The sequence below is a fragment of the Schwartzia succinivorans DSM 10502 genome (genome assembly GCF_900129225.1).
GTDB classification, from domain to species: Bacteria; Bacillota; Negativicutes; order Selenomonadales; family Selenomonadaceae; genus Schwartzia; species Schwartzia succinivorans.
Genome location: NZ_FQUG01000002.1, coordinates 517,858 through 575,528, shown reverse-complemented (window position 1 = coordinate 575,528; position 57,671 = coordinate 517,858). Strand labels below are relative to the sequence as shown.

General features: G+C 47.7%; 54 protein-coding genes, 2 tRNA genes and 1 other annotated feature (2 of these 57 only partly in view). Of the genes, 5 read left to right on the top strand and 51 right to left on the bottom strand.

Annotated features, from left to right (window positions below):
* The 9 genes from sdhA to BUA83_RS02505 all read right to left on the bottom strand — a co-directional run.
* On the bottom strand, positions 1–1,539 hold the 5' portion of the coding sequence (sdhA, locus tag BUA83_RS02545) for a succinate dehydrogenase flavoprotein subunit (RefSeq protein ID WP_072934595.1). It extends 225 nt beyond the left edge of the window; only the first 1,539 of its 1,764 coding nucleotides appear in the window; the start codon lies at positions 1,537–1,539; its stop codon lies off the left edge, out of view.
* A 21-nt stretch (positions 1,540–1,560) separates the two neighbouring features.
* Positions 1,561–2,178, bottom strand: a complete 618-nt coding sequence (locus tag BUA83_RS02540) for a succinate dehydrogenase/fumarate reductase transmembrane subunit (RefSeq protein ID WP_072934594.1) — start codon at positions 2,176–2,178, stop codon at positions 1,561–1,563.
* A gap of 76 nt (positions 2,179–2,254) precedes the next feature.
* A complete protein-coding gene (locus BUA83_RS02535) occupies positions 2,255–2,812 on the bottom strand; it encodes a Fe-S-containing hydro-lyase (protein WP_072934593.1) in 558 nt (185 codons plus the stop codon).
* 21 nt (positions 2,813–2,833) lie between these two features.
* Entirely contained in the window at positions 2,834–3,676 is an 843-nt protein-coding gene (locus tag BUA83_RS02530) for a fumarate hydratase (protein ID WP_072934592.1), read from the bottom strand.
* A 165-nt stretch (positions 3,677–3,841) separates the two neighbouring features.
* Positions 3,842–4,435, bottom strand: coding sequence for an XTP/dITP diphosphatase (locus BUA83_RS02525; protein WP_072934591.1), 594 nt, complete (start codon positions 4,433–4,435; stop codon positions 3,842–3,844).
* Positions 4,432–5,178 carry a ribonuclease PH gene (rph, locus tag BUA83_RS02520; protein WP_072934590.1) on the bottom strand — a complete coding sequence of 249 codons (747 nt, stop codon included), beginning with the start codon at positions 5,176–5,178 and terminating at the stop codon, positions 4,432–4,434. The genes BUA83_RS02525 and rph overlap by 4 nt, the downstream gene beginning before the upstream one ends.
* A gap of 158 nt (positions 5,179–5,336) precedes the next feature.
* Positions 5,337–5,990, bottom strand: coding sequence for a coenzyme F420-0:L-glutamate ligase (locus BUA83_RS02515; RefSeq protein WP_072934589.1), 654 nt, complete (start codon positions 5,988–5,990; stop codon positions 5,337–5,339).
* 13 nt (positions 5,991–6,003) lie between these two features.
* Positions 6,004–6,546, bottom strand: coding sequence for a hypothetical protein (locus BUA83_RS02510; RefSeq protein WP_234988199.1), 543 nt, complete (start codon positions 6,544–6,546; stop codon positions 6,004–6,006).
* Between the two features lie 15 nt (positions 6,547–6,561).
* Positions 6,562–6,975 carry an acyl-CoA thioesterase gene (locus BUA83_RS02505; protein WP_072934588.1) on the bottom strand — a complete coding sequence of 138 codons (414 nt, stop codon included), beginning with the start codon at positions 6,973–6,975 and terminating at the stop codon, positions 6,562–6,564.
* 340 nt (positions 6,976–7,315) lie between these two features.
* Between BUA83_RS02505 and BUA83_RS02500 the strand changes: the two genes are divergently transcribed.
* Positions 7,316–8,695: a sodium:solute symporter family protein gene (locus BUA83_RS02500; RefSeq protein WP_072934587.1), complete on the top strand. Its 1,380-nt coding sequence runs from the start codon at positions 7,316–7,318 to the stop codon at positions 8,693–8,695.
* A gap of 92 nt (positions 8,696–8,787) precedes the next feature.
* Here BUA83_RS02500 and BUA83_RS02495 read toward each other — a convergent pair whose 3' ends face one another.
* The 22 genes from BUA83_RS02495 to BUA83_RS02390 form a co-directional block, all read right to left on the bottom strand.
* Positions 8,788–10,662 (bottom strand): clostripain-related cysteine peptidase, encoded by a 1,875-nt coding sequence (locus BUA83_RS02495; RefSeq protein WP_072934586.1) that lies wholly within the window; start codon positions 10,660–10,662, stop codon positions 8,788–8,790.
* Between the two features lie 233 nt (positions 10,663–10,895).
* Complete coding sequence (locus BUA83_RS02490; protein ID WP_094756409.1) at positions 10,896–11,996, bottom strand: DUF362 domain-containing protein; 1,101 nt, start codon at positions 11,994–11,996, stop codon at positions 10,896–10,898.
* Between the two features lie 191 nt (positions 11,997–12,187).
* Positions 12,188–14,107, bottom strand: coding sequence for a threonine--tRNA ligase (gene thrS / locus BUA83_RS02485; RefSeq protein ID WP_072934585.1), 1,920 nt, complete (start codon positions 14,105–14,107; stop codon positions 12,188–12,190).
* Between the two features lie 141 nt (positions 14,108–14,248).
* Positions 14,249–14,458, bottom strand: a binding site (T-box leader).
* Between the two features lie 317 nt (positions 14,459–14,775).
* Positions 14,776–18,534, bottom strand: a complete 3,759-nt coding sequence (locus BUA83_RS02480; protein ID WP_072934584.1) for a PolC-type DNA polymerase III — start codon at positions 18,532–18,534, stop codon at positions 14,776–14,778.
* Positions 18,535–18,562: 28 nt separating this feature from the next.
* A complete protein-coding gene (locus tag BUA83_RS02475) occupies positions 18,563–19,174 on the bottom strand; it encodes a lytic transglycosylase domain-containing protein (protein WP_234988197.1) in 612 nt (203 codons plus the stop codon).
* Between the two features lie 17 nt (positions 19,175–19,191).
* Entirely contained in the window at positions 19,192–19,794 is a 603-nt protein-coding gene (gene coaE, locus BUA83_RS02470) for a dephospho-CoA kinase (protein ID WP_072934583.1), read from the bottom strand.
* Positions 19,795–19,805: 11 nt separating this feature from the next.
* Positions 19,806–22,427, bottom strand: coding sequence for a DNA polymerase I (gene polA, locus BUA83_RS02465; RefSeq protein ID WP_072934582.1), 2,622 nt, complete (start codon positions 22,425–22,427; stop codon positions 19,806–19,808).
* Positions 22,424–23,530, bottom strand: coding sequence for a L,D-transpeptidase (locus BUA83_RS02460; protein WP_072934581.1), 1,107 nt, complete (start codon positions 23,528–23,530; stop codon positions 22,424–22,426). The genes polA and BUA83_RS02460 overlap by 4 nt, the downstream gene beginning before the upstream one ends.
* A gap of 3 nt (positions 23,531–23,533) precedes the next feature.
* Entirely contained in the window at positions 23,534–24,061 is a 528-nt protein-coding gene (locus BUA83_RS02455) for a hypothetical protein (protein WP_072934580.1), read from the bottom strand.
* Positions 24,062–24,211: 150 nt separating this feature from the next.
* The gene (locus tag BUA83_RS02450) at positions 24,212–24,871 is read right to left on the bottom strand and encodes a trimeric intracellular cation channel family protein (RefSeq protein ID WP_072934579.1); all 660 of its coding nucleotides are present in this window, start codon (positions 24,869–24,871) and stop codon (positions 24,212–24,214) included.
* Between the two features lie 60 nt (positions 24,872–24,931).
* On the bottom strand, positions 24,932–25,138 hold the full coding sequence (locus BUA83_RS02445) for a hypothetical protein (RefSeq protein ID WP_072934578.1): 207 nt from the start codon (positions 25,136–25,138) through the stop codon (positions 24,932–24,934).
* A 94-nt stretch (positions 25,139–25,232) separates the two neighbouring features.
* A complete protein-coding gene (locus BUA83_RS02440; RefSeq protein WP_072934577.1) occupies positions 25,233–25,526 on the bottom strand; it encodes a LysM peptidoglycan-binding domain-containing protein in 294 nt (97 codons plus the stop codon).
* A gap of 200 nt (positions 25,527–25,726) precedes the next feature.
* Positions 25,727–26,704 carry a hypothetical protein gene (locus BUA83_RS02435; RefSeq protein WP_072934576.1) on the bottom strand — a complete coding sequence of 326 codons (978 nt, stop codon included), beginning with the start codon at positions 26,702–26,704 and terminating at the stop codon, positions 25,727–25,729.
* A 20-nt stretch (positions 26,705–26,724) separates the two neighbouring features.
* Positions 26,725–27,315 carry a BsuPI-related putative proteinase inhibitor gene (locus tag BUA83_RS02430; protein ID WP_072934575.1) on the bottom strand — a complete coding sequence of 197 codons (591 nt, stop codon included), beginning with the start codon at positions 27,313–27,315 and terminating at the stop codon, positions 26,725–26,727.
* A 134-nt stretch (positions 27,316–27,449) separates the two neighbouring features.
* Positions 27,450–28,724 (bottom strand): phosphoribosylamine--glycine ligase, encoded by a 1,275-nt coding sequence (purD, locus tag BUA83_RS02425; RefSeq protein ID WP_072934574.1) that lies wholly within the window; start codon positions 28,722–28,724, stop codon positions 27,450–27,452.
* Positions 28,725–28,732: 8 nt separating this feature from the next.
* Positions 28,733–29,326: an IMP cyclohydrolase gene (locus BUA83_RS02420; protein ID WP_072934573.1), complete on the bottom strand. Its 594-nt coding sequence runs from the start codon at positions 29,324–29,326 to the stop codon at positions 28,733–28,735.
* 18 nt (positions 29,327–29,344) lie between these two features.
* Positions 29,345–29,959 carry a phosphoribosylglycinamide formyltransferase gene (gene purN, locus BUA83_RS02415; RefSeq protein ID WP_072934572.1) on the bottom strand — a complete coding sequence of 205 codons (615 nt, stop codon included), beginning with the start codon at positions 29,957–29,959 and terminating at the stop codon, positions 29,345–29,347.
* Positions 29,952–31,004: a phosphoribosylformylglycinamidine cyclo-ligase gene (purM, locus tag BUA83_RS02410; protein ID WP_072934571.1), complete on the bottom strand. Its 1,053-nt coding sequence runs from the start codon at positions 31,002–31,004 to the stop codon at positions 29,952–29,954. The genes purN and purM overlap by 8 nt, the downstream gene beginning before the upstream one ends.
* Positions 31,005–31,074: 70 nt before the next feature.
* Entirely contained in the window at positions 31,075–32,502 is a 1,428-nt protein-coding gene (purF, locus tag BUA83_RS02405; protein WP_072934570.1) for an amidophosphoribosyltransferase, read from the bottom strand.
* 1 nt (position 32,503) lies between these two features.
* The gene (gene purC / locus BUA83_RS02400) at positions 32,504–33,217 is read right to left on the bottom strand and encodes a phosphoribosylaminoimidazolesuccinocarboxamide synthase (protein WP_072934569.1); all 714 of its coding nucleotides are present in this window, start codon (positions 33,215–33,217) and stop codon (positions 32,504–32,506) included.
* A 101-nt stretch (positions 33,218–33,318) separates the two neighbouring features.
* A complete protein-coding gene (gene purE / locus BUA83_RS02395; protein WP_072934568.1) occupies positions 33,319–33,807 on the bottom strand; it encodes a 5-(carboxyamino)imidazole ribonucleotide mutase in 489 nt (162 codons plus the stop codon).
* Positions 33,808–33,993: 186 nt separating this feature from the next.
* Entirely contained in the window at positions 33,994–34,407 is a 414-nt protein-coding gene (locus BUA83_RS02390) for a hypothetical protein (protein ID WP_072934567.1), read from the bottom strand.
* Between the two features lie 120 nt (positions 34,408–34,527).
* Between BUA83_RS02390 and BUA83_RS02385 the strand changes: the two genes are divergently transcribed.
* A complete protein-coding gene (locus BUA83_RS02385; protein WP_072934566.1) occupies positions 34,528–35,391 on the top strand; it encodes a helix-turn-helix domain-containing protein in 864 nt (287 codons plus the stop codon).
* Between the two features lie 53 nt (positions 35,392–35,444).
* Here the strand turns inward: BUA83_RS02385 and BUA83_RS02380 are convergent, their stop codons facing one another.
* Complete coding sequence (locus tag BUA83_RS02380) at positions 35,445–36,023, bottom strand: lipid-binding SYLF domain-containing protein (RefSeq protein ID WP_072934565.1); 579 nt, start codon at positions 36,021–36,023, stop codon at positions 35,445–35,447.
* A 223-nt stretch (positions 36,024–36,246) separates the two neighbouring features.
* Here BUA83_RS02380 and BUA83_RS02375 point away from each other — a divergent pair, with 223 nt between their 5' ends.
* Positions 36,247–36,981 (top strand): GDSL-type esterase/lipase family protein, encoded by a 735-nt coding sequence (locus BUA83_RS02375; RefSeq protein ID WP_072934564.1) that lies wholly within the window; start codon positions 36,247–36,249, stop codon positions 36,979–36,981.
* 69 nt (positions 36,982–37,050) lie between these two features.
* Here the strand turns inward: BUA83_RS02375 and BUA83_RS02370 are convergent, their stop codons facing one another.
* From BUA83_RS02370 to BUA83_RS02360, 3 genes are all read right to left on the bottom strand, one after another.
* A complete protein-coding gene (locus BUA83_RS02370; RefSeq protein WP_072934563.1) occupies positions 37,051–37,965 on the bottom strand; it encodes a Fic family protein in 915 nt (304 codons plus the stop codon).
* 225 nt (positions 37,966–38,190) lie between these two features.
* Complete coding sequence (locus BUA83_RS02365) at positions 38,191–40,302, bottom strand: cyclic nucleotide-binding domain-containing protein (protein WP_072934562.1); 2,112 nt, start codon at positions 40,300–40,302, stop codon at positions 38,191–38,193.
* Between the two features lie 40 nt (positions 40,303–40,342).
* Complete coding sequence (locus BUA83_RS02360; protein ID WP_144340490.1) at positions 40,343–41,341, bottom strand: hypothetical protein; 999 nt, start codon at positions 41,339–41,341, stop codon at positions 40,343–40,345.
* Positions 41,342–41,653: 312 nt separating this feature from the next.
* Here BUA83_RS02360 and BUA83_RS02355 point away from each other — a divergent pair, with 312 nt between their 5' ends.
* Positions 41,654–43,165, top strand: a complete 1,512-nt coding sequence (locus BUA83_RS02355) for a Y-family DNA polymerase (protein ID WP_072934560.1) — start codon at positions 41,654–41,656, stop codon at positions 43,163–43,165.
* The gene (locus tag BUA83_RS02350) at positions 43,162–43,593 is read left to right on the top strand and encodes a YolD-like family protein (RefSeq protein WP_072934559.1); all 432 of its coding nucleotides are present in this window, start codon (positions 43,162–43,164) and stop codon (positions 43,591–43,593) included. Before BUA83_RS02355 ends, BUA83_RS02350 begins: the two co-directional genes overlap by 4 nt.
* A gap of 36 nt (positions 43,594–43,629) precedes the next feature.
* Here the strand turns inward: BUA83_RS02350 and BUA83_RS02345 are convergent, their stop codons facing one another.
* From BUA83_RS02345 to BUA83_RS02270, 16 genes are all read right to left on the bottom strand, one after another.
* Positions 43,630–43,935 carry a TIGR04076 family protein gene (locus BUA83_RS02345; RefSeq protein ID WP_072934558.1) on the bottom strand — a complete coding sequence of 102 codons (306 nt, stop codon included), beginning with the start codon at positions 43,933–43,935 and terminating at the stop codon, positions 43,630–43,632.
* A gap of 261 nt (positions 43,936–44,196) precedes the next feature.
* Positions 44,197–44,273, bottom strand: a tRNA-Arg gene (locus BUA83_RS02340).
* A gap of 9 nt (positions 44,274–44,282) precedes the next feature.
* A tRNA-Pro gene (locus BUA83_RS02335) sits at positions 44,283–44,359 on the bottom strand.
* A gap of 47 nt (positions 44,360–44,406) precedes the next feature.
* Positions 44,407–45,786: a hypothetical protein gene (locus tag BUA83_RS02330; protein WP_072934557.1), complete on the bottom strand. Its 1,380-nt coding sequence runs from the start codon at positions 45,784–45,786 to the stop codon at positions 44,407–44,409.
* Between the two features lie 18 nt (positions 45,787–45,804).
* Positions 45,805–46,125 carry a hypothetical protein gene (locus BUA83_RS02325; protein ID WP_072934556.1) on the bottom strand — a complete coding sequence of 107 codons (321 nt, stop codon included), beginning with the start codon at positions 46,123–46,125 and terminating at the stop codon, positions 45,805–45,807.
* Between the two features lie 27 nt (positions 46,126–46,152).
* Entirely contained in the window at positions 46,153–47,826 is a 1,674-nt protein-coding gene (locus BUA83_RS02320) for a DUF342 domain-containing protein (protein WP_072934555.1), read from the bottom strand.
* A 57-nt stretch (positions 47,827–47,883) separates the two neighbouring features.
* The gene (locus BUA83_RS02315) at positions 47,884–48,639 is read right to left on the bottom strand and encodes a FliA/WhiG family RNA polymerase sigma factor (protein ID WP_407695179.1); all 756 of its coding nucleotides are present in this window, start codon (positions 48,637–48,639) and stop codon (positions 47,884–47,886) included.
* A 43-nt stretch (positions 48,640–48,682) separates the two neighbouring features.
* The gene (locus tag BUA83_RS02310; protein WP_072934553.1) at positions 48,683–49,252 is read right to left on the bottom strand and encodes a hypothetical protein; all 570 of its coding nucleotides are present in this window, start codon (positions 49,250–49,252) and stop codon (positions 48,683–48,685) included.
* Positions 49,253–49,738 carry a chemotaxis protein CheD gene (locus tag BUA83_RS02305; protein ID WP_072934552.1) on the bottom strand — a complete coding sequence of 162 codons (486 nt, stop codon included), beginning with the start codon at positions 49,736–49,738 and terminating at the stop codon, positions 49,253–49,255.
* A 4-nt stretch (positions 49,739–49,742) separates the two neighbouring features.
* Positions 49,743–50,357: a chemotaxis protein CheC gene (locus tag BUA83_RS02300; protein ID WP_072934551.1), complete on the bottom strand. Its 615-nt coding sequence runs from the start codon at positions 50,355–50,357 to the stop codon at positions 49,743–49,745.
* 27 nt (positions 50,358–50,384) lie between these two features.
* Positions 50,385–50,843 carry a chemotaxis protein CheW gene (locus BUA83_RS02295; protein ID WP_072934550.1) on the bottom strand — a complete coding sequence of 153 codons (459 nt, stop codon included), beginning with the start codon at positions 50,841–50,843 and terminating at the stop codon, positions 50,385–50,387.
* Between the two features lie 17 nt (positions 50,844–50,860).
* Positions 50,861–52,930 carry a chemotaxis protein CheA gene (locus BUA83_RS02290; protein WP_072934549.1) on the bottom strand — a complete coding sequence of 690 codons (2,070 nt, stop codon included), beginning with the start codon at positions 52,928–52,930 and terminating at the stop codon, positions 50,861–50,863.
* 19 nt (positions 52,931–52,949) lie between these two features.
* Positions 52,950–54,113 (bottom strand): protein-glutamate methylesterase/protein-glutamine glutaminase, encoded by a 1,164-nt coding sequence (locus tag BUA83_RS02285; protein ID WP_072934548.1) that lies wholly within the window; start codon positions 54,111–54,113, stop codon positions 52,950–52,952.
* Positions 54,110–54,805, bottom strand: coding sequence for a flagellar brake protein (locus tag BUA83_RS02280; protein ID WP_072934547.1), 696 nt, complete (start codon positions 54,803–54,805; stop codon positions 54,110–54,112). Before BUA83_RS02280 ends, BUA83_RS02285 begins: the two co-directional genes overlap by 4 nt.
* Before the next feature lie 15 nt (positions 54,806–54,820).
* Positions 54,821–56,047 carry a MinD/ParA family protein gene (locus tag BUA83_RS02275; RefSeq protein ID WP_234988195.1) on the bottom strand — a complete coding sequence of 409 codons (1,227 nt, stop codon included), beginning with the start codon at positions 56,045–56,047 and terminating at the stop codon, positions 54,821–54,823.
* A gap of 7 nt (positions 56,048–56,054) precedes the next feature.
* Positions 56,055–57,671: the 3' portion of a flagellar biosynthesis protein FlhF gene (locus BUA83_RS02270; RefSeq protein WP_072934546.1), read on the bottom strand. The gene runs 159 nt beyond the window's last position; only the last 1,617 of its 1,776 coding nucleotides appear in the window; its start codon lies beyond the right edge, outside the window; its stop codon occupies positions 56,055–56,057.

The window sequence follows — 57,671 nt, the reverse complement described above, 5'->3', positions numbered from 1 at the left end:
CATGTTGCGGAGCTGACGGACGAACATAGCTTCCTGGTTTGCCCAGTGGCCGTGGTCCGTAACACCGATGTTATCCCAGCGTTTGAGAATCTTCTTGACTTCCTCGAAGCAGTAGTCGAGATCCTTGTTCACGCGCTCAATCGTAACATATTTGTTCATGAGCTCGCCCAGCTCCTGATGGAGCTCATGAGCGTTTTCAGTACCGTTCATGTTGACAATCTTCTCGAACTCATCTACGCAGCGCTGGCGTGCAGCCTCAAGCTCTTCCTCTGTGAGTTCGGAGCCGCGTTCTCCCGTGTTTGCCCAATCGATAGCAGCCGGGCCGGATACCGTTCCGGAGTATGCAGCGGAGAGAAGCGAATTAGCACCGAGACGGTTAGCACCGTGGTACTGGTAATCGCACTCGCCGGATGCAAGGAGACCCGGGATATTTGTGAAGTGTTTGCGGTCTACCCAGATACCGCCCATGGAGTAATGGACTGACGGATAGATTTCCATCGGAACCTTACGTGGGTCTTTACCCATGAATTCCGAATACATCTCGAGGATACCGCCGAGTTTTCTTTCGAGGTACTCAGCAGAGATGTGCGAAAGGTCAAGGTAAACCTTGTTCTCGCCGTCAACACCGAGGTGCTGGTTGACGCAGACATCGTAGATAGCACGGGATGCAACGTCACGCGGAACGAGGTTTCCGTATGCCGGGAACATTTCCTCAAGGAAGTACCACGGCTTGCCGTCTTTGTATACCCAGATACGTCCGCCCTCACCGCGGCAAGCCTCTGACATAAGACGGTTCTTATCGGAGCCCGGGATAGCCGTCGGATGAATCTGGATGAACTCCGGATTACCGATGTGCGCACCCTGCTGATAAACTCTTGAAACAGCGGAGCCGTTGCAGATTGTGGAAGCCGTGCAGCGTCCGAATACCTGGCCCGGGCCGCCTGTTGCGAGGATTACTGCATCTGCAGCAAATGCCTTGATTTCCATGGAGTTCATGTTCTGAGCTACCATACCGCGGCATACGCCCTCTTTGTTCTTGATGATTTCGAGGAATTCCCAGAAAACAAAGGATTTGACCATGCCCTTTGCTTCCCATTTACGTACCTGCTCATCAAGAGCGTAGAGGAGCTGCTGGCCCGTAGTGGAGCCTGCAAATACTGTACGTTTATTTTTCTGACCGCCGAAGTTACGGAGGTCAAGGACGCCTTCAGCTGTACGCGTGAAAGGTACGCCCATGCGGTCGAACATGCGGACAAGCTCAGGAGCTGCTTCGCACATGCCCTTTACAGCCTGCTGGTCAGCGAGGAAGTCGCCGCCGTAGACAGTATCATCAAAATGCTCGTAAATCGAGTCATGTTCACCCTTCGTATCCATGCAGGCGTTCATACCGCCCTGTGCACAGAGGGAATGGGAACGTTTGTAAGGGCAGTAGGAGAAAATCCATGCCTCGCTGCCGGCCTCGCAGACCTTCAGTGCAGCCATGAGTCCCGACAAACCGCCGCCGATAATCGCAATTCTATGTTTCTTAACTTTTGCCACCTAAGTTCTCTCCCTTCCTGCTTACAGCAGATATACGACCATGAACGCTACAGAAACAAGGCTGAGCAGAGCGCAGAGCGCCATGGATGCTGCATTGATGACTTTCTGGATGCGCGGACCTTTCGCAATACCCCATGTCATGCAGAAGGTTGTGATACCGTTGCAGAAATGGAATACCGCCGCCAGCATACCGAGGAGATACAGTACCCAGATAACCGGGTTTTCAAAGTAGCTCTGCAAAAGCTGGAAGGAGATGTGCGCACCGCCGCCCTTTACGAGGACACGGAGATAAACAACATGCCAGATCAGGAAGGCAAGGAGATACCAAGCCGTCATGCGCTGGAGCCAGAACTGGATGTTCTGAATGTAAGAATAGTGCTGCGGATTGTTCTTTGCCTGTGCGCCGATGTATGCGCCATAAATGGCATGGAACAGGAACGGGCAGGCAACGAGAGCAATTTCAATTGGAATCATGATGTGTGGCGGGATTGACGCCAACAAATCTACCGCTGCATTGAAGGATTGCGGGCTGATGAGAACGCGTGCGTTCGTGATGATATGTTCCAAAAGGAAACCACCAACAACAACGAGACCACAGAGCGAATGCAGACGGCGAAGATAAAATGTTACATTAAACATACTAAGCCTCCTAAATTTTGCCGTACAGGAAGGCTTTCCCCTCTCTCATGTACGGATAACGCAGGTTTGGAGTAGATTACTCCTTACGATACGGCTTCTGTCCGATTTCATAGAAGTTGTTTCCTTCGGAATCGATAACAACGATTGCCGGGAAATCTTCAACCGTAAGAGCAGCCAATGCTTCCGGGCCAAGCTCCGAATAAGCAATAACCTCGTATTTCTTAATGGATTTTGCAATCAGGGCAGCAGCACCGCCAACAGCTGCAAAATACGTAACTCCATTTTTCTTCATGGACTCAACAACTTCCGGCTTACGGGAGCCTTTGCCAATCATGCCCTTGATACCCTGGTCGAGCATCTGCGGCGTGTATTTGTCCATACGGCCGGAGGTCGTCGGGCCTGCAGAGCCGATAGGATCACCCGGTTTTGCCGGTGTAGGTCCGAGATAGTACACGATCTGGTCATGCCAGTCGATTGGGAGCTTCTCACCGCGGTCGAGAGCTTCCGTCATAACTTTATGCGCTGCGTCGCGCGCGCTGTAGATAACGCCCGTGATAAGAACGCTGTCGCCTGCCTTGAGTTTGCGGGACTGTTCCTCCGTGAACGGAGTCGTAATACGAATTTTTTCTGCCATGGTTTTCTCTCCTCCCCTTTATCAAATAGTGCGGGATGCATGACGGCATGCATGGCAGCAGATTGTGACTGCGACCGGCAGGCCTGCGATATGCGTTGCGCCCCACTCAACATGAACAGCAAGTGTAGTCGTTGTTCCGCCGAGCTGAGGTCCGATACCCGTCTTGTTGATCATCTCGAAAAGCTCCTGCTCCAGTTTCGCATACTGCGGATCCGGATTGTGCTCATCGCAGCGGTGCAGAAGTGCTTTCTTGGACATGTAAGCAGCCTTGTCCATCGTACCACCGATACCGATACCGATGACCGTCGGCGGGCACGGATTGCAGTCTGCGTGTTTAATGATACGCATAACAGCAGCCTTTACACCCTCTACGCCGTCAGCCGGAACCAGCATTTCGAGACCGGATTTGTTCTCGCTGCCGAAGCCCTTCGGAGCAACAGTGATGTGAATTTTGTCGCCTTCAACAAGGCTGGTGTAGATAACAGCCGGCGTGTTATTCTGCGTATTAACACGGTTGAAGAGCGGCTCAGCAACAACGGATTTACGAAGATAACCCTCGACATATCCCTTTGCTACGCCTGCATTGATTGCATCCTCGAGAAGACCGCCTTCGATGTGGACGTCCTGGCCGACCTCCACAAACACGATGGTAAGACCCGTATCCTGACAGTACGGACGATCCTCCGCTTTTGCAATTTCTGCGTTCTTGATAATCTGATCGAGAACGTCACGACCTACCGGGGATTCTTCTGTCTCACGGCCTTTTTTAAGAGCCTCGTAGACATCCTCAGGCAGATAGTAGGCCGCTTCTTTGCAAAGCTGGGAAACAACCTCAGTGATTTCTTCTGTCTTGATAGTACGCACAACAAAAACCTCCTTTTGTGTTATGAATAATGACACAACAAATAAATACCATATATATAAATATTTGCCATCTATGCCAAAATTCCTGCTTATTTATAAAAAAATTTCTATATATTTTTTCTATAGAAATTTTTTCACCAAATGAAGGTCACGGCAAAAACTTGCTCAGCCGAGACAGTTTTTTAATATTTCAGCCATTCCGCGCAATGCTTCACCGCGGTGGCTTATTTTATCCTTTTCATCGAGCGTAAGCTCGGCCATTGTTTTATTTTCTTCCACATAGAAGTACGGGTCGTACCCGAATCCACCTTCACCGCGCGGCACAGGCTTTATCGTCCCGCTGCACACGCCGTCCGCCGTGCATTCCTTCCCGTCCGTATCCACGAACGCCAGAACACAGCGGTAGGCCGCTGGGGATTCCTTTTTGCCGACGCGCCTAAGCTCACTTAAAAGCTTCTCATTGTTTGAAGCATCGTCTGCGTGATACCCCGAAAAACGTGCAGAATACACGCCCGGAGCTCCCCCCAGAGCATCAACCTCAAGCCCTGAGTCATCAGCAAGACACGCCTCTCCGGTCTTTTCCATGTAGAAACGCGCCTTGATAAGTGCGTTTTCCTCGAATGTCTCCGCATCTTCCACGGCATCAGGCAGCTCGCCGAAAGCCGAAAGCGGAATGAGTTCCACATCAAGTCCTTCAAATGCACTCATCATTTCGCGAATTTTTCCCTTGTTTTTGGTAGCCACAACGATTTTTTTCATTTTACGCTCCCAATCCGCCAATCAAGCTCACTTCCAAGGCTGTCCTTTATGTAGGAAATCAGCTCGTTGTTTCCTTTTTCTCCAAGCGCCAGAAGTGTGTTCAGCTCATCACGCTTAAAGGGACGTCCCTCACCTGTTCCCTGCACCTCTATGAATTCGCCGTTTCCTGTCATTACGACATTCATATCAACTATTGCACTGCTGTCTTCCTCGTAGCAGAGGTCAAGGATAGGCTCTCCGGAGTTTGAAATACCGACACTAACCGCTGAAATAAAATCCTTCACCGGAAAGGTTTTATCTTTGGGGATAACACTGTCAAGAGCGAGGACAAGAGCAACAAAGCTTCCCGTCACAGAAGCTGTTCGTGTGCCGCCGTCTGCCTGGATAACATCGCAGTCCAGGATAACCGTGCGCTCTCCCAGCGCCTCCAAATCCAGCACCGACCTGAGCGACCTTCCGATAAGACGCTGAATCTCCTGTGTACGTCCCGTCTGCTTTCCACGCGCAGACTCACGAGCCGTGCGCGTTGCTGTGGCACTTGGCAGAAGTGAATATTCCGCACGAAGCCAGCCGACTCCCGTTCCCCTTTGAAAGACCGGGACACGATCCTCGACTGTTGCCGCACATATTACCTTCGTATTTCCGATTTCCATCAGTACTGAGCCTGCAGGATATTTTTGGAAATATTTTGTTATTTTGAACGGCCGAAGTTCATCAGCTGCTCGTCCATCAAATCTTTGCACACTAAGTGCCTCCCCTTCATATTTTTATCATAACGAAAAATTCTGTTAAATGCAAGAGAAAATAAATATAAGTAATAGTTGTTGTTTTGAATCTAACAAAAGATTGATAAAAAATATGAGGACGATGCCAATGCATCATCCTCGTAAATGGAAGAATATTATTCCGCCTGATATTGACGGAAATTCTTCAAAATGACGATAGGTGTCTTTTCTGAACCGTTGCCAAAGGGATTATCAATCAATGCCTTTGAAACCTTCTCTTTATCAAGCCCATCCGTTGCTGCGACGACAAAAGCACGCTTAAGGTCGTTTGCGTCAAGAATAGCAGCTCCGAAGCAGCCGATACGGTCCTTTATGCGTTTTACCACATCTTCGGGATTTTTCGGGCCCAGAACAACATGCTTGTCGTATGGCGGCATCGTTCCTGTCACGTCATCAATAAGACGCGCCTGCTCGCCTGCCAGCATGTAAAACACTCCTGCCTTGCCAACGAGACGTGCCGCAAAGCCTACAGCCATAGACATAATAACACGCAGTGTTCCCTCTGAATTCATCAGAATCTGCAAACCGTGCGGAGATGCAAGGCTTCCTTCATCCTTAAAAAAATGACAGAAGAATTTTGCCGGCCACGAAAGCTCTACCTCCTCAGGGCGGATAATATTCCCCTGGGTAACAGCAACTACACTCTCAGCAACAGAAACAGCATCATCTGGTCCGATTTTATCTTTTGTATACCTTTCAATAGCGTCGACAATATCATCCTTATGTGTAAGGATTCTGGTCGGCACCGGTATCAGTTCACAATTTGCCACGTTTCAACGCTCCTCACTCTTCTACAAGCTCTACGCCCGCAACCTTTGCGATTTCTTCGGCAGTCAGCACAATACGTGTCTTGCTTACCTTCCACGGGCTGCGTCCAAGCTCTGTATATATAATATCCACCGGGACATCTACCATGTGGCTGAGCGCCGTACGGAGATCCATATTTTTACGCGCCTTCAGGCGGATTCGTATAACGATATTAAGGGTTTTGAAGCGTTCTATAAGATGAGCTTCAAAATAATCATCCTCACGGGGGATTCCCTCGACCTCCGCTTTTCCTCTCACCTCAATACCGTCATACTGCTCATAGGGAAGCTGCGGGCGCGCTATGCAGTCAACAATGGTGGCCAGCTGCTTTCCGACATTCTCAAATGCCAGCTTTGTAGACAGCACTGCCTCTGTTTCTGTTATCTCGTCCAATTCCAGCGTTGTGCGCTTCTCCCCGTGCACAACAACACGCGGCTCGCCTTCAATCATAAAGAATATCTTCGTGATAACGGCCAGTAATATAACAGCCCCCACAACAACAGATACAATAGTAATCAACGATTTATCCTCCAGTCACTCTTTCATAGCCTTTGCAAGCTTGTCGTAATATTTCTCAGGCAGACGTGTAATCTTACCTGTTTCCATGCTTGTGAAAACGTTCTGGGTATGTCCTTCCACCATAATGGTTTCAGGGTCCGAAGCCAGATAAATGCGGTAATCGAATGCCATCTTTACCTTTGTAAGCGCTGTGGGCTTAGTCTCAATTACGAGCACATCATCAAACTTTGCAGGGTGCAGATATTTACATTTTACATCCGTAATCGGGAAAACGTATCCGTCATCCATCATGTCGTTCAGAGTAATGCCCAGCATCCGCAAAAACTCGACGCGCCCTATTTCAAACCATCTGATATAGTTGGAATGATGTACCACAGCCATCGCGTCCGTATCATAAAAATTCACCCGATGCTCCACGCGTGAAATCATGCTTTTCGCCTCCTTACACATGCTTATATAGAGTATACCAAAACAGGCGCAAAGTCAAAGAGAGAAGAAAGTATATAAAGCACCTTGGCGAGAAAAAGTTTTGTTGCCGCTTAACGCACCTCCATATCAGAAAGTGCAATAAGTTACACCGGCCTATAAGCACAGAGCCCTTGATTAACCGCTTCGTGTCGGCGCGCCCTTCGGGTTTGTATGCGCGCCTGCCAAAACTTTCACCTCGCTCTCCAGATTCTTCGGCAAAACTTAAATTTACGCGTTATAATATTATTGTTATTCATGAAAATAAAGAACCACTAATTAAGTTCGGTTGGAGGCATTTCGCATGGAATTGTCCTTATTGCAGCTCATAATCATACTGCTTACCATAGGTATTGTTATAGGCATAGGGCTTTATGCCGCACGGTCGGTTCATTCCTCTGAAGGCTACAGTCTCGGCGGGCGCTCAGCAGGCGTCCCCCTCGTAGCAGGGAGCATAGCAGGTACATGTGTCGGCGGTGGCGCCACCGTTGGTACGGCGCAGCTCGCCTCAACCATCGGGCTTTCCGCCTGGTGGTTTACTCTTGGCACAGGCATCAGCCTCATCATCATGGGGCTCTTCTATGCAAAGCCCCTCCGAAGCACCGCTCTCGAAACAATTCCACAGTACCTCACGCTGAACTACGGAAAATCTGCAGGAAGCTTTACAAGCCTTTGCTCATCTCTCGGAATACTTTTCAGCGCCGTTGCAAGCTGTCTGCCTGCTATAGCCATTATTTCCGTTCTTTTACAGGTTTCGTCATGGACTGCAGCAGTCATTCTTCTCGTGCTTGTAGCCTGCTACAGTTTCTTCGGCGGCATGAAAACCGCAGGTGTCGGAGGTATCCTCAAGATGGCGGTCATATGGGTGAGCCTTTTTGTTGCAGGCGGCTCCGCCTTTTACACCATCCATACGGAACCGGGATTTATGGAAGCACTCCCAAGCTATCCATGGTTTAGTCTTTTCGGCTCTGGTGTCCCAAGCGCCATGGCAAATCTTTTTTCTCTCATAGTCGGCATGCTCTGCACTCAGACCTACATACAGGCGCTCTTTTCCGCGTCGAACCCCGATACGGCGGCAGCAGGAGCTTTTTCCGCCGCGCTTGTTACGATACCCGTAGGGCTTCCCTGCGCTATGATAGGCATGTATATGCACGTTACGCGCCCTGACGTAGCTCCTATCCTCGTACTGCCAACCTTTCTGCTCGAGCATCAGTCTTCGCTTATAGGCGGCATAGCCATGGGGGGGATAATTCTTTCTCTCATAGGCTCTATTGCAGGACTCTCTCTCGGTATCGGCACCATGCTCTCACGGGATATATTCGCAAAACTGTTCCGTGTCACAAGCGATGCCGCATCTCTCCGTCTCACACGTTTTGTCGTCCTTGGAGTCATATTATGTGCCTCCGCTATTTCCATACTGAACGAAGGCTCACAGATTCTATTCTGGAACTATCTTTCCATGGCTCTTCGTGGCGGCGGTATATTCCTGCCTTTCACCCTTGCCATCATAAAGCCACACGCAGTCAGCCCCTCATGGGCGGTTGCTTCTATGGTTTTCTCCACAGCCGCCGCCATCATAGCCGCAGTCATGAAAGCCCCCATTCACCCACTCTTCATCGGACTCGCCGTAAGCCTTGTAATTTTGATAATCGGATACATTCGGACCACACATAAGCAGCAGTGAAATCACGGATTTCCGTACAGCACAATTTAAAATTAATACAAAAAAGCCCCTGTTCATCGGATTTAATTCCGATGAACAGAGGCTTTTTCACTTTACTTATTCAATACCCGTATATTCTCAATCTTTCCGTTCTTCACAAACATTTCGACGCCGTCTGATACGAATGGGTCATTATGTACCGACTCAAAGTGGAATACAAATGTGTAGGTTCCATCAGGCAGCGGTTCATCCTTCAGAACAGGTTCCTTTTCCAGTACGAAGGCTTCACCCTCAACAAATTTCTCGTTTGAGTCAATCGTGAAAAGCGGTGTTATTTTGTCCCCGACATGAAGCTGAACAATATTTCTGTCAACCATTCCATTTCTCAACGTGCGATACGCTCCGAGAATTTCAAATTTCTGCTGCTCCATGTCAAAGCCAGACAAAAGCTGATATTTTTTCCCGTTAATCTTTATGTTCGAGATATACAGGGCATAGTCCGGATACTGCTCGACTATATTCATTGGCAGCATATGTCCGTTCAACGCCGGCCACTGTCCGTCAAACATATCCCTGAAAACGCCCTTCTCCCAATCAATTGTAATTTTATCATCAGTTCCAAGGCGCATGTAATCATTTTCGAATGGAACATACAGCCCGCAATAAGCCAGGCTCACAGCATTCAGCAAATCGGGCTTCAGTACTGCCGTCGCAATGTTTTCGCTGTCGAGGGTAACAGGAATTCTCTCCGTCGGTGACATGTCAATGATATACCAGGGTACGTCGCTTTCTCCTCCGGACATCATCGCCTTATGCAGCGCGGAAAAATTATCGTTCGCGCCAATGAGTTTTCCGTATGCTGTGCTGCTCTTCTCAGTTCCCGTCAGGTTATAATACACGGAAAGGCCTTTTCCGTAACGGCGGTATTTTCCTTTCGCCTTGCAGATAACAGCACGGTCTACTGCGTTCACTACTGCCTCCGCGGAGCTGACCCCCTCCATGTATTCTGCAAGAGAGCCAAGGTCAACCATTTCCATGCCCCCGCCTATTACCTCGTCGCCTCCCTGTTCCCCGTATCTTTCTACAGTGTTTGCGACTCGGTCAAGAGCAGTGAAGAAATATCTCGGATTCACCTTCGATGCACTGAGGGCTTCCTCTCCCAACCTGTTTACAGCTTTGTTAAGCTCCGGAAGTGCCGAAAGATCAACAACAGAAAATGTTGCCGTTTCCTGTGTCCCTTGATTTTTACAACGTTCAAAATATGAATCACATATCACCTTTCCCAGAGCAGCGCCGTCCTGGGCAGGGTTCTTTGCAATGGAGCCAAGCCATGCGGCATAATCAATACCATGGTCAGGCATTAGTTCCTGAGAGGCCGCCAGATACCCGGTATAACCATAGAGAGAATTAGCTGTTTCCAGTGTTGCCATGAGGCATGTATCAAAGCATACAAGGTCAATGGGAGGCTGCGCCGCATTCTCGGCAAACACTCCTCCTAAAGCGACACGAAGAGCATTAAGACTGATTGATGTTCCATATTTTTCATCAAAACATACCCCGCCAAGGCTTCCGCTGCCGTGATTCCAAAATACCAGTACTTTATGATCGGCAGGATAATTTTTTACAGCAAAGCTGAGAAAATCCTTCAGAACGGCACCGCTGCCCATGTTGGAATCCGGAAGTTTTTCTATCTCATGAAATCCATTACTGTCGTAAACATATCTTGCCAGAGCGTTTGAAGGTATCCCCTTGCTGTGCCACTTTTTTGCTCCTCCTGTCTGGATAATAACCTTGACATTTTCCGGGAGCTTGACTGAGCACATATCTGCTATATTGGATGATGCACTCTTATAATCTGTCTCCAAATCAGAGCCGCAAATGTACCAGTAAACCGCCCAGGTCTCCTGTGCCGCAGCACGCGTGACTCCGCTAAGCAATACACCTGCCGTAATAAAAACAGCAAATAAAAGTCGAAATGTTTTTCTCATAATCGTACCCTCTCCTTGCTGACTTAGTCCCAGTTCCTCATTGCAGTCCTGACTGCCAATAGATAACAAGCGTTTTTCCTGTTTCCTCCTCTCGCATTAAATGATTCATATAAAGTATTATTCAACAATCATTAGAAAAATCCTTTTCTTTTATTTACAATCCATTCAAAAAAAACAGGCCGCAAATTTCTGCAGCCTGTTTTCCTTTATTGTCAGTATCAAAAAATCTAAATTTATGCTTTAAATGGTTTTACGCCTTTTACCGCATCCTCCAATTTAATTGGCACATTTCCGTGATCCGCATCAAGAAGCACGTACCGGCTGTTTCCCATGCCCAGCTCCTTCATGTAGGAAAGCTGGCGAAGGCCGTGACGTGATTCCATGCGCTCCTGAAGGTCGTGGCGGTCCTTTTCCGGAAGAGCATACACCAAATCCACCGAAGCCTGGTCAATAGCAAGAATATCCGTTGACGCAAGAATACCGATGTTAGGCGTTGTTGGGACTGCCGCGCCGGTTCCCGCGCAGTCACAGTCCACAGACATGTTCCGAAGGACATTGATAAAGGAAATTTTATCACCAAAATAATCAACAACGGCTTTAGTGGATTCAGTCATACGTTCCATGAATTCTTCCTTGTCGATCCCCCACTGGCTTCCGGTGTCACCAGTGTGAATCATTTTCTTTCCGATACGTCCGTCGGCACAGCCGATACCTATATTTTTATTTGAACCGCCAAAGCCGCCCATAGTATGACCTTTGAAATGCGTGAGTACAAAGAGCGAATCGTAGTTCGTCAGATGTCCGCCCACAGCCATTTCAGTAAACCATTTGCCGCCTTTTACAGGAAGCATTACCGTGCCTTCCTCATCGAGAATATCTACAGTTGTAAATGCAGTCCAGCCGTTCGTCTCAAGGGTTTTCCTGTGATTTTCGGTCGTATAACGGCCATAGTCATAATATGTATTCGTCTCCACAACAGTCGCGTTCGGAAGCTTCTTCTGCATAAGCTCCTTAACCCAGGGCCGCGGAATGATATTCGGTCCTTCAGGCTCCCCTGTATGAAGCTTTATGCCGACTTTTCCCGTAAAGTTTGCAGATATTTTATCATACAGCTTCATAAGCCCTGCCGCAGACAAATCACGGGTGAAGTATACCACAGATTCGCCGCCCTGCCTGTTCTTATAGGAAACATACTTGTCACCGTCAGTTCCCGGAACGGCAGGTGCCTGCTGCTCCGCAGATGCAGCCTTGATTCCATCGAGTGCAGGTACTGCCGCAGCCGCTGCAGCAAGCCCTGCCATCTTGATAAAACTACGTCTCGACATTGAACACATATTTACCATCCCTTCTTTTGTAACATATTTTCATACCTTTGCCATCATAACATAATCATACTTGCAGATTATTATAACTATAATTTAACAAATATTCCAATACTAAAAATTAATATTGAAGTATGCCTCCAAAGCATAAAAAATAAAAGCCGCACATTTTACGCCGTGCGGCTTTTGCTTGATAATTTAGATCAATATTTTTCTTCTTTCGAAGCAATCTTGTCCTGAACCAGCTTGATGAAATCATCAACTGACATCGTCTGGCTGTCCTTCTCACCGTATTTACGAAGCGTTACATTGCCATCCTGCATTTCCTGGTCTCCGATAACGAGAGCATACGGAATCTTTTTGACCTGGGCTTCACGAATCTTGTAGCCCATTTTCTCGTTGCGCTCATCAACCTCAACGCGGATACCAAGGTCAAACAGCTTCTTTCTGAGGTCGAAGGCATAATCGAAATGCTTGTCCGTAATCGGAAGAATCTTGACCTGTACAGGTGCGAGCCATACAGGGAACGCACCTGCGTAGTTCTCGATAAGGATACCGATGAAACGCTCAATAGAGCCGTAAACAACGCGATGCAGCATAATCGGACGATGCTTCTCGCCATCCTCGCCCACGTACGTGAGGTCGAATTTCTCCGGCATGAGCATATCCAACTGAATCGTTCCGCACTGCCATGTACGGCCGATGGAATCACGGAGATGGAAGTCAATCTTCGGCCCGTAGAATGCGCCGTCGCCCTCGTTAATGATGTAGTTCAGGCCGCGTGCCTCAAGAGCATGCTGCAGTGCAGCCGTTGCCTTCTCCCAGATTTCATCAGAACCCATGGAGTCCTCAGGACGTGTGGAGAGCTCTGCTGTATAGCTGAGTCCGAATGTCTTGTAGACTTCATCAAAAAGGTCGATGGTATGCTGAATCTCCTTTTCAATCTGCTCAGGTGTTACAAAGAGATGCGCATCGTCCTGAGTAAAGTTTCTAACGCGGAAAAGTCCGTGCAGCTCACCGGATTTCTCATGGCGGTGAACAAGACCTAGCTCGCCGAGACGCAGCGGCAGGTCGCGGTAGCTGTGTACATGTGTCTTATAGACAAGCATACCGCCCGGGCAGTTCATCGGCTTTACTGCATAATCCTCTTCATCAATCTGAGTGAAGTACATATTTTCCTTGTAATGATCCCAGTGACCGGAAGTTTCCCACAGCTTGCGGTTCATAATCATTGGAGTCTTGATTTCCTGATAGCCGTAACGGCGGTGAACCTCACGCCAGTAGTTTATAAGCTCGTTTCTGATGACCATTCCGTTCGGGTGGAAGAACGGGAAGCCGGGGCCCTCTTCGTGCAGGCTGAAAAGATCCAGCTCCTTGCCAAGCTTTCTGTGGTCGCGTTTTGCAGCTTCCTCCAGCATGTGCAGATATTCCGCCAGGTCTTCTTTCTTCTCGAAGGCCGTACCGTAGATACGCTGAAGCATCTTATTTTTTTCATTTCCACGCCAGTAAGCGCCTGCAACACTCTGCAGCTTGAATGCCTTCACCTTACCCGTGGAAACAACGTGCGGGCCTGCGCACAAATCTGTGAAATCTCCCTGCTCGTAAATGGAAATAAGCGCGTCCTCAGGAAGATCGTTAATAAGCTCTACCTTGTAGCTCTGTCCTTTTTCTTCAAAGAACTTCAGCGCATCCGCACGGCTGATTTCCTTGCGGATCATCGGGATATTCTGCTTTACAATGCGGTCCATTTCCTTCTCAATGTCTTTAAGGTCGCTGTCTGTAAGCTTTTTCTCCATGTCGATATCGTAGTAGAAGCCGTTTTCAATCGCAGGTCCGATAGCGAACTGGATTCCGTCCTTTGCGTAAAGATGCTGGAGAGCCTGCGCCATGACATGCGCTGCCGTGTGGCGGAGTGCCCAACGGCCATCCTCATCCTCAAATGTGAGGAACTCTATCTCTGCGTCCTTCGTAATCGGTGTCATAAGGTCAACGGTCTTGCCGTCCATCTTTGCCGCGAGAACCTTCTTCGCGAGACTGTTGGATACCTGTTTTACGAGTTCAAGGACAGTCGAGCCGTCCTCAACACTGCGGACGCTGCCGTCCTTAAGTTTGATGTTTGCCATTCTGAATTACCTCCTGTAATGCTATACAAAAAAATTGGAATTGCTGTGTCTTTTCCTTTCGGTATCAGGCACTTTGGTGTACACCTCATCCGCCTTTTTGGCACCTTCTCCTATAGAATAAGGTCAAAAAAGCCCCGTCCCAAAAGGGACGAGGCTATGCTTCGCGGTTCCACCCTGCTTGCTGCACAACGCAGCCAACTCAGCTCCTTTAACGGCGAGTACCGGATGCCTTCCTCTCGTGGCATCAGCTCAGAAGTGGTAACATAAGACCCTGTCCGAAGCGCTCACAGCCAAGGCGCCTCTCTCTGGAGGACGGACATTCTTACATCCTGTCTTCATCATTGCGTTTTCAAATTTGCATATATTATAATGCCACATGCGAAAATTTGTCAACGACAAAAAGAATTTGATTTTTTAGACGTGCCGTCTTTGAAAATCTCTTTCCCGCTCAACGGTAAATTTGCAAAAGTTTGGAATCAATTCCACATTACTGTATAAAAAAATAACAGCTCCTATATCCCCAATCGCTCACGGGACATAGAAGCTGTTTTCTCCCATATTTCACGGTAATCATCAAAGTTTTTACACTTTTTCAAGGGAGTTTTTCTCAAATTTTACATTTTTTCAAGTGAGTTTTTCGTGTTTTTTACATTTTTTCAAGGTAGTTTTCAAAAAAGCTCCATCTGGTCGCTTTCCATCATGCCCTCAAGGCTGCCATGCTCACGAAGAAGCTCGATATTTGTTTTCGATACGGAGCTTCTTTTCCTGATATCGGCAATAGATGTAAAGTGTCCATCCTTTCTTGCCTCCACCAGACTTTTCGCGGCGACGGTGCCGAAGCCTTTCAGTGATGTGAACGGTGGCAGCAGGGATTTTTCGAGAATTATGAAGTTCTCTGCATCCGAGCGATAGAGGTCAACCTTTTCCACTGAATATCCGCGCAAGTACATTTCCCAGGCAATCTGAAGGACTATCATAAGCTCCTTCTGTTTATCATCAGGCTTATCAATTGCCTCTATTCGTTTTAGCTGTTCTTTTACGGCCTCTTTGCCTGCCGAGACTATGTTGACATCGAAGGCATCGGCACGAATGGAAAAGTACGCGGCATAGAATGCCAACGGGTAGTGTACCTTGCAAAAGGCTATGCGATAAGCCATCATGACGTATGCCGTCGCATGAGCACGTGGGAACAGGTACTGTATCTTCTGGCAGGATTCTATGTACCAGTCAGGCACTCCGCCCTCTTTCAGCGTTGCGACAACATCCTCTTTGATACCCTTTCCTTTTCTGACAGCCTCCATTGTCTTGAAGGAGAGCAGCGGGTCAATCCCCTTATGGATAAGGTACATCATGATATCATCACGGGCAGATATAGCATCATGCAGCGTGCACGTGCCTGCCTTGATAAGAGTCTGTGCGTTATCCAGCCATACGTTGGTACCATGAGAAAATCCTGATATGCGCACCAGGTCGCTGAAGCAGCTCGGGTGCGTGTCATCTATCATCTGACGTGTGAAGCTGGTACGGAACTCCGGAATACCAAATGTTCCCGATGTAGCCCCCAGCTCTTCCGGAGTAACACCCAGCGCTTCCGTCGAATGGAAAAGACTCAGTGTTGCAGGATCATCGAACGGTATCGTTTTCGGGTCACGGTGCGTCAAAATCTCAAGCATTTTTATGACCGTCGGATCATCATGCCCCAGATTATCAAGCTTAACAAGACGGCTGCTTATAGAGTGATAATCAAAATGCGTTGTTATCGTTCCTGCTTCTTTTTTGTTGGCAGGATACTGCACCGGCGAGAAAAAATGGATGTCCATATTTCGCGGAACAACCATAACGCCCGCAGGATGCTGTCCTGTTGTACGCTTTGTTCCGACTACGCCGTTGACTATGCGCTGTATGAAGGCAGGGCGCTTCTTCTGTCCCTTTTCCTCATAGAATTTCTTTACATAGCCGTAGGCAGTTTTATCAGCCACAGTCGCTATAGTACCGGCACGATAAGCGTTGTCCTTACCAAAAAGTGCCTGAGTATTTTTTTGGGCACGGTTCTGGTAAACGCTGGCGAAGTTAAGGTCGATATCAGGAACCTTATCTCCGTCAAAGCCCAAAAAGACCGCAAACGGTATATCATGTCCGTCCTTTATAAGCGGCGTTCCGCATACAGGACAGTCCCTGTCGGGAAGGTCATAGCCGCAGCCATAGGAGCCGTCCGTTATAAATTCACTGAATTTGCAGTGAGGGCAGCGCCAATGCGGCGGCAGCGGGTTGACCTCAGTGATATCCGTCATTGTTGCGATAAACGATGAACCTACGGAGCCTCGTGAACCAACAAGATATCCGTCCTCGTTAGACTGACGTACCAGCTTATGCGCAATAAGATAAAGGACGGAGAACCCGTGTCCTATGATGGGAACAAGCTCCTGGTCGAGACGTTTCTGTACGATATCAGGCAGATTTTCTCCGTACCATTCATGAGCGCGGTTATATGACATATTCCTGATAGCTTCATCAGCTCCCTGAATCATCGGAGAATAGAGATTATCCGGAATCGGCTTGAAGGCTTTGACCATGTCAGCAATCTTTCTCGGATTAGTTACACATGCCTCATAGGCCAGGTCTTCACCAAGATATTCAAATTCCTTCAGCATTTCCTCTGTCGTTCTCAGGTAGAGCGGCGGCTGCTGCTCGGCATCCTCAAAGCCGTTTCCTGCCATGATAACCGTTCGGTAAATCGCGTCCTCAGGGTTGAGGAAATGCACGTCGCAGGTAGCGATAAGCATTTTATCCAGCTTTTTTGCAAGCTCCGCCACTTTAAGATTTATTTTTATCAAATCGTCATCAGTCTGCACATCAGGGAATTCACTGCTGCGCTTCAAAAATGCATTGTTGCCTATGGGCTGAATCTCAAGATAATCATAAAATGACGCAATCTCAATAAGCTCTTCATCGCTTTTGTGAGCAACAATAGCGCGGATAAGCTCCCCTGCCTCGCAGGCAGAGCCAATTATAAGCCCTTCCCTGAATTCTTCCAGAATCGGCTTTGGTATACGTGGACGGCCGCGGTAGAAAAAGCGCAGATGTGAAACAGATACGAGTTTATACAGATTGTGCAGTCCCACAAGGTTTTTCGCCAGAAGGATTATATGATTTGCAAAGCGCTGCTTGTAGTCATCGCCTGTCAAATAGCCTTCCATTCCGTAGATGATTTTGATTCCGTACTTTCCACTTGCATCCATGGCTTCCGGAAATGCCTGAACAACACCGTGATCTGTAATGGCAACAGCAGGCCAGCCCCAGCGTGCCGCTGTCTGAATCATCTTTTTGGTAGATACTACAGCATCAAGAGCACTCATCTGTGTATGAAGATGCAGCTCAACCCTCTTTTCCTCAGCATTATCCTCACGCTGAGTTACAGGCTCCTCCTTTACGCTGTCAACAAACATTACAAGGTCGTTCTGATATATATCGAAACGTATAGAGCCCTTTACTCTCACACGCATTCCGACCTTTAGGGAACCTATTACCTTTTCAAACTCATCATGATCCTTGAAAAAGGCTTTCGTGCTGATGCCCTGTGTCTCATCCGCCACATCCATGAGCAGGATTGTCGTCTCTCTTAAATCCCTGCTGTCGACAGACTCTATCTCGCCGAGTACTACAATATCCTTTGATTCATTTTCAATTTCCTGAATAGGTATTACACGCCCATCGACGCCACCGCCAAATATACAGCCCGGAGCCGTTTCTTTCTTTTTGGGACGACGTCTCGGGTGTTCTCCGCCCCCATTTGCCGGATTTATCTCCTGCTTTGGCTTCGGTTCAGGATTTGCTTCACGTACCTGCTCCTGCTTTGCAGCCTGCTTATAGGCACTCATGCGGTAGATTGTTTTCTCTATATCCGGAAGCTCCAGCATTTCGCCGTCATACGCTTCACACTCTACATCACAGTAACAGCCTGTCATTTCTCCGATTGCCTTTTGAAGTCTTTCTGCCAGAGAATGATTTTTAATAAGCGTTGCAGCCATAGCAGAGCTGAGACCTACCCTAAGCGTACCGTTTTTCAGCTCCTTTTTCGCATTTCTGAGCAGCATACGAAGTGCCGGAGCATCTGACGTCACTTTACCTGTAAGCCTTCCCCAGATATTTTCAAGCACTGAGGAAAGATCCTCTACCTTTTGGTAAAAAAGCACCTCGCGAAGTCCGTTTTTTTTGCAAATATGTGCCGATGCGCCATCAAGAAGCGCATCCTCCAAAAGCTCTTTTGTCTCCAGAAGAATCTCCCATCGGGCATCCTGAGGTGAAACCTCTACATGACGAACAAAGCAGCCCTTGAGAAGTGCCGCCTGTTTCTCCGAAAGCGTCATATCCTGTACGAGCTGCCAAAATTTATTTGATTTTTGTGGGACGATACAATATTTTTCCATTTAGTCCTCGCAATATTACAAACAGTCCTTATCTTCTTTCATATAACGACTGGTATTTCTCTTTATTTTTCAAAACCTTTACAACGTACTCACGAGTCTCGGCGTACGGAATCTCGGATATCGAGTGAAAACCTTTTTTCCATTTCTTTTCTTCCATCCACTCATGTACCATGCCGCGTCCTGCGTTGTATGCCGCCAGCGCCAGAATGTCGTTGCCGTAAAACTCCTGCCTCAGCTCTGCAAGATACCATATTCCATAGCGAATATTGGTCTCAGGGTCATGCAGCATATCCGGAGTAAACCTCTCCTCCTCAAGCTGCACCGAAATCCATTCTCCTGTTTCGGGCATAATCTGCATGAGTCCGATAGCACCCCTGTGTGATTTCGCATCAGGCCTGAATTTGCTCTCATTCATAATTACACTGGCCGCCAGGGCACTGTCTACTCCATTTGCTTCTGCATAGCGCTCGACGAATTCCTTATAGGGATACGGATAAAAATATTTTTTCTGCACCGTTTCGAATTCATAAAAGCTGCAAAAAACAAGCGTCATAAGCACGACTCCGGCTACAAACAAGAAGGCGTATTTTTTCCGCGTCTTCTTGCGTTTATTCATAATTATTGTCTGAAGCCGCGTCAAAAGCACTACCTCCTGATTTATTTCGAAAATTCTTCATTCCAGGCTTTATCTATCTGACGGTTTGTTGACTCAAGGTCCCCGTTGTTGTCAATAACAACATCAGCCCTCGCCTTTTTTTCCGCCAAAGGCATTTGCGATGATATGCGGTCAAGGGCCAGCTCTTCCGTGAGGTTGTTCCGCTCCATAAGGCGTTTTAGCTGTGTTTCGGGACTTACATAAACAACCCATACTGAATCTGCCATATTCTCCCAGCCTACCTCGTAAAGAAGCGGTACATCAAGAACAGCAGCCTCAGCTCCGAGTCTTCTGCAGTCCTCAAGCTTTCCCAAAAGCTCTTCCTTTACAAGCGGATGCGAAACAGAATCAAGCCAGGCTCTTTCATCCGGATTTGCAAAAATTATTTTTCCTATGGAAGCACGATCCAGCGTGCCATCCTCCTTAAGAGCCTTTTCTTTTCCGTAGCGCTCCACAAAAAGACGCCAAAGCGGCGCACCGGGCTCAGCAATACGGTACGCAGCCTCGTCGGCATCAATATGTGCGGCACCGTAAAGCTCATGAAGACGCTTCGAAACAGTACTTTTGCCGCTTGCAATACCGCCTGTCAATCCGATAATACGCATATGCTGTCTCCTCATTTCGCCTCTGCCCAGTTTTTACCGTAATGAATGTCTATCGGCAAAGGCACCGAAAGCGAAACTATCTTCTCCATAGCACCCCGAAGGATTTCCTGTACCTTTGAAAGCTCTTCTTCAGTCGTCTCTATAACCAGCTCATCGTGCACCTGAAGCAGTATGCGGCTCTTAAGACCTGCATCCTTAATCGCACGATATGCAGCTGCCATCGCCAGCTTTATTATATCTGCTGCAGTTCCCTGTATAGGGGTATTCATCGCCATACGCTCCGCCAGGGAACGCTGAGTGAAATTTTTGCTGTGTATCTGCGGCAGATCGCGGCGACGTCCGAAGAGAGTTGTCACATAGCCCTTTTCATGTGCCTCCGAAACAGTACCATCAATAAAGGATTTTACTCCCGGGCATTTTTCAAAATAACTCTTGATATATCCTGCCGCGTCCTTCCGCGATATCCCAAGGTCCTGTGAAAGACCGTAATCGCTTATTCCGTAGACTATACCAAAATTTACAGCCTTTGCACGTCTGCGAAGCTCCGAGGTAACATCCTCCATCGGTACCCCGAACACCTCAGAGGCCGTGCGTGCATGAATATCCTCATCGTGCGTAAAGGCGTTGACAAAGTTTTTATCCTGCGAAAGATGTGCCAGAATACGAAGCTCAATCTGCGAATAATCTGCAGAAAGAAGGTAATCATATCCCTCACCGGGCTCAAAAAACTCACGGATGATGCGTCCCTCTTCCTTACGGACAGGAATGTTCTGCAGATTCGGGTCAGAGCTTGAAAGTCTTCCCGTCGCGGTAACCATCTGGTTAAAGGTGGTGTGAACGCGCTTTGTTTCACTATCTATAAGCTCTCCGATACTGTCCAGATACGTCGATTTCAGCTTCATCCAAAGCCTGTATTCGAGAATTTTTTCAACAATCGGATGAACATAACGAAGGCTGTTCAGCACCTCTGCATTCGTAGAGTACCCGGTTTTTGTCTTCTTCTGCGCCGGAAGGCCCAGCTCATCAAAGAGCACCTCGCCAAGCTGCTTGGGAGAATTAATATTAAACGGATGCTTTGCCAGAGTATAAATCTCCTGCTCCAAATCCAGAAGCTTTTTCCCGACAGCTTCAGCCTGGGCGCTCAGACGGTCACGGTTAACATAGATACCGTTCTCCTCCATCTCGGCAAGCACAGCCACAAGCGGTTTTTCCATATCGTTATAGAGTTTTTCCATATCATAGCCCTTGAGCTTCTCAAATATTACAGGCCAAAGCTTTGATACAATTCCGGCGCCTTCTGCCGCCTTCTCTGTTTCATCTTCGTCCGCGGAAATTGCCGGAGCAGACGGAAGCCATATGCTGCGCAGCTGTTCAACGTCCGCCGTTCCTATCGACGGATCTGCCAAATACGCGGCCAGCTGCACATCCTCTACATGTGCCTCCCTGCTTCCCCCAACATGGTAAAAGCTCTTGAGGTCGATTGTTACCCAGTGAAGCGAAGCATCTTCCAAAAGAGGATACAATATGTCCCACGCCTCACTGCCGGATTCGACAACCGCATTTTCATCTCCCGTAGAGAGTCCCAATGCACGAAGCTTCAGATGAGGCACTTTTCCCTCGTATACTCCGCAAAACGCAGGAACCGATGCCTTCCGCAGCTTATCCGCAAAGACCTCTGCCTCATTTCTGCCTGCGATACGTGCCGCCTTATGCTTCTGCTCTGTTTCCTCTGTACCAAGCTCTAAAAGAAGCGTCCCCTGGGCCGGATACAGCTTTTCAAAGCCCTGACGTGCTGAGCGCATACCATATTTATCACAAAAAGCAAAAAAACGCTCATGATCCGGCGTTATTGCGTACTCCTCCGGTGTAAATTCAACCGGAGCATTGCGTTCAATCGTTGCGAGCTTCTTGGAAAGCTCCGCCTGTGCCTGATTTTCCGTCAGCTTTTCCTTGAGCTTCTTACCCGAAACCTCATCAATATGGGCATAAACATCCTCAAGAAACCCAAACTGAAGTAAAAGCTTTGTCGCAGTCTTTTCCCCGACCCCCGGAACTCCCGGAATGTTATCGGAGCTGTCCCCCATAAGGCCTTTAAGGTCAATCAGACGAATAGGCTCAAAACCATACTTTTCCTTAAAAGCCGCCTCATCATAGCGGACAATGTCAGAAATTCCCTTGCGCGTATAGAGTACGTTTACATCCTTGGATACAAGCTGCAGCGCATCGCGATCTCCCGTCACTATCAGAACCTCGTAGCCGCCTGCCTCCTCCGCGCGTTTTGAAAGCGTACCGATGATATCATCAGCCTCGTAATTATCCATTTCAAGGAAAGGTATGCCCCATCCCTCAAGAAATTCACGAAGAAGAGGCACCTGCGCAGAAAATTCCTCAGGTGCCTTATCACGATTTCCTTTGTAGTCCGCAAACATTTCCGTGCGAAATGTATGACGGCTCTTATCAAAGGCGACGACCATGCAGTCAGGCTTATATTCTGCTATCATTTTCTGAAGCATGTTGGAAAAGCCTACAACAGCATTAGTGTATTCGCCTGTCGGCGATGTCAGTAACGGAAGCGCATAGAAAGCCCTGAAGAGCAGACTGCTCCCGTCTAATATCATAAAACGCTGACTCATTTTGTTTTCCCCTGTACGATTGAAGTAATTTTCGACGGAACTCCCGCCTCAGGCAAAAACCCATTCATTTTGGATGTGCCCTTTTCTGCTGCAGGTCTTTCTGTCTGAACCACATAATTTGTTTTATTATCCGGTGCTTTTTCTTCCGGCTTTGCTTCTATCGGCTTATTAGTTACAAGTCTCATTGTTCTGTCAGCATCTATATCTCCGCTGAGACCAAACAACACTTTGCCTTCATCAGCCTTTACAAAAAGCTGGTTTCCGAAAACAACTCCCTGAGCCGTCCCAAGAACAGTGCTTACCGTCCCACTGCTGACATCACGGGTATAGTCAATCTTCGTCACATTTGAAAGCGCCTGCACCGGAAGATAAAGCGGGCTGTCCGCAGGCATTACTGCTCTTGCAGAAAGCCAGCGGTCGTCAATTTCAATGCGGAAGGTACGCGGCAAAAACGTCGGTCCGCCATCCTCGTTCTCAATCTTTTCACTTATATCCTCATTAGTCAGAAAAACGCCTACTCCGTACTCATCAAGAGCCTTACGGACGCTGCGTACATCAAGCGGCTGACGGCCGTATCCGTCAGGGTACACGTAATAAACTACAGTACCGTCGTCCATTGTCTCGATAACAAGGCGGTTATAATAGATTTCCACCTTTGTTCCGATTTCCACCTTAGGATAAAGCTGCTCAACATCCTCTTCATTAAGGCGGATGCATCCATTGGAATAATAACCGCCTATAGAGTCCGGACGGTTCGTACCATGGATTCCGTACATATCATAAAATCCAATCCAGCGCTGGCCCAATGGATTTTCCTCTCCCGGCTCAACACGCTTCTTATGGTCCTTCGGGTCAACCCAGGTCGGATTTTCTTCTTTGTCACTGACGGTAAAATTACCGACAGGAGTCGGAGTTTCGATTTTTCCTGCGCATATATGATACATATACGCCTTGCGTCCATTCTGATACAAGGTCAGAATACGACTTGCAAGATTGATGGTAATACGGTCAGGTGTGCCGGCAGATGCTCCTCCTGCCGCCTGCACGACTCCCATGCTCATCATAAGAGCAGCCGCAATAATACCTATAACTGCTTTTTTCATTCTTTACTCGCCCTTTTCCCCGCAAGTTTTGCTGCGCCGCATTAACGCATATATCCCCCATACAGCGAAAAATACAGCTCCAACAGCTGCACCGTACTTTATAACAGGCTCCACGAACGTTGCACGCCAATGAAGCTCATCCTGTACGGCCCATACTCCAAAATAATTGATAACCCAAAAGATTTCAAAACTGGTAAAAAGATAAAATTTAAGGCTTGCTTTACCAAGACGCCACATCGGAATGATGTACAAAAAGCCCATCAGCCACAGTGGCACAGCGTACAAAGCACCCCACCAAAAAGCTTCCCCTGACTCCATAAAACCCCTCCAAACACAATCTAATTTATTATAACGCCTTCGTCCCAGTTTTGCCACAGGCAAAACTTCCTCTGTCAGCGTTTCAGCGAGACAGCCTGCATTTTCGTGTTGAATTCTCTTTTCCAACACAACTGTATATACCGCAAAAACCATCTGTCGAGCTATAATGCCTTTAATCAAAGTTTGTCCACGACAAACTTTCCTATTTGGCATTTCACCGAGGCATCATCCATTTTCGGACTCAAACCTCATTTTGTCAAACTGAATTTATCAAAAAATCATCTGCCGAGGTATAACGCCTTCGTTCCAGTTTTGCCACAGGCAAAACTTCCTCTGTCAACGGACTGAAGATATTTCGTATCATCAACATTTTCCCGATGACCTTTTTCTAATGCCCTCCGGTCTCGGATGATAGAGCTGCCATCCGAAATGAATCGCACCAAAACGCAATAAAAGCACAACCGAAAATCCTACCCATGATGCAAATTCCTTGTAACCGGCATACCAAACAGCGCATAGAGCCAGCCCTCCTGCCAGAGAAGCTATTGCATACACATCCATTCTGAGGACAACAGGAACACGCTGCGCCATAAGGTCCCTAAGTATACCTCCTCCGATTCCGGTACTGACTCCCAATGTAGCCGGCAGGATATACGCTATATCCCCGCCCAGCCCCATCATGGCACCTGTAACAGTAAACGCCGCCAGCCCAATGGTGTCTGATATATTATAAATATGACCAAGCCAGATTTTCTCTTTTTTTGTCACCTTGAGCTTCACATACAGTCCTGAAACAATCAGCGCCGTCACTATCGGAAGCAAAAGGCCCGAAGGAGTACGAAATGCCAGCGGAGGTGTCACTCCCATCAAAATGTCGCGAAGTATTCCTCCTCCGACTGCCGTCAAAATGGACAGCACAGCCACCCCAAAAATGTCCATCCGTCTTGAAAGGCCAACCATTGAGCCTGAAACAGCAAAGGCAATTGTACCTATAAATTCAAACAAGAACCAGCTAAACGTCATTTTTTCCTCCTGCAAAAAAACGGACTCGGCATTATGCCGAGCCCGACTTTTTCTTATTATTTAATCCTGCCTCTCCAAAAGCTCTGCAACTTCTTCCTTTGCTGCCTGTGTCACAAGGACTGTCACGTATCCATTGATAGAATCAATATCTCTTCCGTTGATACCGACTTCCTTCATGTGCCCGCAGCATGCAATAATCTTATCAAGTGCATCCGAGCTTTTGCTTTTAGATTCTGTACGAATCAGGTTAATGATTTCCGAATTCATTCTTCATTCGCTCCTTTATGCATAAGAATAACCGCAATAAATACTTGGTTATATTATACACTTTGAAATAATGAGATACAACCAAAAATCCAAGTTATCTTTCAGCCATCTGGGGTGGCAGTTCCTTCACCAGTACAGGGATTCTGAGCTTTTGTCCGGTGCGTACAGCGCCATCTGAGGTTAAACCATTGACCTCAATAATTGCCGCGGTTAGCTTCTTTGCCTGTTTTCCGTCAACAGTATAACGTCCTGCAATATCCCATACACTTTCATTACGTGATACTGTAACCGTATCAAATCTGTCACTTCTGAGATAAGCATTATCCAGGTTAAACGGAGGAAAAAGAAACAAGTAAAGTGCAGCGAATGCCCAAATCAATTTTTTCATAATCAACATCTCCCGTAAGTTTCTCGAACACATCTTCTTGGAACTTTTGTTCGTGTCTATATTATCACAGAACAGATATTCGTGCAATACTTTCGGAACATATTTTCCAAGAAATTTTGTTCGATATTTTATCACTTCCCTCCATCATAAAAAAATTCTCCACACAGCATCGTTTTCAATGCTGTATGGAGAATTATTACTCAAATTACTCCCTGTGTCTTCAGTTCACGTTCAATCATCATTGCATTCTGTTTCCAGTCAGGATTATATTTTACTGCTTCACGGTTCCAGTTCAGCTGCCCATAGCGGTCACCGGCCAGCCTGCAGTTGTCAGCATATTCCAGACAAAGCATCCATTTTATGTCGCGCTTCGCGCCTTCCTCCATCGTGCTTTTATCCACAATCTCCCATGCACGGCCGATGCTTTGCGATGCACCTATATAATCATTCAGCCCACGGCGCATAACCTTGGAACAGGATACCTGTGTTGTCCACGCCATCTCTGTATTGCCGGCAGCCTTGTAAAGCTCTGAAGCCTTTTGATAAGCATTCACCGCATCAAAATAGCCCTGCAGATTTTCATATCCGTTACCCATTGCCTCGTAAGCGTTCGCCTTTTCACCGTCATTTGACGCAAACTCCAGCATGGCTTTGCCAAAAGCACATTCAGCCTCCCCCTGCCCAAGCATCTTTGATGCCATAGCACGGCCTCGGAGAGCCCTGTATTTCTTTTCATTTGACTGTGCCAGTTCAGCTGCATTTTTGAAGGATTCATCTGCCTCGGCGTAGTTTTTCCTGAGGAGGCTCTGATTTCCCTGCTTGATAAGATCCTCAGCCTGTGTTTCTTTTTCCTGACGGGCAGCTGCCTCACTCTGTTTTTTATCTACAGGTTTTTCTTTTTTACCCGTCTTTTCCTTGCCGCCATTCTCTGCCGGCACTCTCTTTTTATCAGTTATAAGTACGTTATAAAATTCTACCGCAGCCTTCTTTGCCCCCGCTGCCATCTCGACAACTGAATCCTTCCATGTTTTTTCCTCAGGAGGAACCTCAGTAACAACCTCCTCCTGTGCAGGCTGTTCTGCTTCCTTTTCCTCTGAAGGAAACAGAAGCTTAAAACCAAAATACCCGCCTGTCGCAAGAACTACGAGTAAAAGCAAAATCCCTATTGCTTTTTTCATTGCTCACGCCCCCTGTTCTGTCAATCATCGTACCAGCGCCCATTCCCCATACCGATACGTATTGCTCCATGTATCGAAGATCCTCCGCTTTCCTGTATTCGTTCGGGGATACTGGCAGAAATTGTGTACGGCGTATCCTTCAGAAACGCGGTAACAACAGCCGCATTGTCGCGTATTTTTTTGTAATCAGAACGCTTTATTTCCGCCTTGTAAACAACCGAATCCTTCGCTCCAACAGTTGATGACGTGAGTGCCTGCGTAAACGCCATACCTTCGGACCATTTCCAGAGCACCTTGCCCCGTTTGTCCAAAATGACAAACTCATATATCTGTCCGTCCCTATGCTCAATTGTGTACGGCGTATCGCCCTCATTTGTTATGCAAAGCTCCATGACAAGCCCGCCGTGCTTTTCTTCAACCGTCAGCTCCTGAGCTACTTTGTCAACCGTAAAGCCGGCATAGCCCACAGATGAACCTGACGAGCCGGATGAACCTCCGCCTGCCGGGAAATATACTCCTATTTCTGTACCAAATCCTGCATATGCGGTTTCTACAGCTCCTGTAATCAAAATGACTCCGACAGACAAGCCTGCAAGCAATTTTTTTATCATACGAAATCCGCCTTCTTATGTAAAAATCTGATTATATATTTCATTTTATCACATTTTCTAAATTTACTGAACAGTATTCATTAATCAAAAAAGCGAAGTCTGAATCAGACCTCGCTTTTCTTTAATCCAAAGCTTCAAAGACGCTCAAGCGCCCTGTGGGCTATATCCGTACGGTGATATTCTTTATCGAAGGAAATTTTCTTAACCCCTTCGTACGCCTTATCAACAGCAGCTTTTATGTTTTCTGCCTGTCCGACGACACCAAGTACACGTCCGCCGTTGGTTACGATTTTGCCGTCAACATTTTTTGTGCCTGCATGGAACACTATATCGCCGTCAGCCTTTGCGGCATCAAGACCCGTTATTTCCTTGCCCTTTTCATAGCTTCTGGGATATCCGCCGGATGCCATGACTACACAAACTGCCGCGCCGTCCGACCACTCGATAGGCGTCTTGTCCAGAGTGCCGTCAATACATGCAAGCATGACCTCAACGAGGTCGCTTTTCAGAAGCGGAAGAACAACCTGCGTCTCAGGGTCTCCGAAGCGTGCATTGAACTCAACTACCTTAGGACCCTTGTCTGTAATCATAAGTCCCGCATAGAGACAGCCCTTATAAGGACGTCCCTCTTTGTTCATGGCTTCAACCATCGGCTCAAGAATTTCCTTTTTGACACGGTCCATGATATCCGGCGTAATAACCGGTGCAGGTGCGTACGTTCCCATGCCGCCTGTATTCGGCCCTTTGTCGCCGTCATAGACCGCCTTGTGGTCCTGTGACGGAACCATAGGTACGATAGTCTTTCCGTCCGTAAACGCGAGAACAGACGCTTCCTCGCCCTGCATAAATTCCTCAATGACAACACGGCTTCCTGCCTCGCCGAACGCCTTGTCGGTCATAATAGTATCTATTGCCGCAACAGCCTCGTCCGCATCCTTTGTCAGTATGACACCTTTTCCGGCGGCCAAGCCGTCAGCCTTGATAGCAAATGGCTGGCGCATCTGACGTACATATACGCGCGCACGGCCCGCATCTCCGAACACCTCATAGCGTGCCGTGGGAATCCCGTAACGTTTCATGACCAGCTTTGCATAAACCTTTGAGCCTTCAAGCTCTGCCGCTTTTCCGGTAGGGCCAAACGCCTTGATTCCTTCTGCCGAAAGTGCGTCAACAACACCATTTGTCAACGGCACCTCAGGGCCGATTACCACAAGGTCAATTTCTTTGTCTTTGGCAAATTTTACGATGGCATCGTTATCCTCGATATCGATGCCCGATACACACTCAGCGATATCCGCCATTCCGGGATTTCCCGGAACAGCGTAAAGCTTTTCCGTATGCCTGCTCTGACTGAGCTTCCATGCAAGCGCGTGTTCACGGCCGCCGCTGCCAATAACTGCAATTTTCATTCTACGCCTCACTTACTGATTTGCTGCTTCAGATAGTTCTGAATGCAGTCATCATATTCCGCCGTATGAGCAAATGCTTCCTGTGCCAGCTGCATGCGGAGCATCCCCGACGTGCAGCCGTCCTTTATGATTGCTTCCGCAACCTCATCATAGCGCTTCGGATTCGTAACGACTGTAACAAACTTGAAATTCTTCGCAGCTGCACGAATCATTGCCGGTCCCCCGATATCAATGTTTTCAATAGCTTCCGCAAGAGTTACGTCCGGCTTTGCGATTGTTTCCTTGAACGGGTACAGATTGACAACGACAAGGTCAATCGGAGTTATCTTATGCTCCTTCATGGAAGCCACATGCTCAGGGTTGTCACGTACTGCAAGTATTCCCCCGTGAATATACGGATTAAGAGTTTTCACGCGTCCATCCATGATTTCAGGGAATCCCGTTACATCACTTACATACATGACAGGAATGCCTGCTTCCTTGATAGCACGCATAGTCCCTCCCGTCGAAACAATCTCAACGCCTGCCGCATGCAGTTTGCGCGCAAACTCAACAACGCCGGTCTTGTCCGATACACTAACCAATGCACGTTTAATCTTCATGAAATCCACGCTCCTCACTTATTTTAAAATACGGACCATTCGGCCCTCTACCTTCAGCTTGTTTTTCAAATAAAGTTCAATGGCACGGGGATAAATCTTATGCTCCTCTACCAAAACACGGGCTGCAAGCGTATCCTCAGTATCATCATCCTCAACGGGAACAGCCGCCTGCAGAATGATTGGTCCGCTGTCCATACCTTCATCGACGAAATGAACAGTGACTCCAGAAACCTTCACGCCATATTCCAGCACATCACGATGCGCATGCGCGCCCGGGAAGGACGGCAAAAGCGCAGGATGTATATTCAGGATTCTGCCCTTGAAGGCACGTACAAAATACGGACTCAAAATACGCATAAAGCCGGCCAGAACAACCAGCGTAACACCATGCTCCCGCAGCTTTTCAACGAGCTTTTCCTCAAACTCCTGCTTATCGGAGCATTCCTTTCTGTTGACACAAAAATTCGGAATACCTGCTTTTTCGGCACGTTCAAGTGCCATAACATCGGGTTTGTCTGTGAGAACTACACCTATAGGTGCAGGGATCTGTCCGCTTTCAACTGCAGCAATGATAGACTGGAGGTTTGTACCACGTCCCGAACATAGTACACCGATTTTCTCTTTATCAGCCATTGAACACTCCGCCTTTGATAACAACTTCATGCTTACCCTTTGTCACATGACCAAGTGTATAGACCGTCTCGCCTTTTCCTTCAAGGGAAGCACGGATTTTATCCGCATCCTCAGGTGCAGCAATGATAACCATACCCACGCCCATGTTAAACGTGCGGTACATTTCCGGCCAGTCCACGTTGCCCCATTTCTGAAGCAATTCAAAAATCTTAGGCATTTTCCATGCGCCTGCGTCAATCTCGACACCCATGTCATCAGGAAGAGCGCGGGGAATGTTTTCATAGAAGCCGCCGCCTGTGATGTGTGCCATCCCGTGCAGATTAAAATCACGGATAAGAGGCAGGCAGACACGCGGATAAAGACGAGTCGGAGTCAAAAGCTCCTCCCCGATAGTTTTTCCGAGGTCTTCGATATATTCATCACCCTTGAAGCCCTTCAGCTCAAACACGATTTTTCTGACGAGAGAAAAACCGTTGGAATGAAGTCCTGATGAAGGAAGTCCAAGAATGACATCTCCTTCTTTTACCCGCTCGCTGGTGATGATTTCGGATTTTTCTACAGCACCTACCGCAAAACCGGCGATATCATATTCTCCTACCGGGTAAAACCCGTTCATTTCGGCCGTCTCGCCGCCAATAAGCGCACATCCGGATTCCTTGCATGCGCCTGCAACGCCTTTAACAACGGATGCGACCTGCTCGGGATCTAGCTTTCCTACAGCAAGATAGTCAAGGAAAAACAACGGCTCCGCGCCCTGTACGAGAATATCATTGACACACATAGCAACAGCATCCTGTCCTACCGTATCATGCTTGTTGAGCATGAATGCAAGCTTAAGCTTCGTACCGACTCCGTCTGTTCCGGAAACAAGCACCGGTTCCTTATATTTTGTCGAAAGAGCGAAAAGCCCGCCAAAGCCGCCAAGATCTCCCAATACCTCAGGGCGGTACGTTGCCTTAACGCTGTCCTTTATGAGCTGTACGGAATAATTTCCTGCATCAATATCCACACCTGCATCGCGGTATGTAAGTTTTTTATTCTCCATGAGTTACCTCCAAAATTCCGGATAGTATGGATTGCGCCTCATCCCTTATGCCGGAATGAGGCGCAAAAAATCAGCACTTGCGCTGCTCAAAAACGTATTTGCCGGAGCCCTCAGGCTGCTTGCCCTGCTCAACCGGATAATCGCTGTTAAAGCATGCGTAACACATATTATTCGGGTTAACCGCTGTAAGAGACTCCTTGAGTCCTTCTATAGAGAGGAAATGCAGTGAATCAGCCTCTATGTACTGGCGAATCTCCTCCACAGATTTTTTAGCCGCAATAAGCTCCTTACGCACAGACGTATCGATTCCGTAGTAGCAGGGGAATCCAATCGGAGGTGAGCTGACGCACATATGCACTTCCTTTGCGCCGGCATTGCGGAGCATTTTTACAATCTTTCCGCTTGTCGTACCGCGCACTATGGAATCATCAACCATGATTACAGATTTGCCCTCGACAACAGAACGGATTGCATTCAGCTTCAGCTGAACGGCCGTATCGCGTTTCTTCTGTGTCGGCTGAATGAATGTTCGCCCGATATAGCGATTCTTCATAAGGCCTTCAACGAAAGGAATTCCTGCTTCGTAGGCATAGCCCGTCGCCGCCGTTGTACCGGAGTCAGGTACTGAAATAACAATATCGCCCTTAAACTTACTTTCGCGGGCAAGAATACGTCCCATCATAAAGCGCGCATCATGCACACTCTGTCCGTCTATGACCGAATCAGGACGCGCAAAATAGATATATTCAAATATGCAGGAAGCAAGCTGCTGCTTCGGTGCAAAATGTACGGATTTTATACCGCTGTCATCAATGATGACCATTTCACCCGGCTCAATATCGCGCACGAATTCCGCGCCTATAACATCAAGACCACAGCTCTCAGAGGAAAGCACCCAGCCGTTTTCAAGCTTTCCAAGGCAGAGCGGTCTGAAGCCCTGCGGGTCGCGTGCTCCGATGAGCTTATTCTCGGTCATAAGCGTGATACAGTATGCGCCCTTGACCTGGTTAAGGCTGTCTGCAAGACGTTCCTCAACAGTCTCCTTGCGGGAGCGGGCAATAAGATTCAAAATAACCTCAGTATCAATTGAGGTCTGAAAAATCGTCCCGTCATCCTCCAGCTTTTTACGAATCTCCATAGCATTCGTAAGGTTGCCGTTGTGTGCAAGACTGATTTTTCCACCGGAATAATTGACAATCAAAGGCTGTGTATTCTGCAGAAGGCTGGAGCCCGTCGTGGAATAGCGTACGTGCCCGATAGCAATGTACTGATTGTCCATATGGGGCACCTGATGACGAAATACCTCGTTAACAAGGCCCATGCCCCGTGTAACATCCATCCATGCTCCATCAGTAACCGCAATACCGGCACTCTCCTGTCCACGGTGCTGCAACGCATAAAGTCCGAGATACGTCAGCGCAGACACATCCTCATCGTGCGCAAACACACCATAGACTCCGCATTCTTCATGCCATTTGTTCCCTAAAAGCTCATACATCTTATCTTTCTTCTCCTGTCAGGCGGCGAAGCATTTCCTTGTATGCGCCTTCAACATTTCCCAAATCACGACGGAAGCGGTCCTTATCCAGCTTCTCATGAGTATCGCTGTCCCAGAAGCGGCAATTATCCGGAGAAATCTCATCACCCAGAACAACCTCTCCGTTATAACGTCCAAACTCAAGCTTGAAATCAATGAGGTCAACCTTTTTCTCCTTGAGGAAATCCTTGAGAATAGAATTGACTTTAAGTCCCAGCTCCTCGACCTTTGCAACCTCTTCAGGAGTTGCAAGCCCGACAGCCTGAATATGATAATGATTCAGCATCGGATCCCCGAGTTTGTCACTCTTATAATAAAGCTCAACGATAGGCTTCGAGAGAACTGTACCCTCTTCAAGTCCAAGACGCTCAGCCAGAGAGCCTGCAGCAACGTTGCGCATGACAACCTCCAGCGGAATCATATCGAGCTTCTTTACGAGCATTTCGCGTTCGCTCGGCATGCTGACATAATGTGTCTTGATTCCCTGCTTCTCAAGAAGTTCAAAGAAGAACGCCGTCATCTTGTTGTTCATGATACCCTTATCGGCAATCGTACCTTTTTTGGCGCCGTTGCCTGCCGTAGCATCATCCTTATAATAGACCAGCAGCTCATCTGCTTTGTCTGTCGCGTAGATAATCTTTGCCTTGCCCTCGTAAAGTGCTTCCTTCTTTTCCATGCTGAAAAATTCCTCCCATAAAGTACATAATCAAATGCTTCTATAAGTGGTCATAACGCAGTATAGCTGCATGCTCTGCGTTTTTTATATTAACACTGCACTCAAATCTGTGCCTGCACACGGGCCGCTTTTTCATCGACCTCTTTTGCAAGCTTCTCGCGGTACTCCTTCATCTTTGCGGATAAAGCCGCATCTCCCACAGCCAGAATCTCCACCGCAAAAAGTGCCGCATTCTTTGCTCCGTTGATTGCCATAGTTGCAACCGGAATGCCCGACGGCATCTGCACGGTAGCCAGAAGCGAATCCAGGCCGTTCAGGGCCGACGCATTGATAGGAACACCTATAACCGGAAGCGTCGTATAGCTGGCAACGACACCGGCGAGATGTGCTGCGCCGCCTGCCGCCGCAATAAAGAGGCGTACATCTCTCTCCCCTGCGGTTGTTACAAGTTCACGAACCTTTGCCGGTGTACGATGAGCGGATGCCACCGTCACCTCGGCTTCCACGCCGAACTGCTTCAGAACCTCAGCCGCCGGTTTCATAATCGGCCAGTCAGAATCACTGCCGATCACAATCGCCACTTTGCTCATTTTTCTGTTCATCCTCCTAACGAAAGTATGTACATCACAAAAAAACAAACGTTACCCAAGCAGGTATCCTGCCCGCTTTCGGGATAATTATAACATAGGGCCTAGACATAAGAAAGCGAAATCGAAAACGACCGGCTTCGAATTCGAAGTCGGCCGTTATGTATACACAATGATTTTTTATTCGATTCAACCTGCCAAAACCGAAGCAGAGCAAAGAGTTTTACCAAGTATTCCCCTGCAGAAGCACTCCGTAAGGCGAACCTCGCAATGCTCAGGCTCTGTCCCTGTCAGGGAGACACGGGACGAACGCTCCATAGCATTCAAAAGCGACGCCGCCTGCATTGCCTGTCCCTGCTTACCAAAGCAGAGCGCTGCCGCATAGCGCGCAGCATCATCAAGCACGGTTTCCCGTCCCTTTGCATCAAAAACACGGACATCCTTTGCATTTCTTCCGTCGATGACAACAAGGCGGTCGCCACCGATACCATCCCCGGCATCCATAAGGCGCATGCATCCGGCTGTCTCCGGCATTTCTCCTGCCATCTCGTCCCAAACAATATAGCGTACACCGGAAATTACGTATTTTTCTAACTGCCGCATGGTTCATCGCCTCCAAAATTTCTTTAACTAGAGTATAGCAGGCACAAAAAGAAGGAAAAATGCAATTTTGTGCTGTTTATATATCAAAAAGTGCTATACTTGAAAAAAGGAGGAAATTTCATGGACAAACCAAGGGAATCTTACGAAAAACGAGGCTACCTGAAAGAGGGCTTTCGTGTTTTCCGCCTGAGCGACGCTGCAATGGAACCTATACCGTTTCATTACCACGACTTCCATAAGATACTTGTTTTCCTCTCAGGAAACGTAGACTACACCATAGAGGGCCGCACCTGGACACTCTCACCAAGAGACCTTGTCTTTGTTCGCGCGGGAGAAATTCACCGTCCCGAACCGGAAGCAGGAGTACCCTATGAACGCATCGTAATATATGTATCACCATCTTTTTTCGAGCAGTATAAACGCGGCACCGAAGATCTCTCACTTTGCTTTGAAGGGCCTGTTGCCGAGGCAGTAGTGCATCTTGCTCCCGGCAAAACCCACGACCTTCTTTTTCATCTTGAAAAGCTTGAACAGACTACCCACGCAAAAGGCTTTGCAAATCCCCTTTACGTTGAAATGCTGTTCGTAGAATTTCTTATACTGCTTAACCGCGCCATGCTGAAGAGCGAGCTTGACCCTCTGGCACCTGTTCTCCATGATGAAAAAATCCAACAGGTCATAAAGATAATCAACGCAAGGCTTGAAGAACCTCTATCCATTGACGCGCTTGCCGCAGAAATATTTGTAAGCCGAAGCTACCTCATGCACTGCTTCAAAGAAGCCACAGGCTGTACCATCCAGCAGTACATAAAAAGCAAACGGCTTCTGAAAGCGCGTCTTCTTCTCCTCCACTCGCCCGATGAAACCCTTGATACCATCGCAAGAACCGCAGGATTTGACGGCTATCTTCCCTTCTTTAGGGCATTCAAAAAAGAATTTGGCAAAACTCCCCAGGAATGGAAGGCCGAAAACTTAATAAAATGAAGCAACGGGATGCATAAATCCATCGGATTCGTGCATCCCGTTATTTTTGCATATTACTTTTCACCGTTAAGCTTCTTGTCCCTTGTAAACTTCGTTCCGTTAAGGGATGCCTCAAGTGTGATTCCCTTGGTTGTCATCTGATATACCCAGATTCCATCCGCCAGCTTCACGGCTCCCTCTATTCCGCCGCCGCTTTCGCCATCAGTAGCTCCTGCAGATGCCGTACCGCCTCCGCAGGTCCAATCACCCGACGTAAAATGCTCCCACACGTCCTGATTCTCAAAAATAAAGACGAGAGAATACTCCTTAACGCCAAGCCCAAGCCCTGCCGAGAGTTCCTTCATATTCATGAAGCATTCCTCGCCGGTTACGTTGTTATATGCAACACCACGTCCATGAGAGCTTCCGATGATTCCGACTTTTATTCCTGTATTAAAGAACACCGCATAAGCGTGACTGTTTTCTACCTCGTACCGTGCCCCTGACTGACGCTCATAAAGCTCCTGCAGCGTTGCCTCCGCCTTATCACGCGTCTCGGTGCGCTTTTCCTCAACGCTCTTTGCAAAAACCGTTCCCGCACAAAGCACCATCATAACGCATGCCAAACACAAAATTCTCCAAGCCTGTTTCACCGAATATTCCTCCTTTATAAATGATATAACTCACATTCAGTGAAAGCTTTTCATCCTCACCGAACTATTTATTATTTTACACCATCTCAATGAAAAAACACAAAAATTCACACAATTTTTCTACCTATACAGGGTTATCTTTAATAAAAAACTGTTTTCACGCAGGATTTTCGAAATTAATATAGAAGATTTAATGTAAATCTCAAATCGTGGGGCGAATATTATGAAAAAATTTTGCGTTTGGATTTTAGGTTTCACAGCAGCTGTCATTGCGGTATTTATCCTTTACTGCGGCGGTCCTGAAAAGGCTGCAGCTCAGACCGAGGACTTTCTTGAGGACATGCTGCGTGACGAAAACACACCTTCCTACCTGACACTCTATTACAGAAGAAAGCATTTACTCTTTGCAGTAAAACCTCACGCACCTCATCCTATCGTCTTCTTCGGTGACAGCATGACCGACCGCGGGGACTGGGATGCACTATTCCCCGACGTCCCGCTTGTAAATCTCGGAATTGGCGGTGATACAACGGACGGCCTTCTGAACCGCATAGACCAGGTAACTGCCATGCAGCCGCCAAAAATTTTCCTTATGATTGGAACAAACGACCTCTGCTTCTACCACGACATACCGACCACACTTGAAAACTACGACAAAATACTCTCAATACTTCACAAGGAGCTTCCTGACACAACAATATACATAGAAAGTGTATTGCCGTTTAACGAAACCATATTCCCGGAGGCAGGCCTCCGTACCAATAAAAATATCCTGAAGCTCAACGAAGGCATAAAAAAGCTTGCCGAAAAATACAATGACACTTATCTGGACATAACTCCCGACTTTACGGACAAAAACGGAAGTCTCCCCGCCGACCTCACCGTCGACGGCCTGCACCTCAACCAAAAAGGCTACGAGCTCTGGAGAGACAAAATAAGCAATTACGTGAAATCATAAGAACAAAAATACCGTATCCCGATTTTTAGCAGGATACGGTATTTGTCTTCTCATCAATCTATCTCACGTTTATTCATGAGGTATATCAAGCATATCCAAAATTTTTATAAACGTGTCCTGCCCGTCACGGCAGGTATCAATAAGCCATCCTTTTTCTTTTCTCCATTCAGACAATCCCCGATAATAAAAAATCTTTTTCCGGTCTTCGATAATGAAAGGTATCACATTGTGGTGAAGACATTCTTTCAAAGCTATAAGCCTTCCGACTCTGCCATTTCCATCCTGAAACGGATGAATAGCTTCAAACTCGGCATGAAATGCAACAATATCTTCGAATGTTACAGCTGCGATAGCATTGTAGCGTTCAAGCAGCTTCCTCATCCGACCTTGAACCTCATCCGGCTTTGCTGTTTCTCTGCCGCCTACGACATTGGCACGTTTCTTGTAATCACCTACAGCAAACCAACTTAGTTCGGCATCCTTTGTATCATGCTTCAATATGTAATGCAGATGCTTTATGATTTCTTCTGAAAGTACGTCCTCCGCGTGCTCAATCACATAGTCAATAGCACGGAAATGATGCATGGTTTCAATGATATCATCTACAGGAACACCATCGCCCGCGTCTATTGTATTTGTCTCGAAAATAAGCCGTGTCTGAGCCTCGGATAATTTACTTCCTTCTATGTGGTTTGAATTATAGGTCATTCTGACCTGCAGTTCATGATATAATCCTCCCGAAAGCTTTATCTCCTTTTCGTCACGGAGAATCTGCAAAATTTTATTCTCCGAAACTTCTTTCAGCAAAGCTTCCGGCTTTTGTCCAAGATACTCAGCTATCTTTTTTAGGCTGCGCTGTGACAGCTTTTCTCCTTTTGCGATTTTTGCAATTGTTCGCGAAGAAAGTCCTGTGGCAGAAGAAAGCTCCGTTTTTCCAATCCCTTTTTCTTTTAATGCTTTCTCCAATCCTTCATACAAAATCATATCTGTCACCGCCAGTCTCATCTTTACTTATTTTATTATTTTTTGCGCAAAAAGTAAAGATTTCAGCAACATACACATTCAAAAGTAAAGATATTGTTAGATTTATCCAGCACCTATTAGTATCGGATAAAACCAAGCTGAATTTCGTCCTTGCTCCATAATACTGACAAAAAAGGCTGCTGCACCGGTGAGAAATCACTTATGCAGCAGCCTTTTTTGTTTTTATCAGAGTCTGAGGAATGCAAGCTCCTCTTCTATCTCCTTCGGAAGCGGTTCGCCCGGTTTCATTCTCTTGACCTTTTTCGCCATGAGGTCTACGCCGTGAAGCTTTGCACTCTGTGTAATCCCCCAGCGCTCAATGAGCTGCTGGTACTGCGGATTGATGGCCAGTGCCTTACGATACTTCTGAGAGAAGGTGCAGTAGCGGAACAGAATCTCCCGCGTTACCTTGTTCAGACGCGGCAGTCCAAAAGCTTCGTTCAGAATATATTTCTCGTAGTCCGCAACGAACACAACCTTATAGTCGTTTCTGGCTTTCTGCAGTGCAATCTTGATACGTTCCTTCATGTCAGCAGAGAGATATCCGTTCTTTTTGTAGAACTGGAGATAGTTCATGTACTCCGATGTCAGTGAAGGCTCGGAGATATCCATGTAACGCACGCCCTGGATGCGGCGGCACATCTCCCAACGGAACTGAGCGCACATGCGGACGATGGTTTCTTCCAGCTCCTCCGAGTGGAATACGGAGATAACCATGTGTGCAGGCGTCGTTCTGCGCGGGCCTTCATTCTCCTGCCACATAACTCCGCGGGCGCCGAAGTTCGGCATGAGTATGATATACGGTTTGATTTCCGTGTTATATACGAAATGCTGAATCTTAAGCTCAGGATACTGTATGAGCGCAGGTCTGTAGAAGCAGCCGAAATCAATCTCCGTAACCTTATCCAGGGCAGCCTGAACGCGTTGAATGCTTGCCAGGCATTTATCCAGCGGACGTATAACATCCTGCGCGTTAAATACAGGCACAAAGGACGCCATCTGCCCATTGGTGATTTTATTTGCGGTAACGAACATGTTATGGATCTCGAAGCTTACCATCGCATGGCGGTCATTCGCCAGCTCATCAGCCCGCTGCTGAGTCATGTTTGCAGTGCGAACCTCTTCACGAAGGTACTCCGTCCAGTCGTTGTCGAACTCGTTTTTCGACGGAACAGCTTCTCCCTTGTATATTCTGACCAGCCATTCATACATAGGAAGTATGCGTGTTCCCTCGGGCTCTTCCCAGCTCACAGCCATGTTATACAGCATTTCCGTATTCGCCTTGCCTGCCAGATTTTCATCCACAAAGCCGAACAGGAAGAACATTCTGACCTCTGCGGGAATATGGCTTGTTTCAAGGCTTTTGAAGAAAGCCGCTTCATAGATGTTGTAGTATCCTTCTGCAATGCTCATGCGCAGATGACGCATCTCGTCAGATTTTGCTCTGCGGTCCTCAGTCTCTGAGAACTGCTTGAGATCCTTGCGGAATGTGTCTGCAATCTCCTGGCTGACTCCGGAGAACGCAAGGATAACCTCCAAAGCGTTTTCGATAGTCGGAACCTCTCCGGAAGTCCCGCGGTTTTCAGTATCAACTCTTGATTTTACATCATAGAATGCATTCACAAAATCTGCAGTTCCATTTTTTACCCAGGAGGAAAATTCTGTTGCAGCCTCAAGCTCCTTACGGATACGACGCCCTGTTACCGACGCGCGCATAACGGCTTCAATGCAGAAGCTGGCTCCCAGTGAATAATAATTTGCTTCCAAAGCTCCCCGATGCTCACAGAAGGAACGGCATATCTCTGCTTCCCAGCTTGATGTTATTTCCGGGGTATCAGGTGTTGGAAGCTGCTCCACAAAAGAAAACTGTTCAGGTTCCTTTTCAAGCTTTACGCACATGAATTTATAGTCATTGTAGTTGTACTTGATTTCCTTACAAAAGTTAGCCACCGTGTCCGTAACGGAGTTAAGCGCGTCCAGCATACCATTCGCAAATTCCATGTTGGAAGCAGCCATAACCGGAGCAATGGCTGTCGCGCTTGAAACAGCATCAACAATATCATCATCTGACGTATAATCAAACACGAGAAGGGTAGTATCCTCTGCTGCGGCATAGTCGAATACATACAAATCCCCGGGATTATAAACTGCGCCTGCAATACCGCCTCCGCTCAGACGAACATCAACAGTATCCCTGTTCGTCATAGTTAGCGCTCCGGAAAGAACAATCTCGATATTTTTGACCTCGTCCCCCTTTTTATGCAGGACTTCTCCCTTTCCAATCTTTATCTTCTCCATCTGAATCCCCCTCCGGGTACAATCAATTTAGTACCCTGTATTACTCAAAATTCTTGTTTTCAGCCGCATGAACTGCACTGATATACACGTCACAAACAGCCGCAATCTTATACGCCTCAGGCTTTTGAGGCTTATCTTTTGGCTTGCTCTCCTGCTCCTCCATCAAATTTTCGGGGAGCTCCTCATATTCCTTTGATTTTATAAATTTATCATATGCATCATGAAGCGCACGTATAATCAACACCTGTGTCGGTGGAAGATCCATCCCCGAATCCTCCAAGGTCTCCATTGCCTCAAGAAGTGCCGCTGTGCTGGCAGCAGAGCCTTTGTTCGAATCAAGCACGCCTTCGATACTTTTTTCAAGTCTATGCTCTTCTGTCTGCTCCTTTTGTGCCGCCTCTGTTCCTTCAGCTGCAGACGCCGATGCTGCGGACTCCCCTGTCGCCGCAGTATTTTCATTACCGGTCATTCCCTGCGGAATCTGTGCTTCTCCTGCTGCGCTTCCTGTGTCCATTGACGACGCCGCCCCGCCCGGATTCATTGCCTCCCCGGCTGCGCCTGCTGCCTGCCCTGCAGATACTCCCCCGTTCATGGAAGAAACACCTGCGGCAGACGCATCCGCCATAGCGGCCTGTGACTCCACCTTCATGCTGGCGCGCAGCATAGCCATGCGCACCTCTGCCTTTGTCTTGCAGTGCTTCAGGTCGCGTTCCAGCTGCTCTCTGGCTGACTGTACAACCTTTGCCTTCTCGTACAGCGCCGGCTCCTTTTCCCTCAGATGCTTGAACTCTTCCGCCGAAAGCTTCTTTCCTCTTTTAAGCTTCTGCTTGATCGAATTCGTTTTGGCCTTATCCGCCATTGTCTTTGTTGTTTTCTTTGTTTGACTGGTATTTTGCGTTCCAATCTGCGCAAAGACAGACGAAAAGGACTGTCTTTTATTCAAATCGACAGTCTGACCCGTTGTGATTTTCGTTTTTGCCATGCGTTTTAGCTTCCACTGCTTCGCATAGCTTCCGATTTTACCGATTCCCTCGAACATAATGAAACCTCCGTGCTTACTGTTCCGGCGGATATCCCTTTCCGCCCCGATCGGCTCTGCAGACTGCATCCGTGAAGCCCGCAATACTACTTAATTTTATATTCTGTATTATATCATAATCGTATTTACTGCACCATCACCCAATTTGCTCAAAATCTTCTCACCCCCTTGGTAAAACGTTTTTCCTCCTCCTTCAAAAAAATTTCCTTGCTGTTTTCACGCAGAACGTTTATTCTAAAATCAGGCTTTTTCTCAAACAAAAGTTAACTATATTTCGAATAAGCCATTTTTAGTTGTTCACGGAGGATTATCATGACTGCCTCATCATATATAGCCATCGACCTTAAAAGCTTTTATGCATCTGTGGAGTGCATAGAACGCGGACTCGATCCGCTGACCACAAATCTTGTAGTTGCGGACGAAAGCCGCTCGACAAAAACAATCTGCCTTGCCGCCACCCCAGCTATTAAGACCTACGGCATTCCTGGGCGTGCACGGCTTTTTGAAGTTGTACAGAAAATAAAAGAGGCGAACATACGCCGCAGGGCAAAGGCGCCAAACCACATACTGACAGGTGAATCCTGCGACGCAAATGAACTTTCCGAAAATCCTGCCCTGGCTGTCTCATATATCGCAGCAGTCCCCCGTATGGCACTGTATATGAAATACAGCACCCGTATTTACGGGATTTACCTCAAGTATATCGCCCCGGAGGATATCCATATTTATTCCATTGACGAGGTTTTCATGGACGTGACTCCCTACCTAAAAACCTATGGTCTTACCGCCCATGAGCTTGCCCTGAAAATGATTCGCGAAGTGCTCGCGGAAACAGGCATCACCGCCACGGCAGGCATAGGGACAAATATGTATCTCGCCAAAATCGCTATGGATATCGTGGCAAAGAAAATGCCTGCAGACAAGGACGGTGTACGGATAGCTGAGCTTGACGAAATGAGCTACCGTGAAAAGTTATGGACGCATACGCCCCTGACGGATTTTTGGCGTGTAGGGAAAGGCTACGCAAAGAAACTTGAAGCCAACGGGCTGCACACAATGGGAGACATCGCCCGATGTTCTCTGGGCAGTAGAAACGAATATCACAGCGAAGCCCTGCTGTATAAGCTGTTCGGCATAAACGCCGAGCTTCTGATAGACCATGCCTGGGGCTGGGAACCATGTACAATGGCAGCCATAAAGGCTTACAAGCCTGCCTCGAACAGTATCGGCTCAGGACAGGTGCTTCAAAAACCCTATTCCCACGAAAAAGGACGGCTCATCGTCTGGGAAATGACAGACCTTCTCGTTCTTGACCTCGTAGCGAAGGGACTGGTTACAGACCAGATTGTACTAAACATCGGCTACGACATTGAAAACATGCGCAATTCCTATAAAGGCGGAGTTCATACCGACCATTACGGACGTACCGTCCCAAAACCCGCCCACGGCTCAATCAATCTCGGTGAGCACACATCCTCATCAAAGAAGATTCTCGCAGCCGTGATTGAACTCTACGAGCGTATAACAGACACGAACCTGTACGTGCGTCGTGTCACAGTTACAGCCAATCACGTGGTAGATGAAAAAAGCCTGCCAAAGCCAGCAGACAAAACAGAGCAGCTTGGACTTTTTACGGATTACAAAGCGGCTGCCGAGGAAAGAAAAGAAAACGAAGCCGAGGAGAAAAAAGAAAAATCACTCCAGCATGCCATGATTGCCATAAAAGAAAAATTCGGCAAAAATGCCATACTGAAGGGCTCAAACCTTGAACAGGACGCTATGACTATTGAACGTAATCAACAGGTAGGAGGCCACAAAGCATGAACGAAGATATTCAACGTTACGACGATATAATACACCTGCCCCACCCGGAGCCTTCCACTCATCCACGTATGACAATGGAAAACAGGGCAGCGCAGTTCTCTCCGTTCGCCGCGCTCACGGGGTATGACGAAGCCACCCGCGAAGAAGCGCGGCTGACAGACGAAAAAAAGGAACTCAGCGATGATATGATAGAAATGCTGGATGCCAGACTTGCCGTACTCGAACAGCACCTGAAAGAGCATCCCTCTATAACAGTAACCTACTTTCATCAGGACGAAAAAAAATCCGGAGGCCGCTATATAACGGTCTCCGGAAACCTTAAAAATCTTGACGGGGTAAAACGCATTCTGCACATGACAGACAATACCAAAATCCCCATTGAAAACATACGCCTCATAGAGTGCGATTTATTTAGGATTTTCGAATAATTTCTGCTGCACACGTGAAATCTGCCATATTTCCACTCAGTCTTCTATCGTCTCCAGCAGAAAACTCACCGGGCGAAAACCATCATTGCATGAAATCATGGCAGACCTTGGATTCTTCATCCATCCGTCATAAAAATTTTCCGCACCGTGAGCAAGCCCCATAACAAACGGGGACATAGTTTCCCATGCACTGTCACAAAGACCGTCAGGCTTCTGCCATCCGTCTGCTGTAAAAACCATGCCTTCTTCCATATCGCAGGCATGCTCGATAGGATTTTCATACCTCTCCATCAGATCACGATAACAAGCCTTCCGCATGACAGTTATACGTACTTTCTTCATACAAAGACACCTCCGCTCTGATTTACCCTGAAATAATTTTATCATAAAATAATGAACCGCTCATGAATTGCACTGCCAAATAAAGTCTTCATCCCAGGCATATAATTCACCCAAATATATACTTCAAAATTTCATTTGCCCCCGGATTGCCCCAAAAACTCTCTAACAACATACAACCTTTTAAGCCCCCGGCGTAAATTTTACATAAAGAAAAACGCCCGCAATCCTTTAATGATAAGGATTACAGACGTTATGCTTTCATGGTGCGACAGGAGGGATTCGAACCCCCGACCCACGGCTTAGAAGGCCGTTGCTCTATCCAACTGAGCTACTATCGCAAATAAAAATGGTCGGAGCAGCGTGATTCGAACACGCGACCCCCTGGTCCCAAGCCAGGTGCGCTACCAAACTGCGCTATGCCCCGATAACAAGCAATATTATAGCGTTCGGAGCATTTATTGTCAATATCTTTTACGAATTTTTCGCATTATCTCTATTCAATTCCATTTGCTTTATAAGCTCTATAGCCCCACGTCCCAGATGCACCTCGCGGGCTACATCATCTACGCTTTTCCCTTCGGCCAAAAGCTTACGGGCACGCTCAGATGCTCCGCCGCCGCGCAGCTGCAGTGCTTCCTCTACTGCCTGACGCTCTTTTGCGTCTTCATCCAGTTCTGTCTGCTCAGATATTTCATCTGCTTCACCGTTTGGCGTACCCTGCTCAGATATTTCCGCAGGCTGTGGTGCTTCCTGTACACCTTGTTCCCGGATAGCAGCCCCGGCTTCAGTCTGACTTTCCTGTTCAGCTGTCTCCTGCTGCCCCGTCACACCCTGCTCAGGCATCTCCGATGTCTGATATTCCTGGTGTTCCGAAGCCGGTTCTACGTATGAAATTATTTGTGATTCCGTTCTTTCACTTATCGGAAGCTCCTCACCGTAGTTCCCGGACACATATCCGGCATAGTCATTTCCCTGTGCTGATACACCATGCACAGGCACCTGCTGTTCATACATTTCCGGAATTTCTTCATAAGACTCCTGCATCATCTGAGAAAATTCGTCCGTATGAACCATGTGTTGGGGTTCCTGCGAAAATCCTGGCAAATCCTGCGGCTCCCCATCTGTCCGCATCACTTTAGGCACATTCTGCAAATCTGATGAATAGACCATTGGATATGTCACTGGCTCCGGTTCATGTTCAAGCGCTGTAGCTGCTTCAATATCAGCTGCTTCCTCAGACGTCAATGGAAGTCCCACCACATCTGCAACGCTGGGGGAAACAACAACCTCAGGCTCTGCCGCGTACGCACGCTGAGCATCATGCGCATGCTGCTCATATGCATCCGTGCTGTCCATCAATGCCATTGATTCTTCAAGCATATCCGAAAACGGCTGCATGCTGCTCTTTGCAGCAGAAACCTCATGTAAAGACTGCACCCCCACAGGAACCTGCACGGATTCATGTGAAGCAATCGGCTGCTTGACGTACGCATCCTGCCTGTTATAATCAACAGACGATGTCGAACGCGCCGACTCACGCCTTGCCTGCTGCCGCAATAGCTTCTGATATTTGTCTTCCGTCTTCCTAAGCTGCTCCTCCAGCTCACCTGAACGACGGTCTGCTTCCACAATAAGCCGTTCCAACCGATCAATATGAGAACCCATTCGCTCAATAATCTGATCCGCGGAGTGCTGCAGCTCATACCGCAGCTTCGCCGATGCCTCTTCAACATCATCAAGTCTGCTTTGCTGTGTCTCACCGGTAATCAGCTTTAACCAGTCGTTCCTTCGGAGGAGTACAAGAACCAACGCTCCCAATATGATAAAAAATCCTAAAATTTCCGTAGACATCCACCTGTCCTCTACGCGTCAAAACGAAATATCAATATTATGACCGCGGTAAGTATCCACAGCCATACGTTCTTCCTGCTGCTCTTCTTCCTTTTTGTCGCGGCGGCTTCCCTGATATCCGCCATGACCGCTGCGGTGATCGGGATCGTCTTTGATCTTTCCGTCCTCAGCCTGTTCCCTGCTCTGCACAGTTTCCATTTTCATCTGCATTTCTGATTTATCACGAAGTTCAGCAAAGCTCTGCTGAACATTCACCTGCTGATTCAGATTATGCTGTACCTGTGTTGCCTCATTGGCTCGTGGTACAATCATCTGCAGACTCATCGGGCTTACATCCATATTTCTCACTCTTTCTATTGCAGATGGTTAATATGCTCCTGACTTGATTTCGTCATCCTCTACGGTAAGAGTGCAATGCTGCTCCTCAGATTGAATATTCTTCATAACAGAATTTATGATAATCCTCGTTCCGGGGTACATCTTATCAGCGACCCGAATACGCCCTATACGCATCTGCGCAATCTGTTCCTCAAGCTCACGAATAAGCTTTTCATCACGTTCGATTTTACCTGCCAGCGGAAACTGCGAACGCGTCATCTGGCTTATCTGAGCCGCTCGTTCAGGCGGGAGTTTTGACACATCGATTTTCCCCAGCGTATTAAGAGCCTTTGTTAGCTGTGACAGCTTTTTCTTAAGCTCCGCATATTCCTTGCAGGTCTCCTGGTAACGGCGCTGCAGCATTGGATTTACTCCAACAACCAGCTTCGTTGCAACGAAAAGCGTGTTTCCGATGGTTTTTGCACGAATTTCCTCACCTGCTGCCAAATATCCCCCGGTAACAAGACCGCGTTTTCCTTCAACAGCAAGTACCTTTCCTGCGCGTAAATCAGAATGCAGTGCAACATCAGTGATAAAAATATTTCCGCCGGCTTCAATTTTGGCATTCTCCACAAACGCAGCACGCACTTCTTCCTCTGCACGAACCTCTCCGCGGTTCATGCCCTGAACGCCGCCCGCAATGTAGACATTATATCCATGAACAACGCCGCCGCTGACCATACCTTTAATATTTATATCACCGGTAGCCTTTACAATGAATCCCTGCATAACACTGCCGCCAATGTCCACCGCGCCGACAAAATCTATATTTCCTGTTCCAACTCCGACATCTCCGTCGATGGTGAGCTTAGGATCAACTGAAATCTTAGTTCCGTTATCGACAATCTGTCCTTCAATCAGTGAAACGACCAGATTTTCATCCCTAATTTCAGTATTTTTTCCTGCCGGAACCGGTTTTGGCTTACCCGGCTTCGGGCGTATCTCGTCGCCAAAAATATTCGTTCCCGGAATACCCTGTGTATGTGGAATTCTCTCAGCCAGCACCTGTCCCTTTTTAGCAAGCACGAAGAGATTCATGTTCTTGTAATCGACCTGATCATATTTATTAACTGCAGGTTTTCCTTTTTCTGCCAGACTGAATTTACGTTCAATCTTTGCATCAATACCATTTTGCGGAGCCGTTCCCTTGGCCGCTATAAATTCTGAACCATGCTCAAGGCCTGCATTGATAGCATCATTATCTATTCCGTATGTTATACGGCGGTCGGCCAATGCCTGAAGGATAGCCTCTGCTGTCGGCGGCTTCTTTGCTGCATCCCTTTCGATACGAATTTTCGCCGTCATCCTGTCCTTCGCAACATCAACCGTAAATGTCATGGTCTCACGATCGTCAACTTCCTCTGCCTTTTCTTCTACACGTACATTAGCACGTTCCTCTGCTCCGGCACCGACAGGAGAAACAAAACGGTCTGCCAGCCGTACAGGAACTCCGTCTGCAGTGCGGACTACACGCGCCAAAAGCTCAATATCATAATCGGCAACACCGTAATCCTTAAGAATCTGCCTCATATCCGAGAGCTCAAACAGGATTCCGTTGTCATCATTCGGATACACGGTCAGATAAACGCCGTCTGATTTGAATTCAAATAAATAGCCGGCCGTTTCCCCTCCGACCTCAGAGATTTTCTCGTTCTCATCCATGATGTATCCTCCCCGTTTATTTGATAGACGCACACAGAGTGCCCCTCTAAATCATTTTCAATCGACCAGATTTTCTTTATTTCGTGCCAGAAAACCGCGAAGCCTAAAAATAGCTTTCGTATGCAGCTGACAAACGCGAGCCTCGGATAAATGCAAAACCAGGCTTATCTCTTTCATCGTAAGCTCCTCGTAATAATACAAAGAGACTACCTGTTTTTCCCTTTCAGGCAGCCTGTGAATAGCCTTTGCGAGAATCTCCTGCATCTCCAGCTTTTCAATATTTGCACCGGGACTTTCAAGACCATCATTCGGAGTCTCGGCACGTATATAATCATCCAAAGGAATAATCGTCGCAACATTCATCTGCGAGACTGTCTTGTTCAGCTCATCAATAGTTATTCCCATAGCATCCGCGATTTCTTCATCAGACGCATTACGTCCTAAAGATATTTCGAGCTCGCGGACGGTATTCTCGTATTTTTTTATTTTTGCACGCACAGACGTCGGTACCCAGTCCTTCGACCGCAGATAATCAAGCATGGCACCGCGTATACGCACAGAAGCATACGTCTCAAACTTATTTTTCCTGTCCGGCTCATACCTCTCCACAGCATCCAGCAGTCCGAAAAAACCGCTGCTGATAAGATCATCCCTGTCCACATGTGGAGGCAGACTTATTGCCAGCCGTCCGGCTATAATATTGACAAGATTCATATACTGCTCGACAAGTCTGTCACGAACTTCTTTTGTATGCTCCTTCTTGTAGGACAACCAAAGGGAGTCGATGGTGCTTAGTTCTTCTAAACCTCCCAAAACGACTCCCCCCTTCATAACAAGTTATGTGTCAAATAATATATTATTCTGCTGTTTTCATATGCTGAATCGAATCATCAAGCGGAGCAAAAGAAAGCTCCTCCCCGTCATTCTCCTTTATTTCCGGTTCCTGCCCACTTGCATCAGAAGGAACCGCCTGTTCCGATGTTTCAGGAATAACGCCTGCATCGGCTGAAGACTTATCGGAATTCTCCGAAAGTCCACTCTCAGGTTCGCTGAGCCATGCCTGCTGAAGTGATTCGTGCTGACTTACATAAAGCGGAATTCCAACGTCATCCAACCACAACAGCGCCAGAAAAACGACACCTCCGGCGATAAAAAATCCAACCACCGCACGCATCGCAATAATTTCCAGCATGCGGTCCGCATATATCCCGGAGAGAACAATCACAGCCGCCGCGGAAAAGGCTGAAACAAATGCTATTGCGATTTTAAAAAGAAAATCGCCCTGATGAAAATACTGCTCCATCTGTTTCAATCTGTCCTTCGGAGGCTCCTTAGCAGCTTTGCCGGCTGCTTTCGCTTCCAATGCCTGTGTCTGAAGCCCACCCTGCTCTGCACTCTTCCCGGCTTCTGTACTGAGCCCGCTCACTTAAATCTCCTTCTCGCCCTTCACCATTGTCTTAACCGTGTACACACCATTTTCCAGATTAATCTGGACGGTACGTCCATAGTTTTCTCCGGTGTCTTCGGCAATAAGCTTAATTCCGAGCGACTTTAACTGCTCTTTTACGGCTTCTGCATTTCTTGCACCTACACGCATTATATCCGTAGCCTTCGCAAAGGCAAACATCTGCGCACCACCGGCCATCTTTGCCACCAAACGGCTTTTGGATGCTCCGAGTGCGAGAACATCCTTCAGCATTAGCGGCACACCGGTATCTGCAAACTTAGCCGGGTTTTCGCTCGCACGGGACTGTGTACTGTCCGGAAGCATGATATGCAAAAGTCCTCCGACCTTTGCCTGTGGATCATATAATGACACGCCGATACAGGAACCGAGTCCATAGCTGATAAGCGTTGAAGGAGCACGGCCGACCTTGTAATCGGCCATGCCGACTTTAATAAGATCTGCCATAATTTTACACTCCCACCGCTGTCAAAATCGTATCCAGAGAACCTGGGTCAGGTACTAAGAAGAAGTGGCCCTTGATTCCCTCCTCATCTGTAGTGAATTCGGTCTCAATAACCAGCGCATGGTCACCCATCTGTCCAAGCTGTATGAGAACAACGTTCAATATCGCACCTGCCATGTCCATAGCAAGCGCAGGAATAGACGGAAGCAGGGAAAGCTTCGTCAGATTAAAGAGTGCATTGAGATATGCTCCGGCAAGAATATTACCTATCTCCATCAATGCGGACTCATCAAGATAATCAAGATTCTGCGTTTCTCCCCGTTTCTTACCCATAAGCATATCAACCAGATAAAACGCACTTTCTGCAGGCAGAAGGAACAAAATGTTACCCGGTGCCTGACCATAAACGCGAAGGAACACACCGACTACCATTGCTTCAGGTCCGCCGACAAGGTCAGGGACATCTCCCAATGGTACTATCGATACTTCCGGCACGTTCATGTCTATACGATGATTAATAATCTGTGAAAGCGCAGTAGCTGAGTTACCTGCACCGACATTGCCAATCTCACGCAGTGCATCCATCTGCGTAGGGCTTAACTGCATAATATCGTCTGGCATGTTCTGCCTCCTCTCGTTTAAATTAGTTTATTCTTCCTGTAAACCGATAATAGCATCAAGATTCAGCATGATGATGAGGCGATCATCCTCTTTGCCGATTCCTGTAATGAAACGGTTTGTCTCATTATCAACAACCTTAGCCGCATCAATATGAGCTGTATCCAGCGTGATAACCTCGGTCACAGCATCAACAATCATACCGACCTCAATATCATCGCTGCGGACAATAACAATACGGGTATCGTCCGTATATGGTGTGTTCTGAAGTCCAAGACGTTTTTTAAGATCAATGACCGGCAGGACACTTCCGCGCAGATTGATAACGCCCTTTATGAAATCCGATGCAAACGGAACACGTGTAATGTCCGTAAGACCTTTAATCTCTTTTACATTCAGAATGTTAAAACCGTACTCCTCATCGCGGAGCTTAAAAGCAACAACCTGAACTTCATTGTCAACCTGAACATTATTCTCTGGTGTAGCCATCTTTAGGACTCCTTTCCTCACATCAATGCGCTGACATCAAGAATCAGCGCTACACGGCCATCGCCCAGTACCGTCGCACCGGAAATGACTTTAAGACCTGCAAGCAGCTTACCAAGCGTTTTGATAACGATTTCCTGCTGTCCGATAAGGTTATCAACCACAATACCGGCTTTACGTTCACCGAGGTGGACAACAACGACAAAGATATCGTCATTCTCCTCGCCTTCCTGAGTCGGAACATTAAGTATGTTGCCAAGACGTATAATCGGTATAATCTGGCCGCGCAGAACGATGACTTCTTTGTTCTGTACAGTCTTGATATCTTCCTGCTTGATGTTGATTGTGCTGTCAATGGAGCCGAGAGGAATAGCGTACATTTCCTCCTGTACCTTGACCAGAAGTGCCTGAATAATAGCCAATGTGAGCGGCAGCTTAATCTTGAATACACTGCCCTCATCAACCTTTGTTTCAACATCAACGTGACCGCCCAAAGTCTCAATCTTGCTGCGGACAACGTCCATACCTACGCCGCGGCCTGATACGTCTGTAATGGTCTCTGCCGTAGAGAAGCCCGGCAGGAAGATAAGACGTACAGCATCTGCGTCGTTAAGGCTGTCAGCCTCTTCCTGGCTTATCATGCCTTTTTCTACTGCCTTGCGGCGGATTGCATCGGCATTAATACCTTTACCATCATCTGTGACCATGATGACAACGTTGTTACCTTCATGACGGGCGATAAGTGCGACCTCACCGGAACGCGGCTTGCCTTTCGCTTCACGGTCATCCGGGTGCTCAACGCCATGGTCAAGAGAGTTTCTCAAAAGATGCATCAGCGGATCGCCGATTTCATCAATAACAGTACGGTCGAGCTCTGTTTCCTCACCCTCAATAGTAAGGTTAATCTCTTTATTCAGTTCCTTTGCAAGGTCGCGGACCATACGCGGGAAACGGTTAAATACCTGTCCAACAGGAACCATTCGAACCTTCATGACAACAGTCTGGAGATCTGTTGTAACACGGTCCATCTGCTCAAGCGTCTCTGTAAGCTCCGCCAGACGATGAGTAATACCTATCTGCTCAAGGCGAACCTTGTTGATAACGAGCTCACCTACGAGGTTCAGCAGATTATCAAGCTTTTCAATATCGACACGGACCGACTGGCTTCCTTTCGGTGCCTTCTTCTCTGCGCCCTTTGCAGGAGCCGCAGCTTTCTTTGCCGGCGCCGGTTTCGCCGCTGCCGGAGCCGGTGCGGGTGCTGCAGCCGGCGCCGCAGCAGGTGCAGGAGCAGCAGGCGCTTTCGCAGCTGCTTCCTGTGCTTTAAGCTCTTCAGCTACGTCGGTGATAACAACCTTATCGACCTCAGAAATTGCCATCAATGTCTCTTCGACTGTTGACGGCTCTGCATCCGTAACAAAAACAACGTCAAAGGAATGCTCAAATTTCTCCTGCTCAAGATCCTCAGCAGGAGGAATTGACTTCATGACATCGCCGAGCTGATCAAGTGCGTTCATTACCATGTACGAACGAGCCGATTTCAGTACGCAGCTTTCTGTGAGTGCAACATTAATATGAAGCACACGCATACCGCTTCCGAGTGCCTGATTAATAACGTCTTTATCAGTATCATCATACTCAATACTCGGTGCAGCCGGAGCCTCAGCCGCCGGTGCAGCAGGTGCCGCAGCAGCCGCTGCCGGAGCAGCCTCGCCTTTTACAAGTGCACTGAGTTTTGCTGCGATCTCAGTTACATCTACGACGTCCTCCGGGCCGCCTTCTCCAATGCTCTCTACCATCTGCTCAAGTGAATCGACACATTTGAAAAGTGTATCAACAATATCCTCAGATACTTTTAACTGTTCCTTTCGCAGGAGGTCGAGGACATTCTCCGTATCATGCGTGAGCTCAGCGATTTTCGTGTAGCCCATCGTTGCGGACATTCCTTTAATAGTATGTGCATTTCGGAAAATATCGTTTAGGATCGACAAATCCTCCGGATCATTCTCCAATCCAAGAAGTCCGTCATTCAGCGACTGCAAATGTTCACGCGATTCTTCCAAAAACATCTCCATGTACTGATTGGTGTCCATTTCTATTCCCCCTATTTCCTTAGTGTTTAACTGCTCTCACAATGGCAGAAGCTATCTCTGTCAGTGGAAGCACTTCATCTGCTATTCCTTGATCCACAACAGCCTTTGGCATACCGTAAACAACACAGGTGCTTTCATGCTCAGCTATAATATAGCCTCCTGCCTGCTTAATCTCTTTCATGCCAACCGCTCCATCCTGCCCCATACCGGTAAGGATAACGGAAACAACATCCGATCCGAACCTGACCGCCGATTTAAATAAAACATCGGCAGCCGGGCGAAGCGTTCCCAGCGGCGGATCCTGGTTTAACACAATCTCACGCCCTTGCTGACAAGGCACCACGGTCATATGATAATTACCAGGTGCAATGTATACATGTCCTGCTTCTATAATATCATGATTTTCAGCTTCTTTCACGGAAATTTGACAAATTTCGTTTAATCTTTCCGCTAGCGATTTTGTAAATCCCGGCGGCATGTGCTGGACAATTAACACACCACAGGGAAGGTCCTTTGGAAGCCCGGCTACAACAACCTGAAGCGCCTTTGGCCCTCCGGTTGAAGTTCCGAGTACCACAATTTTGTTTCGTCCATCCGAAGAACCGGTCCTGACACCCATCACAGGTGCCGCTCTCTTTATTGGCTGTTCCTGAGCCGCCGGCTGTGCCTGCCTTGGTGTAAAAACAGGCTTTCTTACAGGAATATCAACACGTCTTGACATAACCGGTCTGGGTGTCTCACCGAAAGTTTTTGCTCCCGATGCAGCCGACATACCCGGTCTGCTTTTAATTTTTGTCGATGCAGCTGCACGGCATTTCGTCAAAATCTCGGTCTCGATAGTATCAATAGCCGAAACCGAACCGCCGGTCTTATTTATAAAATCAACAGCGCCAAGGGCCAGCGCCTGTATAGTTGCATCTGCTCCCTCTTTAGTCATGCTGCTGCACATAACTACAGGAAGCGGGCACTCCTTCATAATGATCTTCAGTGCCTGCAATCCGTCCATGACCGGCATATTTATATCCATTGTCAAAAGGTCCGGATTGTATTTCTTTACCTTTTCTATCGCATCTTTACCGTTTCTAGCGGTATCAACAAGCTCAAAGTCTGACTGCTTTTTAAACATGTCAGACAAAACCATTCTCATGAACGCGGAATCGTCCGCCACAAGTACCCGAATCATATGTCCTGCACCCCTGTCAAACTAAGCCCTTTTGCAAGTTCTTTTCTTTGCAGTTCAAAAATGAAACGCACAAGGCGATTTCTAACCGGTCTTGCGAGATCGAGCATTCGCACTCCAACTTGGTAAATTTTCCCATTCTGCGGAAGCTCCACTTCCGTGCAGCGCCGCACAGAACCCATAACCTTAAGAATCCCGATATCAGGAAGATTGTGCAGTTCCATGATGACCTGACGACCGTACTGAACCGGCACATCGGAAACAAATGCAAGGCCGCTTCCGCTCAGGTCGATGAGATTCGTCATCTTCGCTGCATCAAAACCTCCATCATCATTCATAACCTGCACGGAAATCGGAAGGCTGACCCGCACTCTGACAAATTGCCGATTCTGATACCGTTGAACCACATCCGGTTTAGTAATCCACCAGCAAGGAACATTGTTCAGCATTCCTTTTTTCTTAAAAACCGAGAAAAAGCGGAACTGGCTCTGTTTCATAAGAACAGCACCGTACAGATGTGCACCGTCCGGCGGTATAATCGGTACACGCTTCGAATCCATTGGCATTGCAACGATCAACTCCGATGACTGTATGTCTTCTATACGACTCGAATACGTCTGATCGTTGTCCATATAGAAGGAAAGCCTTTGTCCTATCTCAAGAATTTTGTCGGCTTTCTCAACATCATTGTTCATGCTTTCCCTCCTTCCTTATTTACCGTTGAACTTTAAGAGTTTCTGCAGGAATCCCCGCCATCCGAGATTAACAGATTTCCTCCCTCCATAAAGGATTCCCTGCGCAACCGCATGAACACAGCGGGCTGCCAGCGTATTTGGATACACTGCCAGAAGCGGTGCCTGCTTCTTTACCGCGTTCATCACATTGCGGTCCTCATATATATATCCAAGCGAGGGCAGACGCATGGATAAAAATCTTTCTGCTGTGCGTCTGAGCTTCGCTGTGACATCCTGCCCTTCCCGTTCATCGTATATACGATTAACGACGAGCTTCATGTTTTTTACCTGCGCATGCGTATTATACGCCTTCATGACAGCGTATGCATCTGTCAGAGCGGTCGGTTCAGGAGTCGTAACCAATACAACTTCATCAGCAGCCAAAATAAACTCAATTACATTTTGACCTAAACCGGCGCCCGTGTCAATCAAAATCACATCTGCAAGCTCTCCACATGCACTCAGTTTTTCCAAAAGCACCTGTCTTTCTGCCTGTGTAAACTCAACTGCGCGCTCAATTGCGGAGCCGCCTGAAATGTAATCAACCCCATATGGACCGTGCATAATAACGTCATTCAGAGTTATTTCGGGCTGAAGCAAGTGCATCAAATGATACTTTGAAACTGTCCCCAGAACGACATCCACATTTGCCATACCGAAATCAGCATCTATGACAATAACCCTTTTACCTTCCATTCTCATGGCAATGGCCAGATTTACGGTAAGATTTGTCTTTCCTACGCCACCCTTGCCGCTGGTTATAGCAACAATGCGTGCTCCGTTTTCATGCACAGCATTCTGAAAGCTCTTACGTTCTGTTCCCCGTCCATTTCGCACCTGCACCGGCTGCGTGAGTGGTGCGGCTACGTACGGGACACTGGGTTTTGGCACATTTACAGGAGACGGCTGCGCTGTCTGCTGAATCACAGGCTGTACCCTTATCTGCTGAGCAGCAGCTCCTACAGGATTCCCTGAGTACACCATAGGCTTTCTTCCCGCTTCATTTGACGATAAATTCTGCTGAGGTTTCATCCAATAGAACGGAGGCTGTGAACTTCCACCTTGTGAATCCGCGCCCTGTGATGCCGGTTGACGAGCAGGCTGCTTTGGCTGAAGAAATACCTGGCCGCTGCCTTGCTGTGGAACATCATATTCTGTTTTATCCTGTACAAGCTTGCGGAGGCTTGATGCCTGATCATCCATATCGTTTTTACCTCAGTAAAAGTTTTGCCAAAGCTTCAGGTTTTGCCGGTTCAATGTCATCCGGTACACTCTGCCCGTTCGTAAGATATGAAAGCGCGATTCTACGGTCATAAAGAAGATTAATTATAAATCCAAGACTGTCCGTCTCATCGGTTTTTGTAAAAATCACGCGATCAGGCTTGCATATAGAAAAGCGATCCATAATAGCCTCAGCATCATGCTCCTTGGTCGTAGCACTCATAACAAGATGCTTTTCTATTGACGAATCTACCGCCAAAAATTCCTTAAGCTCCTGCATCTGATAATCATTATTCTGACTGCGGCCGGCCGTATCAATCAAGATCAGCTGTTTGCCCTTATGCTTTCGAAGCGCCGGTTTAAGTTCTGCCGCAGAATACACAATTTCAAGCGGCAGTCCTATTATATCCGAGTAAGTCTTAAGCTGGTCAACAGCAGATATACGGTAAGTATCGGCAGTGATAAGCGCAACGCTTATACCCCGCTCCAACACAAAGCGCGCCGCAATCTTTGCAATCGTCGTCGTTTTTCCGACACCGGTTGTTCCGATAAGCGCAACAATCTTTGGACGTCCGTCCTTCAGTCCGATACCATCTCCTGTCTTTATTGCAGAATGCAGATATTCCCCAAGCGACTTCAGTGCCTCCTCAGAATCCTTCGGAGCCAGAAGCTCTGCCGGTGAAATCTTGCGAATGATGTCCTGCATGACCTGCTCGTTTACAGCCTGTGCTTTGAGTGCATCCTGTAAGGTAACAAGTTCACTTTCAGTACGCGGCTGTCCCATAACCTGCTTGAGCATGAGTCTCATCTGTGCAAGCTCATCCTCGAGCGCCTGAATCTTCTCCTCGCCCTTGTCAGGTTTTATTTCATTTTGCACTTTATCCTTCGATACAGCTTCAGATGTTTCTGCCTTTATAATCTTGGAGTCAGCCTCTGTCTTTGGCGCAGACGGCTGAGTAAATTCAGGCTCATAGCCTGCAGCCTGCTGAGGATACGGCTCTGCCTGTTTAGCAGGCTGCTGCCGAAAAATCTCCCCCTGTGGTACTATCTGCTGCTGAGGCTGCATCTGTTGCGGCTGCTGCACCTGCTGAAATTGCTGTGCAGCCTGTGCTGAATACTCCTGTGAAATATACGGAAATGAATGCTCAGTCTGAGGCGCCATTGCAGGCGGCTGCACCTGTCCTGGACGGCTGACCTGCTGAACCGATGGCACCGCACGCACGGGCTTTATCGGAGCAACTGCCTCAATAGGCTGCGGCTCAATTGCCCGATTTCCGACTGTACGCGTTTCCATTTTCTCTGTTTCCATCGGAACAAAGCCCCTGCTCTCCTCCTGTGGAAAATAGTCTTCTATTCCTGAAGACGCCTGATGCACACGATCAGTGAAATCAGCAGAGCTTCGCGCCAAAGAAACTCCCTCCGGAGTTCCTGCGGTCTTATACTGTGCAAGAACCTGCCGGGGTGCCTGTGGCGTTGTCATGCGCGGAATTGAGGAAGCCGTCCGCGAATTTCGCGTAGACCTGGCCGGACGTACCGGACGAATCGGAGCCTGAACCCTTGATACCTCAGGTATTTTAACCTCAGGGCGCTGTGGTGCATCCTCCAG

Coding starts and splice junctions, on each gene's coding strand:
- BUA83_RS02540 (WP_072934594.1), bottom strand. CDS start 2,178: ATGTTTAATGTAACATTTTATCTTCGCCGTCTGCATTCGCTCTGTGGT.
- BUA83_RS02535 (WP_072934593.1), bottom strand. CDS start 2,812: ATGGCAGAAAAAATTCGTATTACGACTCCGTTCACGGAGGAACAGTCC.
- BUA83_RS02525 (WP_072934591.1), bottom strand. CDS start 4,435: ATGAAAAAAATCGTTGTGGCTACCAAAAACAAGGGAAAAATTCGCGAA.
- BUA83_RS02505 (WP_072934588.1), bottom strand. CDS start 6,975: ATGATTTCACGCGTGGAGCATCGGGTGAATTTTTATGATACGGACGCG.
- BUA83_RS02500 (WP_072934587.1), top strand. CDS start 7,316: ATGGAATTGTCCTTATTGCAGCTCATAATCATACTGCTTACCATAGGT.
- BUA83_RS02495 (WP_072934586.1), bottom strand. CDS start 10,662: ATGAGAAAAACATTTCGACTTTTATTTGCTGTTTTTATTACGGCAGGT.
- BUA83_RS02490 (WP_094756409.1), bottom strand. CDS start 11,996: ATGTGTTCAATGTCGAGACGTAGTTTTATCAAGATGGCAGGGCTTGCT.
- thrS (WP_072934585.1), bottom strand. CDS start 14,107: ATGGCAAACATCAAACTTAAGGACGGCAGCGTCCGCAGTGTTGAGGAC.
- BUA83_RS02480 (WP_072934584.1), bottom strand. CDS start 18,534: ATGGAAAAATATTGTATCGTCCCACAAAAATCAAATAAATTTTGGCAG.
- coaE (WP_072934583.1), bottom strand. CDS start 19,794: ATGCGTATTATCGGATTGACAGGCGGTATTGCAAGCGGCAAAAGTACT.
- polA (WP_072934582.1), bottom strand. CDS start 22,427: ATGAGTCAGCGTTTTATGATATTAGACGGGAGCAGTCTGCTCTTCAGG.
- BUA83_RS02460 (WP_072934581.1), bottom strand. CDS start 23,530: ATGAAAAAAGCAGTTATAGGTATTATTGCGGCTGCTCTTATGATGAGC.
- BUA83_RS02455 (WP_072934580.1), bottom strand. CDS start 24,061: ATGCCAAATAGGAAAGTTTGTCGTGGACAAACTTTGATTAAAGGCATT.
- BUA83_RS02450 (WP_072934579.1), bottom strand. CDS start 24,871: ATGACGTTTAGCTGGTTCTTGTTTGAATTTATAGGTACAATTGCCTTT.
- BUA83_RS02445 (WP_072934578.1), bottom strand. CDS start 25,138: ATGAATTCGGAAATCATTAACCTGATTCGTACAGAATCTAAAAGCAAA.
- BUA83_RS02440 (WP_072934577.1), bottom strand. CDS start 25,526: ATGAAAAAATTGATTTGGGCATTCGCTGCACTTTACTTGTTTCTTTTT.
- BUA83_RS02435 (WP_072934576.1), bottom strand. CDS start 26,704: ATGAAAAAAGCAATAGGGATTTTGCTTTTACTCGTAGTTCTTGCGACA.
- BUA83_RS02430 (WP_072934575.1), bottom strand. CDS start 27,315: ATGATAAAAAAATTGCTTGCAGGCTTGTCTGTCGGAGTCATTTTGATT.
- purD (WP_072934574.1), bottom strand. CDS start 28,724: ATGAAAATTGCAGTTATTGGCAGCGGCGGCCGTGAACACGCGCTTGCA.
- BUA83_RS02420 (WP_072934573.1), bottom strand. CDS start 29,326: ATGAAGATTAAACGTGCATTGGTTAGTGTATCGGACAAGACCGGCGTT.
- purN (WP_072934572.1), bottom strand. CDS start 29,959: ATGGCTGATAAAGAGAAAATCGGTGTACTATGTTCGGGACGTGGTACA.
- purM (WP_072934571.1), bottom strand. CDS start 31,004: ATGGAGAATAAAAAACTTACATACCGCGATGCAGGTGTGGATATTGAT.
- purF (WP_072934570.1), bottom strand. CDS start 32,502: ATGTATGAGCTTTTAGGGAACAAATGGCATGAAGAATGCGGAGTCTAT.
- purC (WP_072934569.1), bottom strand. CDS start 33,217: ATGGAAAAGAAGGAAGCACTTTACGAGGGCAAGGCAAAGATTATCTAC.
- purE (WP_072934568.1), bottom strand. CDS start 33,807: ATGAGCAAAGTGGCGATTGTGATCGGCAGTGATTCTGACTGGCCGATT.
- BUA83_RS02390 (WP_072934567.1), bottom strand. CDS start 34,407: ATGCGGCAGTTAGAAAAATACGTAATTTCCGGTGTACGCTATATTGTT.
- BUA83_RS02385 (WP_072934566.1), top strand. CDS start 34,528: ATGGACAAACCAAGGGAATCTTACGAAAAACGAGGCTACCTGAAAGAG.
- BUA83_RS02375 (WP_072934564.1), top strand. CDS start 36,247: ATGAAAAAATTTTGCGTTTGGATTTTAGGTTTCACAGCAGCTGTCATT.
- BUA83_RS02370 (WP_072934563.1), bottom strand. CDS start 37,965: ATGATTTTGTATGAAGGATTGGAGAAAGCATTAAAAGAAAAAGGGATT.
- BUA83_RS02365 (WP_072934562.1), bottom strand. CDS start 40,302: ATGGAGAAGATAAAGATTGGAAAGGGAGAAGTCCTGCATAAAAAGGGG.
- BUA83_RS02360 (WP_144340490.1), bottom strand. CDS start 41,341: ATGTTCGAGGGAATCGGTAAAATCGGAAGCTATGCGAAGCAGTGGAAG.
- BUA83_RS02355 (WP_072934560.1), top strand. CDS start 41,654: ATGACTGCCTCATCATATATAGCCATCGACCTTAAAAGCTTTTATGCA.
- BUA83_RS02350 (WP_072934559.1), top strand. CDS start 43,162: ATGAACGAAGATATTCAACGTTACGACGATATAATACACCTGCCCCAC.
- BUA83_RS02345 (WP_072934558.1), bottom strand. CDS start 43,935: ATGAAGAAAGTACGTATAACTGTCATGCGGAAGGCTTGTTATCGTGAT.
- BUA83_RS02330 (WP_072934557.1), bottom strand. CDS start 45,786: ATGTCTACGGAAATTTTAGGATTTTTTATCATATTGGGAGCGTTGGTT.
- BUA83_RS02325 (WP_072934556.1), bottom strand. CDS start 46,125: ATGGATGTAAGCCCGATGAGTCTGCAGATGATTGTACCACGAGCCAAT.
- BUA83_RS02320 (WP_072934555.1), bottom strand. CDS start 47,826: ATGGATGAGAACGAGAAAATCTCTGAGGTCGGAGGGGAAACGGCCGGC.
- BUA83_RS02305 (WP_072934552.1), bottom strand. CDS start 49,738: ATGGCAGATCTTATTAAAGTCGGCATGGCCGATTACAAGGTCGGCCGT.
- BUA83_RS02300 (WP_072934551.1), bottom strand. CDS start 50,357: ATGCCAGACGATATTATGCAGTTAAGCCCTACGCAGATGGATGCACTG.
- BUA83_RS02295 (WP_072934550.1), bottom strand. CDS start 50,843: ATGGCTACACCAGAGAATAATGTTCAGGTTGACAATGAAGTTCAGGTT.
- BUA83_RS02290 (WP_072934549.1), bottom strand. CDS start 52,930: ATGGACACCAATCAGTACATGGAGATGTTTTTGGAAGAATCGCGTGAA.
- BUA83_RS02285 (WP_072934548.1), bottom strand. CDS start 54,113: ATGATTCGGGTACTTGTGGCGGACGATTCCGCGTTCATGAGAATGGTT.
- BUA83_RS02280 (WP_072934547.1), bottom strand. CDS start 54,805: ATGAACAATGATGTTGAGAAAGCCGACAAAATTCTTGAGATAGGACAA.
- BUA83_RS02275 (WP_234988195.1), bottom strand. CDS start 56,047: ATGGATGATCAGGCATCAAGCCTCCGCAAGCTTGTACAGGATAAAACA.